Origin of the sequence: Achromobacter sp. LC458 (assembly GCF_001005835.2) — a bacterium.
GTDB lineage: Bacteria > Pseudomonadota > Gammaproteobacteria > Burkholderiales > Burkholderiaceae_B > Achromobacter > Achromobacter spanius_B.
Map to the genome: position 1 here is coordinate 1 of NZ_LBHW02000015.1, position 57,671 is coordinate 57,671.

Below are 57,671 nucleotides of genomic sequence, written 5' to 3' on the forward strand. Positions count from 1 at the left end.
AAATCCGGATAAACAAACGGCTCTTTCAGCGCCTTAAACTTCGCATTACTCACCAGCACGATCAACAACTCGATCGCCAGCACATTAGCCACCGCAAAATACGGCCGTCTAAACAGCATCAGCTCCAGCGCAAACGCCAGCGTCCACACTCCCACATGCACGCCCACCGCCGCCATCGGCCTCCGCCAGGGCGCAACAGGTCTCGGCGTCAGCAACGCCTCCACCGCAAACGACAGCACCAGCCCAATCAAATACGGCGGCAGCAACGGAATCCAGAACGCCTCAATCACCGTAGCCCATCCTCTTCAGAATCCACCCCGACACGGCCGGATGAATCACCGACAGCAGGAAGCACCCCAGATTCAACGGAAACGGAAAACTGATCCTTGCCCGATTCCGCTGCAAGCCACGGCGAATCATCCTGGCTGCCCTATCCGCCTTCCACAAAAACGGCTTCGGACCGGGCATGTCGAAGCACATCTGCGATTCCACATACCCGGGCATGACGACGTTGAACTTGATGCCTTCACCGGCAAGCGCGTCGCGCATGGCTTCGCCGTAGACTTTTACGGCGGCCTTGCTGGCGCTGTAGCTGGGGGTTTCCGGCAAGCCTCTCCAGGCTGCCAATGAGCTGATTAATGCAATCTGTCCGTGCCCCAAGCGACGCATGGCGGGCAGCACGCCGTGGACGGTGGCGAAGACGGCTTTGACGTTTACGTCCAAGAGGCGATGGACGTCTTGCCAGTCTTCGCCCTGCCCGTTCGGCCCGGTGTTGATGTTGACGCCTGCGTTGGCGACCACCAAGGTAGGCATTTCGGTTTCGCAGACGTTGGTCAACCAGGCCATCAGCGCGTCGTGGTCGCGCACGTCAAGCTCGTGCGTGATGACGCGCGCGCCCAGCGCGCCGCAACGGTCGGCCAGTTCTTGCAGACGTGCGGCATTGCGGCCTTGCAGGATCAAGGTTTTGGCGCCGGCACTGGCATATTCCAGCGCAAGCGCGCCGCCGATGCCTCCGGTTGCGCCGGTGATGAGAACGCAGCGCGGAAAACCGGGCTCTTGGCTATCGGTGGTGTGCATGCTTGGGGGGCAGAGTTGGCGCGATGACCAAAGTGGGCGCGCTGAAGTCGTTGGGCACGCGAAGCCCGCGCGGCGAATGCGCGGCTATAGGAGGCAAGGCAAGACGTAGAGCGAATTCAGGCGCTATCTGTGGCACGGTTATATGGACATGGCCGCCTTGCGGCGGCCATTATCGGGGTGTTCACAAAGTTACGGCCATCTGCCCTAAGGCGAAGATGGCCGGCCATTGTAAGCGATCAAACGATTTGCGTTACTGCAGCAAGCTCCGCAGCATCCATGCATTCTTTTCATGCACATCCAAGCGCTGCGTCAGCAGATCAGCCGTGGGCTGGTCGTTAGCCGCATCGGCCTTCTCAAAAGCCGAACGTGCCGTCTTGGCAACCGACTCGTTGCCGCTAACCAAAAGGCGCACCATTTCCAGCGCTTCCGGCACGGTTTCCGGTTCGGCAATCGACGACAGCTTCGAATATTCGCGGTACGTGCCCGGCGCGTAGTGGCCCAGGGCGCGGATGCGTTCAGCGATGCTGTCCAGCGCGGTCCACTCTTCCGTGTACTGCGTCATGAACATCTGGTGCAGCGTGTTGAACATGGGCCCCGTGACGTTCCAGTGGAAGTTGTGCGTCATCAGGTAAAGCGTGTACGAGTCGGCCAGCAGCTTGGACAATTCGCCGGCGACGGCCGCGCGGTCCTTGTCCGAAATGCCGATGTTGATGCGCGGAACGCTCGGGGTCTTCTTGGGGGACTTGGCCATTGCTAGCTCCTATTGGGAAAAGTACGAAAGAAGGATACCACTGCAAAGATGATGAAATGGCGGGCAACCCGCATAAAACAAGGGTTTGCGGGCCGCCGCTTTGACCCTGCGCAAATGTGCCGCAAGGGGCCGCGGACGGCGCTACGGCGGCACGGCGGGCAGCGCACCAGACAAAAGATCAGTCCTGCACCGCCGCCGCCTCGTCAGACAGCATCTTCACGCCCGGCAACTCGCACTCGTACACCGCTTGCGCCAAGGCTTCGATGGCGGCCAGGCGTGGGAAGCTGCGGCGCCACGCCAGGACGACGCGGCGCTCGGGCACGTGGCCGTCGAACGGAAGATAGCGCAGCAGGCTGTTGCTGGGCGGATGCTCGGGGACGGCGGTGATCGGCAACACGGTCACGCCGATGCCTGCGGCCACCATGTGGCGGATCGTCTCCAGCGACGAGCCCTCGAAGGTGCGCTGGATGCCGTCGCTGGCCGCCGAGAACCGCGACAGTTCTGGACAGACCTCCAGCACCTGGTCACGAAAGCAGTGGCCGCTGCCTAGCAGAAGCATGGTCTGCTGCTTCAGGTCTTGCGCATCGATGGATTTTCTTTGCGCCAGTTCGTGGTCATTGGGTACCGCGACGATGAAGGGTTCGTCGTACAACGGCTGCATCACCAAGCCCGCCTCGGGCAGCGGCAGCGCCATGATGGCGCAGTCGATTTCGCCCTGCCGCAGCAGTTCCACCAGACGCACGGTGAAGTTCTCTTGCAGCAGCAATGGCATCTGCGGCGTGCGGCCGATTTGCACGGGGACGAGCTTGGGCAGCAAGTAAGGGCCAATGGTATGGATGACGCCGACACGCAGCGGCCCGGCCAGCGGGTCGTGGCCTTGCCGCGCGATCTCTTTGATGCTGGCGCTTTCTTCCAGCACCTTCTGGGCTTGCGCGACGATGCGTTGGCCGATGGGGGTAACACCGACCTCGGCGCCACCGCGCTCGAACAGCGTCACGCCCAGCTCGTCTTCCAGCTTGCGTATCGCGACCGACAGCGTGGGCTGGCTGACGAAACAGGCTTCGGCCGCCCGCCCGAAATGGCGTTCACGCGCGACGGCAACGATGTACTTGAGTTCGGTGAGAGTCATGGTGGACTGCGCCCCCGGAAGTTACGCGCGGGCCTTGGGGCCGGCGCTTGAATGAGTCAGGTGTAGGACGGGCCGCATCGCATCAGGTCCGCAGGAAGTCTTCGCGGCCGCGCATCCAGCGGGCCAGGTGCGCCTGGACGGCGGCGGGATGTTCGGCGCGCAACCACACCGCGGCATCGCGCGCGTCTTCCGCGATAGAGGCATCAGTTTCCAGGTCGGCGAAGCGCAACAGCGCCATGCCCGATTGGCGCGTGCCCAAGAATTCGCCTGGCCCGCGCTGTTCCAGATCGCGTCGGGCAATCTCGAAGCCATCCGACGTTTCAAACATGGCACGCAGGCGTTCGCGTGCAACCTGGGACAACGGGGTCTGGTACAGCAGCACACAGACTGATTCAGCGGTGCCGCGCCCTACCCGCCCGCGCAGCTGGTGCAACTGCGCCAGCCCGAAACGTTCGGCGTGTTCAATGACCATCAGCGAGGCGTTGGGCACGTCCACACCCACTTCGATGACGGTGGTGGCGACAAGCAGGTCCACTTCGCCTTCGCGAAATGCCTGCATGACGGCGGCCTTTTCCGCTTGCGGCAAGCGGCCGTGAACCAGGCCGATGCGCAAATCGGGAAGGTCGACCCGCATGCCTTCGTAGGTGTCCACCGCCGTTTGCAATTCCAGCGCTTCGCTTTCTTCGACCAGCGGACACACCCAATACACTTGTTGGCCGCCACGAGCCGCCTGGGCGACGTGGGCGATGACTTCTTCGCGCCGCGCGTCCGACACCAGCTTGGTCAACACAGGCGTGCGGCCGGGTGGAAGTTCGTCGATGACGGACACGTCAAGGTCGGCAAAGAACGTCATGGCCAGCGTGCGCGGAATGGGCGTGGCGCTCATGTTCAGCTGATGCGGCACGATGCGGCCGCGCACGGTTTCGCCCTTCTTGGTCAGCGCAAGGCGCTGCCCCACGCCAAAGCGGTGCTGCTCGTCAACAATAGATAGACCCAGTCGATGAAATTCAACGTGGTCTTGAATAATGGCCTGGGTGCCGACGACCAGTTGCACGCTGCCGTCAGCCGCGGCAGCGGCGGCCTCGCGGCGCGCCTTGGCGGTCAAGCTGCCACTAAGCCACGCGACGTTCACGCCCAGCGGCTGCAACCACGACACCAGCTTGTGAAAGTGCTGCTCGGCCAGGATTTCTGTGGGGGCCATCAGCGCCACTTGCGCGCCACCCGCGATGGCCTGCGCGGCAGCGATGGCGGCGACGACGGTTTTGCCGCTACCCACATCGCCTTGCAGCAGACGGTGCATGGGATAGGGCTTGGCCAGGTCGGCCGAGATTTCCTGCACAACGCGTTCTTGTGCGGCGGTCAATTTGAACGGCAAATTCGCATACAGCTTGGCGACCAAGCCACCCGGCTCATTGCGCACGGGCAGCGATTCCGCTTCCTTGATGCGACGGGCGGCGCGCGCGGCGGCCAGCGACAACTGCTGGGCTAGTAATTCATCAAACTTGATGCGGCGCCATGCGGGATGCACGCGGTCCAGCAGCGCCTGTTCCGATTCGCCTTGCGCGGGGGTGTGCAGCGCACGAATGGCGGGCTCGAACGGCGGCAGGTCGTAGCGTTCAAGCGCTTCGGGCGGCAAGGTGTCGGACAGGTCGGCGCGGTCCAGCGCCTGGGCGATGGCGCGGCGCAACGTCAGTTGCGGCAGGCCTTCGGTGGTGGGATACACAGGCGTCAGGGCCGTGGGCAAAGGCGCGTCGGCATTGGTCATGCGCGGGTGCACCATCTGGCGCCCGAACAGGTTGCTGCGCACTTCGCCCCGGGCGCGCAGGCGCTTGCCCACGCTGATCTGCTTTTGCTGGCTGGGGTAGAAGTTCAGCCAGCGCAATTGGATTTCGCCAGTCTCGTCCGCCAGCGTGGCGGTAAGTTGGCGCCGAGGCCGGTACTGGACCTCGGACTTGGTGATCTCGCCTTCGACCTGCCCGGCATAACCGGGCCGTAAGGCGCTGATGGGGACGACGCGGGTTTCGTCTTCGTAGCGCAGTGGCAGATGCAGCACGAAGTCCTCGGGCAGCACCAGACCCAGATTCCGAAGCTTGCGCTCGGTATCCGTCATCGGTTTGCCGGCGCCGTTCTTATCGGCGCCGGGTCGCTTGGAAGCCACGGCCGCGGCCGGCATCAAGAAACGAACCTCGGAATGCTGCGTACGGGGCCGCCTTACAGAACCATGATGGCTTCGACTTCAAACTGCGCGCCCTTGGGCAGGCTGGCCACGCCAATGGTCGAGCGGGCCGGGAACGGCTGCGGAATGATCTCGGCCATGATGGAATTGGCGGCGGTGAATTTGCCCAGGTCGGTCAGGAACAAGGTCAGCTTGACGACGTTGTCCAGCGTGCCGCCGGCTTCGGTGATCACGGCCTGCATGTTGGCGAAGGCTTGGCGCACTTGCGCGTCGAAGTTTTCAGAGACCAGATCGCCCGTGCCCGGCTCCAGGCCGATCTGGCCCGACAAGTAGACAGTCTTGGTGCCGGTAACGGCAACCGCTTGCGAGTAAGGGCCAACGGCGGCGGGCGCTGCGTCGGTATGGATGATTTGCTTGCTCATGGGCGGAATCCTTCGGTTGACGGATAGAAAGCTACAACTATCGAAGTTTATCCAGCAATAGACATTTGCGAAAGTGGCCGGATGACGCAGGCACGGACGAAATCCGGTTTCATGCAGACGGCTGATGGCCGGCCCCGCCAATATCGCCACGATGCGCGATCAGCAAGTCGGCCAGCGCCTGCGCCGCAACCGACAGGCTGCGGCCACGGCGCTGCACCAGGTACAGCGGCCGGGTCAATGCGCGACCCGCCAGGGGCACCACGCGCAAGTCATTGCTGGCAAAGTGAAAAAGCGTCATGGCGGGCACCACGCATACGCCCAGGCCGGCACGCACCAGGCCGGTCACAGTGGCCAGATGCTCGACTTCAAATACTGGCAAGGGCGCGTCGGCACCGAACGCTTCGTCCAGATGTTTGCGCACACTGCTGCCGCGCGCAAGCTGGATGACGGGATATTTTGCGATATCGCGCAGCCGGACGCGGGGCTGGGTCGCCAGCGGGTGGTCGGCCCGGCACACCAGGAAGTAGCGGTCGGCGTGCAGGAATTCGCTGTCCAGGTCGGTCATGTCGGCGCGCCGCGACGCCAGGGCGAAATCCACTTGCCCGCTTTGGACCATGTCCAGGCACGGGTCCAGCAAGGCATCGCGCAGATCCACCACGATACCGGGGTGTGCTTGTCCAAAGCGCGCCAGCAGGCCCGGCAACCAGCCCGCCGCCAGCGACGGCAGCGCGGCCAAGGCAACCCGGCCGCGTCGACGCGCGGCATGGTCCCGCATGTCTTCCATGACCAGGTCCATATCCGCCAGCAGTCGGCGGGCGGAGGCGTCCAGCACCCGCCCTTCGGCGGTCAATTCAACGTGGCGGGTATTGCGGTCGAACAGCCGCAGGCCGGCGCTGTCTTCCAGCTGCCGGATCAGGGCGCTGAACGCCGGCTGCGTCAGGTGGCAGCGCTGGGCTGCGCGCGTGAAATGGCGTTCGTCGGCCAGGGCGACAAACGCGCGTAACTGGCGGGCGGATAGATTCATGGCTTTTCTCTATCAATTGATCCGATCTTTCTATTTTACGGATGATGGGCGCATGCCTATAGTGGCTTGACATCGCAAGGCCCGACTGGACCCCCTATGCCTCAATCTCCCCTGCTTATCGGCTGCGCCTCTGGCTTTTCCGGCGACCGCAGCGACGGCGCCGCCGCCGTGGTGCGCACGCTGGCCGCCCAGGGCGGCGGCACTCTGATCTTCGAAACACTGGCCGAGCGCACGCTGGCGCTGGCGCAACTGGCACGCAACGACGACCCCAACCGAGGCTACGAGCCGCTGCTGGACGACCTGGTGTCGCCCGTGCTGGCCGACTGCCTGCGCCATGGCATCAACATTGTCAGCAACTTTGGCGCGGCCAACCCGGAAGCCGCCGCCCGGCGCATTGCGGCCATTGCGCGCGAACAGGGTCTGCCCACGCCGCGCATCGCCGTCGTCTACGGCGATGCGTTGAACACGCCGGAGCAACGTGCGCTGCTACAAGAGCGGCTGGGCGACGCGCTGACGGGACACGATGTCGTCAGCGCAACCGCCTATCTGGGGGCCACCGAGATCGCGCAAGCGCTGATGGCCGGCGCCCAGATCGTCGTGGCGGGCCGTGTGGCGGACCCTTCGTTGACGCTGGGCCCCGCCCTGGCTCACTTTGGCTGGGACGCGGCGGACTGGCCGCGCCTGGGTCGCGCCACCATGGCCGGCCACATGCTGGAGTGCGGCTTGCAAGTGACGGGCGGCTATTTCTGCGTGCCCGGTTTGAAAGAAGTGCCCGACGTGCACGCGGCGGGCTTTCCGATTGCGCAAATCCATGCCGACGGCGAATTCGTCATCAGCAAGGCGGATGGCACGGGCGGCGCCGTGGACGCGCGCACGGTGAAGGAACAACTGCTGTACGAAGTCCACGACCCGGCGCGCTACCTGACACCCGATGTGGTGGCGGACCTGAGCCAGGCTCGCGTTGTGGAACTGGGCGGCAACCGCGTCGCGGTGCACGGCATTACGGGCCACGCCCGCCCGGACGAGCTCAAGGTCAACGTCTGCTACCGAGGCGGCTGGTTGGCCGAAGCCGAGATTTCCTACGCGGGTGTGCAAGCGGAAGCCCGCGCGCGCCTGGCTGCGGACATCGTGCAAAAGCGGCTTGGGTCCGGCTTTACGCTACGCGCCGACCTGATCGGCGCGATCAGCATCCTGGGCGATGACGCGGGCGAAATGCGGCGCTCCCTGCCCGACTCGCATGCGCGCGACGTGCGCCTGCGCCTGGCTGGCGAACACGCCGACCGCGCCCAAGCCGAACGCATCCTGCGCGAAGTGACCGCGTTGTACACCTGCGGCCCGGCTGGCGGCGGCGGCGTGCGCACCGCGTTGCGTCCGCGTCTGAACATGGTGTCCTGCACCATCGCCCGCGATGCCGTGCACAGCGGCTGGACTTTCCTGGAGGCCATCGCGCCATGAATTCTTCCAACATGCAGGCCGTGCCGCTGTACCGCCTGGCCCATAGCCGTTCGGGCGACAAGGGCGACATCTCGAACCTGAGCCTGATCGCCTGGGACCCGGAGTGCTACGACGTGCTGGTGTCCCAAGTGACTGAAGCGCGCGTGGCCGAGTGGTTTGCGTATCGCCACCCCGCGCGCGTCACGCGCTATCTGCTGCCGACATTGCACGCCATGAATTTCGTACTGGAAGGCGTGCTGGACGGCGGTGTAAACGATGCCCTGAACCTGGACACGCACGGCAAGAGCCTGTCTTTTCGATTGCTGGACCTGACGGTGGAGGTCAGCCCTGAACTGGCACGCCGGCTGCCAGACGTACCCGGTGACCGCCCAGCGGCCGCCTGAATTTTCCACCCCTTATAAAAAAAGCATCACAGGAGACACAACATGCGAATTTCATCGAAGGGCCGCCTGGCCTTGTTGCTGGCCGCCGCCCTGCCCCTGACCGCGCTGGCCCAGTCGTTCCCCACCAAGCCGATCACGTTCATCGTGCCCTTTGCGGCCGGCAGCGCCACCGACCAGATCGGCCGCGCGATTGGCCAGGGTGTCACCGAGCAGACCGGTCAGGCGGTCGTCATTGAAAACAAGCCGGGTGCCAGCGCAATGATCGGCGCCGCGGCGGGCGCGCGCGCCGCGCCGGACGGCTACACCGTACTCATCACCACCAACACCACGCACGCCGCCAACGAACATCTGTACAAATCGCTGACCTACCAGCCGGTCAAGGATTTTGCGCCGATCTCGTTGTTAGGTAAAGGCGGCCAGATCATGGTGGTGAACCCGAATTCCCAGGCCAAGACCGTGGCCGACTTCCTGGCGCAAGCCAAGAAGTCGCCGGGCAAGCTGAGTTTTGGCAGCGGCAGCTCCAGCAGCCGGATCGCAGGCGAACTGTTGCAGCAGATGGCTGGCGTGCAACTGCTGCATGTGCCGTACAAGAGCAACCCGCTGGCGGTCACCGACCTGCTGGGCGGCCAGATCGACATGATGATCACCGACACCGCTACCGGCCTGCCGCAGGTCAAGTCGGGCAAATTGCGCGCGCTGGGCGTGACGGGCACCGCGCGTTCGCCGTTGGCGCCCGACGTACCGACGATTGCGGAAGCCGGTGTGCCGGGTTACGAAATGGGCTATTGGTTCGCGGCCTATGCGCCGGCCGGCACGCCGCCCGATGTCGTCAAGCGTCTGAACGAATTGCTGGTGAAGGCCACCAAGACCAAGCCGGCCCAGCAGTTCTACGCACAGACGGGCACCGACGCCGCCACGTCCACGCCGGACGAGCTGGCTGCCTTCCAGCAAGCGGAATCGAAGAAGTGGGGCGACATCATCAAAAAGGCCGGCATTCAACCGGAATGATCCCCGACGTCTCCGCCTGACGAACATAAAAAAGCCCCATCGCATGCGATGGGGCTTTTTACTGCCGCAATACGGTGACTTATTTGTCCACGAATGCGCGTTCAACTACGTAGTCACCCGGCTGACCCACGCCCGGCGACACGGTGAAGCCGCGCTTATCCAGCATGGCGCTGATGTCGGCCAGCATATGCGGGCTACCGCAGATCATGGCGCGATCGGTTTCCGGATTGATCTGGGGGATGCCGATGTCATCGCACAGTTTGCCGTTTTCCATCAGCTCGGTGATGCGGCCCTGGTTGCGAAACGGCTCGCGCGTGACGGTGGGGTAGTACACCAGCTTTTCGCGCACGACATCGCCGAAGAATTCATTGTTCGGCAGTTCTTTCTCAATGAAGTCGGCGTAGGCCAGTTCGCTGACCCAACGCACGCCATGCACCAGAATGACCTTGTCGAAGCGTTCGTAGATGTCCGGGTCTTTGATGATGCTCATGAATGGCGCCAGGCCGGTGCCCGTGCCGAACAGGAACAGATGCTTGCCGGGCTTGAGGTCGTCGACGACCAGCGTGCCAACCGGCTTGCGGCTGACCAGGATGGTGTCGCCTTCTTTCAGATGCTGCAGCCGCGACGTCAGCGGGCCGTTTTGCACCTTGATGCTGAGAAATTCGAGGTTTTCTTCGTAGTTGGCGCTGGCGATACTGTAGGCACGCAGCAGCGGCTTGCCTTCAACTTCCAGGCCGATCATGACGAAGTGGCCGTTGTGGAACCGCAAGGCCGCGTCACGCGTCGTGGTGAAGGAGAACAGGGTGTCGTTCCAGTGGTGCACGCTAAGTACGCGCTCTGTGTTGAAAGCAGCCATGTCGGAATTCGCTTATTAGGGTTGTCCCTATTCTACAGGTCTTGTTGGGAACTTGTCTCATTATTCCGTAATACGCTTATGACGTATTGATAGGAATCAAGGCTGGAACAGTGCCGCTTACGAAGAGTTGAACGCGTCTTTGCTTCCTGTTATTGTCGCGTTCTCAGTTGATAATCATTTTCGTTAGCAGACTGTTTTAAGCAGCGGAAAGGCTTGCAAGACCCTGCCCTTTCCGTTGCAGCCCTAGCCGGAGTTTCCCGACATGACCAAGCGTCCCCAATTGAATTCGCTGCTGCGCGCCCTGGCGCTGGCCGGCGCCGCCGCCTTCACCGTATCGGCCAACGCCGCGGAAGAAGTCAGCCTGTATACCACCCGGGAACCCAAGCTGATCCAACCGTTGCTGGACGCCTTCACCAAAGAAAGCGGCATCAAGGTCAACACGGTATTCGTCAAGGACGGCCTGCTGGAACGCGTCAAGGCGGAAGGCGCCAAGTCGCCCGCCGACGTGCTGATGACCGTGGACATCGGTAACCTTCTGGACTTGGTTGATGGCGGCGTGACGCAGGCCGTCAAGTCGCAAACGCTGGAGTCGGTGATCCCCGCCAACCTGCGCGGCGCCGACGGCAAGTGGTACGCCCTGTCGCTGCGCGACCGCGTGCTGTACGTGGAAAAGGATTTGAAGTTGGAATCTTTCCGCTACGAAGACCTGGCCGACCCGAAGTGGAAGGGCAAGGTCTGCATCCGTTCGGGCCAGCATCCCTACAACACCGCCATGGTCGCCTCCATGATTGCGCATGACGGCGCCGAGGCCACTGAAAAATGGCTGCGTGGCGTCAAGGCCAACCTGGCCCGCAAGGCTGCCGGCGGCGACCGCGACGTGGCGCGTGACATCCTGGGCGGCATTTGCGATATCGGCCTGGCCAACGCCTACTACGTCGGCCACATGAAGAACGCCGAACCCGGCACCGACGCCCGCAAATGGGGCGACGCCATCAAGGTCATCCGCCCCACGTTCGCCAGCGAAAAAAGCGGTGGCACGCACGTGAACGTCAGCGGCGCCGCCGTGGCCGCGCACGCGCCCAACAAGGCCAACGCCATCAAGCTGCTGGACTTCCTGGTATCCGAACCGGCCCAGGCGCTGTACGCCCAGGCCAATTACGAATACCCGGTGCGCAAGGGCGTGAAGCTGGACCCGGTCATCGCCAGCTTTGGTGAATTGAAGGTGGATCCCCTGCCCCTGACCGAAATCGCCAAGCATCGCAAGCAAGCCAGCGAATTGGTCGACAAGGTCGGCTTCGACAACTGATCCCTGGATGGCTGCCTGACGCCACAAGCGTCCAGTGGCCATCGAACAGTATTGGGCCTGTTCCCTTTTTTGAAGGGAACAGGCCTTGCCATTGATGCCATCAACGTTGAAGCATGCACACTGAATCTTTGCCCCGGCCGATGCGTCTGCGCTGGACCGAACGCGGCGCCGGCTGGCTGGCGGGCGCGGGCCTGATTGCCCTGGCCGTCCTGGCCCCGGTGCTGACGCTGGGCTGGTGGGCGCTGGGCGGGGAACTTTCGCACTGGCAGCATCTGGCCAGCTACGTGCTGCCGCAGGCGCTTGCGAACACGGCCATTCTGCTTGCCGGGGTGGGCGTGGTCGTTACGCTATTGGGGACGGGCGCCGCCTGGCTGGTGACCGCTTACGACTTCCCCACGCGCCGCGTGCTGACCTGGGCGCTGCTGCTGCCGCTGGCGGTGCCCACCTACATCATCGCGTTCGCCTACCTGGATCTGCTGCACCCCATTGGCCCCATCCAGACCGCCATCCGCGCGCTGCTGGGCTATGACAGCCCGCGCCAGTTCCGCTTGCCCGACCTGCGTTCCATCTATGGCGCGATTTTCGTGCTGGGCTTCGTGCTGTACCCCTACGTCTACCTCAGCACCCGCGTGATGTTCATGACGCAGGCGGCCAGCCTGCTGGAAGCCGCGCGCACGCTGGGCGCCGGCCGCATCGCCGTGTTCTGCCGCGTGGCCTTGCCGCTGGCACGGCCCGCCATCGTGGTCGGCGTGAGCCTGGCGCTGCTGGAAACGCTGAACGACATCGGCGCCTCGGAATTCCTGGGCGTGCAGACTTTGACCGTCTCGGTCTACACCACCTGGGTCACGCGTTCCGACCTGGCCGGCGCGGCGCAGATCGCCCTGACCATGCTGGCTATCGTGATCGGCCTGATCCTGCTGGAACGGCACGGCCGCAAACGCCAGCGTTATGCCAACACGCAGCGCATGCGCCCGATGCAGCCGCGCCGCCTGCGTGGCCCGGCCGCCGCCGTCGCCACGCTGCTGGGGTGGATACCCGTGGTGCTGGGCTTTGTGGCGCCCGCGCTTTATCTGGTCGTGGAAACCTATAAGCGCCTGGACCAGGTCGGTGGCGTATCGGACCAGCTCATTAACGGCCTGTCGAACACGCTGATCGTGGCGTTCAGCGCCACCATCGTCACGTTGCTATGCGGCCTGATCGTGGCGTGGGCGGGGCGCACCCTGCGCGAAAGCGCCGGCTTCAACCCCGGCCGCGCCTGCGCCCGCATTGCCAGCCTGGGCTACGCCGTGCCGGGCACCGTGCTGGCCATTGGCCTGCTGACGCCGTTCGTTTGGATCGACACGGCGGTGGCCAAGGTCTTTGGCGGAACGGGCCTGTTCCTGATGGGTTCCATGGCGGCGCTGGTGTGCGCATATGTGATCCGCTTCCTGGCCATTTCGACCGGCGCGCTGGAAGCCGGACTCGCCCGCATTCCGCCTTCGCTGGAACAGGCGTCGCGCCTGTTGGGCGAGACATCCGGCGGCACGCTGCGCCGCGTGCACTTGCCCCTGCTGCGCCCCGCCCTGGCGGCCAGCGCGCTGCTGGTGTTCGTGGACGCCATGAAAGAACTGCCCGCCACCCTGCTGCTGCGCCCCATGAATTTCGACACGCTGGCCACCTGGCTCTACGCCGAAGCCGCGCGCGGCACGTACGAGGAAGGCGCCGTCGCGGCGCTGGCAATCGTGCTGGCCGGCCTTCTGCCCGTCATCCTGCTGGCGCGCACCAATCTGAAAATGGGACATTGATCATCGTGCCCGATCTGCTAGAAATCGAACATCTTTCCCTGGCCTACGACACGCCCAAGGGCCTGAAGCCCGTAGTGCAAGACCTGTCGCTGGGCCTGCCTGTCGGGCATATCGGCTGCCTGCTGGGTGAATCGGGCTGCGGCAAAACGACCGTGCTGCGTGCCATTGCCGGCTTCGAGCCGGTACGCGCGGGCCGCATCCTGCTGGACGGCACCGTCATTTCGTCGGCCACCGAGCAGGTCGCGCCCGAACACCGGCGCGTGGGCATGATGTTCCAGGATTACGCTCTGTTCCCGCATCTGACGGTGGCGCTGAATGTGGCTTTTGGCCTGCGCAAGCTGCCGCGTGCCGAGCGTGCGCGGCGCGTCGAAGAAATGCTGGAACTGGTGGGCCTGGCCCACGCCGCCGCCAGCTATCCGCATGAAATCTCGGGCGGGCAGCAGCAGCGGGTGGCGCTGGCGCGCGCGCTGGCGCCCTCGCCTGACCTGCTGTTGCTGGATGAACCGTTCTCAAACCTGGACGTGGACACGCGCGAGCGCCTGGCGTTTGAAGTGCGCGACATCCTGAAAACGACCGGCCACACGGCCATCCTCGTCACGCACAACCAGGCCGAAGCCTTCGCTATTGCCGACCGCATCGGCGTCATGACCCAGGGCAACATCGCGCAATGGGACACCCCGTACAACCTGCACCATCAGCCCAGCAACGATTTCGTGCGCGACTTCATCCGCCGCGAAGCGTTGGAAGAACAGCGGGAGCAGGCTTTCGCCCGCGGGCGCTGATTTCCATTCTGCATTTCCATCCCGCATTCGGCGCGCAGTCGTGGCGACACGCGTCGGCGCTTAGTCCGCCGACAGCTTCACCTTTTGCGACAGCGCCTTGAACGACTCGTACTGGCTGGCGGTCAGGCGTTGCACTTCTTCCGGCGTCGAGCCATAGGGCATGAAGCCAGCTTGCTCGAGCTTGTCCTTGACTTCGGGCAACGCCAACGCCCACTGGAAAGCTTCGCTTAAGGCGCGCGTGGCTTCGGGCGACATGTTCGCCGGGCCGTACACGGCAAACCAGGGGTCGACCACCGCACCCGAGTATCCCAGTTCGGCCAGCGTCGGCACGTCCGGCAACGCGGGCGCGCGCTTGCTGCCCGTCACCGCCAGCGGGTGCACCTTGCCGGACTTGATGTGCGGCAGGGACGCCGGCAGGTTGTCGAACATCACAGGCAAGTGCCCGCCCAGCAAATCGTTCAGCGCCTGCGCGCTGCCCTTGTACGGAATGTGCTGCATGCCCGCGCCAGTCAGCTGATCGAACATCACGCCGGCCAGATGCATGGACGTGCCCGTGCCCGGCGTGCCGAACGACGTGCCCGGATGCTGCTTGGCGTAGGCGACCAGATCCTTCACGCTGTCGACCTTCAAGGCCGGGCCCGTTTCCAGCACCACGGACGACGCGCCCAACATGCTGACGCCCGTGAAGTCCTTGGTGGGATCGAACGGCATCTTCGGATAGACGAAGGGGTTCAACGCGTTGGTCGAAATGGCGCCGAACCCGATCGTGTAGCCGTCCGGCGCGGCCTTGGCCACCGCGTCCATGCCGATATTGCCGCCCGCGCCGGGGCGGTTTTCAACAATGACGGGTTGCCCCAGTTTTTCGGCGACCTTCTGGCCCGCCGTGCGCGCCACCAAATCGGTGGTGCCGCCGGCCGTGTACGGCACGATGAAGGTGATGGGCTTGGTCGGGTAGCCCGCGGCCACCGCCACGGACGCGCCGTGCACCAGCGCCAGCGCGGCCACGCCGCGCACCAGATTGAACGTATAGCGATGCATGTGTCTCCATCCTGTTGTTGTCAAAGATTGGAGGCGCATCATACTGCCGCGCAGGGCTTGCGCGGCAGGGGCGTCGAGACTATTTGCGACGTCTGTTCGCGATGACTTTCCGCGACGACTACGCGGTCAGGCGCGCGGTTCGGGCAGCGGGATGAATTCCGTCTCGTCGCCAGGCACGACCTGGTCGAAACGGGTGCGTTGCCAATCCTGCTTGGCTTGCTCGATCCGGTCCTTGCTGCTGGACACGAAGTTCCACCAGACATAGCGCGGACCATCCAGCGGCTCGCCGCCAATGACGGCGAAGCGGGCTGCCGTGATGGCGCGTATCTGAACCGGCCGGCCGGGCGCAAAGACCACCAGGCGCCCGCTTTCAAACACCTGCCCGTCGACTTCGACCGTGCCTTGCGCCAGATACGCCGCACGCTCTTCGTACTCCGCCGGCAGCACCGTCGTGGCACCCGCCTGCAACTGCAGGTCGCCATAGAACAGCGGCGACAGCGTCTTGACCGACGACGTCTTGCCAAACAGCGAGCCCGCCACCACTTGCGCACGCACGCCCTCGCCTTCGATCACCGGCTGGGCATCCAGGCCGTAGTGCGTGAAGCCGGGGTCCGTCTCTTCGTACTTGGTGGGCAGGCCCACCCAGATTTGCAGGCCACAGAGGCGTTGCGGCGCCAGGCGCGCTTCGGGCGACGAACGCTCGGAGTGCACGATGCCGCGCCCCGCCGTCATCCAGTTCACTTCGCCCGGAAGAATGGTTTTGGTATTGCCCGCGCCGTCGCGGTGCACCATCGAGCCCTCGTACAGATAGGTGACGGTAGACAGGCCAATATGCGGATGCGGCCGCACATCAATGCCAGACCCCACGTCGAAATCGGCGGGACCCATGTGGTCCAGAAAAACAAACGGACCGACCGTGCGACGCTGCGCCGACGGGATGGCGCGGCGGACGGAAAAACCGCCCAAGTCGGTGGTGCGCGGCACAACGACGGTTTCGATCTGGCTTTCGCCGGCTTCAGACAAGGTGGACATGGTGCAGTACTCCGCATGAATAGGCCAAGGGCCATGTTAAGGCCCAGCGGCCTCGTCAAAACAAATCGCCGGGCGGAATCCATTTCCGCCCGGCGCTCAAGGCTTACGCCAGGTCAAACACCAGCACTTCGGCGTTCTTGCCGCCGGACAGCTCGACACGGGTTTCGTCCGTGATCGCCACGGCGTCGCCGCCGGACAGTTCAACCCCGTTGACCGTCACGCTGCCACGCGCCACGTGCACCCAGGCGCGCCGGCCGGCCGCCAACGTCAGCGTGGCCGATTCGTCGCCATCAAACAGACCGCCGTAAAGGCGCGCGTCTTGATGAATCTTCATCGACCCGTCATCACCATCCGGCGACACCAGGGCTTGCAGGCGGCCACGCTTTTGCGCATCGCTGAACTCGCGCTCTTCGTATTCCGGGGCAATGCCGGTGACGTTGGGCTCGATCCAGATCTGCAGCATGTGCGTTTCGGCATCCGACAGCGGGTTGAACTCGGAGTGCATCACGCCACGCCCGGCGCTCATGCGCTGCACATTGCCCGGCTTGATGGTCGAGCCGCTGCCCATGCTGTCCTTGTGGGCGATGGCGCCATCCAGCACATAGGTAATGATTTCCATGTCGCGATGACCGTGGGTGCCAAAACCGCGAGCGGCGGCGATGCGGTCATCGTTGATCACGCGCAGCGAGCCAAAGCCCATGTGGGCGGGATCGTAATAGTTGGCGAAGGAAAAGGTATGAAAAGAATCCAGCCATCCGTGGTTGGCATGACCCCGTTCGTTAGCGCGGCGAATCGTAAGCATTGTGGACTCCTGTTTCAATAATATGAATGGTTGTAGGGGTGCGGGCCTGGCTTTTTGGTGTTGCCTGTGTGCTGCATCCCTGGCATGAGTGATATTCTGCGCGCGCTGGAACCGCCGTTTGGCGCTATATTTTGACGAGATCATTCAACTTTTTTGAACGCCCCTGGCGATGCCCCTCATGCAGCCCATTACCCCCGAATTGCTCATCCTGGTGGACGCCATTGCCCGTCATGGCAGCTTTGCCAAGGCGGCGCGCGAGTTGGGCAAAGTGCCCTCGGCCGTTACTTATTCCATCCGCAAGCTGGAAGACGGGCTGGATGTGCTGTTGTTCGATCGCTCGGGCCACCGCGCGCTGCTGACGCCGGCCGGCGAAACGCTGCTGAAAGATGGCCGGCACGTGTTGCAGTCGCTGGACGACCTGGCGTGCCGCGTCAAACGCATCGCCACGGGATGGGAGGTGGAATTGCGGATTGCGGTCAGCGCCGTACTGCCCTGGCGGCCGTTGTATGACCTGATCGAGGAATTCCAGACGCTGGAAAGCGCGACGACGCTGCGTTTTTCCAGCGAAGTGCTAAGTGGAAACTGGGACGCCTTGACGTCGGGCCGCGCCGACCTGGTGATAGGCGCCGGCGCCAATGCCGAGCCCACGGGGCCGTATCGGTCGCAAGCCATCGGCACGACGCAGTTTGCGTTCTGCGTGGCCGCGCATCACCCCTTGGCGTCGTTGCCGCAGCCCCTGAGCCGGGGCGACATCACGCAATACTGTGCCGTGGTGGTCGCGGATACGTCACGCAACCTGCCGCCGCAATCGCGCGGCATTCTTGCCGACCAAGCCACGCTGGTGATGCCGTCGATGCAGGCCAAGATCGACGCGCAGGTGCGTGGGCTGGGTTGCGGCTACTTGCCGATGACGATGGCGGCGCCGTACTTGTCGCAAGGCTTGCTGGTGGTGTGTGAAACCGATGAGGGGATGTCGCTAACCGAGCACGTCGCCTACGCCTGGCGCGCGGAAGCGCCGGGTGAAGCGCTGAAGTGGTGGTTGCAGAAGCTGAAGTCGCCGCGATTGTGCGAAAGCCTGCTGGGGCTGGGGTAGCGGGTGAAGCGGTGAAGGGATGAAGGGTGACGGGGTTGATGGGCTGGCGTCCGCGCCACATCACGCCCCGTCACATCACTCGTCCTCAATACCCAGTTCGCGCAGTTTGCGCGTGATGGTGTTGCGGCCAATTCCCAGCCGCGACGCCGCTTCCACGCGGCGGCCACGGCTGGCGTCCAGCGCGCTTTGCAGCAGGATCTTTTCAAATTGGCGGGTCAGCGTTGCCATGACGGCCGGCTCGCCGCGCTCCAAACGATACTGGGCATCACGCAGCAAGGAGTCCTGCCAGTTGCGCGGCGCGCCGTCGTCCACGCCCTGCCCCTGCCCGGCCTGCACCACGGTACCGATACCCGAGATGGGCGCGGCCGGACGCAGCGGCGCCATCGCGGGCTGTTGCTGCTGATGTTCCAGTGCCCGGATTTCCGGCGGAAGATCTTGCCGATCCACCGTCTGCCCGGGCGCCATCACCGTCAGCCAATGGCAAAAGTTTTCCAATTGGCGCACGTTGCCGGGAAAGTCGAACTTGGTCAGCACGGCCAAGGCGTCCGGGGTCAAGCGCTTGACCGGCACGCCCAGCGTACGGGCGCTGGCGGTCAGGAAATGTTGTGCCAGCGCCGGGATGTCTTCGACCCGCTCGCGCAAAGGCGGCAGACGCAGGCGGATCACGTTCAAACGGTGGAACAAGTCTTCGCGGAACAAGCCCTGCTCGACCCGTTGCTCCAGCGGCTGGTGGGTCGCTGCCACGATGCGCACGTCCACGCGCACCGGCTGCGCGCCGCCGACGCGATAGAAGCTGCCTTCGGCCAGCACACGCAGCAATCGCGTCTGCAATTCGATCGGCATATCGCCGATTTCATCCAGGAACAGCGTGCCGCCATGCGCTTCTTCGAAGCGGCCACGACGCAGGTTGTTGGCGCCGGTAAAGGCGCCGCGCTCGTGGCCGAACAGTTCGGCTTCCAGCAGATCACGCGGAATGGCCGCCGCGTTCAGCGCCACGAACGGGCCGCTGGCGCGCACGCCGTGGCCATGCAGCGCACGGGCCACCAGTTCCTTGCCCGTGCCCGATTCGCCGGTGATCAACACCGTGACCTTGGACTGGGCCAGCCGGCCAATGGCGCGGAACACTTCCTGCATTGCCGTCGATGACGACTGCGTCATCATCCAGCGTTCGTTGTTCTGCGCGGACTCGCCCTGCCCTTCGGGCGTTTCGGGCTGCGCGGATTCCTGCATGGCGCGTTGAATCAGCGCCACCGCCTCGTTCACGTCGAACGGCTTGGCCAGGTAGTCGAACGCGCCGCCCTGGAAGGCGGACACGGTACTGTCCAGATCGGCAAACGCGGTCATCACAATGACCGGCAGGCCGGGGTGGCGTTCCTTCAGTTGGCGCAACAGCTCCAGGCCGTTGCCGCCTGGCATGCGGATATCGGAGACCAAGGCGACGGGCGTTTCGCGCGACAGCGCTTCCAGCACATCAGCCGATTGGGAAAAACTACGGGTGGGGACACCAGCGCGGGCCAGGGCCTTTTCGAGGACCCAGCGGATGGCCTGGTCGTCGTCGACGATCCATACGGGTTTCATCAGTGTGCGGGCTCCATCGGTAGGACCAGGCGAAACTCGGTACGCCCGGGTCGGGATTCAAATTCGATGATGCCGCCGTGCTGTTGCACGAAGTCCTGGGCAAGGCTCAAGCCCAGCCCGGTGCCACCGGCCCTGGCCGTGACCAGCGGGTGGAAAATGCGGTCGCGGATGTGGTCCGGCACGCCGGGACCGTTATCGATAATGGACAGCACCAGCGCCAGCCGGTGTTGCCGATGGGCCAGCATGACCTGGCGGGCCACGCGGGTGCGCAGCGTTACCACGCCGGGCTCCGTCTGCGGCCCCTGCGGGCGCGCGACCAACTCTTGTGCGGCATTGCGGGCCACGTTCAGCACCGCCTGCATCAAGCGGGCCGCATCGCCCTTCAAATCAGGCACCGACGCGTCGTAGTCACGCAGGATCGTCACGTCGTTGCGGAATTCAGCCTGGATCAGGGCGCAGACGCGCTCGCAGATCTCGTGGATGTTCACCGGCCGCGCGTTCAGCGGCACACGTTGCGGGCCGCTCAAGCGGTCCACCAGCGCCTGCAAGCGATCGGCTTCGGAAATAATGACTTGGGTGTATTCGGCCAGCGCTGCGCTGGGCAGCTCGGCTTCGAGCAATTGCGCGGCGCCGCGCAAACCGCCCAAGGGGTTCTTCACTTCATGCGCCAGGTTGCGCAGCAGTTCACGATGCGCTTCGATCTCGTCAACCAGGCGATGGTTGCGGTCAGCCAGCACGCGCTGTTCTATCTCGCGCGTCTCGATCAATACCGGCCAGCGTTGACCGGTCAGCCCCACCGTGGTGACGGCGACTTCGACGGATTCGGCGGCGCGGCGCAACGAGGCCAATTGCCTGACGTCGGCGTACCTGCCGGCAGCGGCGCGGTCGATGGAGGACTGGATGTTTTCTGGGGTGTCGAACAGCGTGGCGGCGGAGTGCCCGCAGAGTTGCTTGCGCGAGCGGCCGAACAGATCTTCGGCGGCGGCGTTGGCATACTCAATGTGACCGCGCTCGTTGACCAGGAAAACGGACGTGGCAAGCAGATCGAGAGCTTCTACATTCATTTTTCAACGTACCCGAATGACAGGGGAAAAGCGGAACGCGCCCGCGACGGCGGCGCCGGAACCCGGCGCCCTGCCCGCCAGGCGTAACGCCTGGCGGACAAACCGTCGAGCCGCGACCTGGTGGTGCGCGATGTGTGGGCCCTGGTTTCTGCCGCCATCATCGCGCTCCCCCCCGCCACAGCCTCTAAACGATCAGAGGCTGTAGTACATGTCGAATTCGACCGGGTGCGTGGTCATGCGCAGACGGTTCACATCGCCCATCTTCAGGTCGATGTAGGCGTTGAGCATGTCGTTGCTGAACACGCCACCGCGGGTCAGGAATTCGCGATCGGCGTCCAGGGCTTCCAGCGCTTGTTCCAGCGAGGAGCACACGGTCGGGATCTTTGCGTCTTCTTCCGGCGGCAGGTCGTACAGGTTCTTGTCGGCCGGATCGCCCGGGTGGATCTTGTTCTGGACGCCGTCCAGGCCGGCCATCATCAGCGCCGAGAAAGCCAGGTACGGGTTGGCCAGGGGGTCCGGGAAACGCGCTTCGACGCGGCGGCCCTTCGGGTTGCCGACGTACGGAATGCGGATCGAAGCCGAGCGGTTGCGGGCCGAGTAAGCCAGCTTGACCGGGGCTTCATAGTGCGGAACCAGACGCTTGTACGAGTTCGTGCCCGGGTTGGTGATGGCGTTCAGGGCGCGGGCGTGCTTGATGATGCCGCCGATGTAGTACAGGGCGAATTCCGACAGGCCGGCGTAGCCATTGCCCGCGAACAGGTTCTGGCCATCCTTCCAGATGGATTGGTGCACGTGCATGCCGGAACCGTTGTCGCCAACGATGGGCTTGGGCATGAACGTGGCGGTCTTGCCGTAAGCGTGGGCAACGTTGTGCACGACGTACTTGACGATCTGGGTCCAGTCGGCGCGCTGAACCAGCGTGCTGAACTTGGTGCCGATTTCCAGCTGGCCGGCGCCGGCCACTTCATGGTGGTGCACTTCAACCGGCACGCCCATTTGTTCCATCAACAGGCACATTTCCGAACGCATGTCCTGGAACGAATCAACCGGGGGAACGGGGAAGTAGCCACCCTTGACGGCGGGACGATGGCCGGTGTTGCCGCCCTCGAATTCCAGGCCGGTCGACCACGAGGCTTCTTCGGACTTGATCTTGACGAACGTGCCCGACATGTCGGTGTTCCACGTTACGCCGTCGAACACGAAGAATTCGGGTTCCGGACCAAAGTAGGCGGTGTCGCCCAGGCCGGAGGACTTCAGGTAGGCTTCGGCGCGCTTGGCCAGCGAACGCGGGTCGCGGTCATAGCCCTTCAGGTCCGACGGCTCGACGACGTCGCACGACAGGATCAGGGTCGGCTCTTCGCGGAACGGGTCCAGGTTGCCGGTGGCGCAATCGGGGATGAGCAGCATGTCGGAAGCTTCGATACCCTTCCAACCCGGAATCGACGAACCGTCGAAAGCCTGGCCGCTTTCCAGCTTGTCTTCGTCGATCTGGCTGGTGGGCACGGACACGTGGTGCTCACGGCCAACCGTATCGGTAAAGCGGAAATCCACGAATTTGACTTCGTTATCGGCGATCTGTTTCAGGACGTCTTTCGGGCTTGCCATGTCATCTCCATTAGATAAAAGGGTCGAGGGCTTTGCCGCTCGACTGGCATAAAGAGGGAAGCAATAAGCGTGCCAGGTTTTACCCCAGGGATTCCCAGGGGAAGGCTGCACGGTCACGGAAAAATGCAGCACCGGTATGGTGCAAAGCGTGGGGCATGATTGCCCCGTTTTGGTGCAAAAGCAACTACAGGAACATTTCCTGCAGGTCGTTCAAGAAGCGCCACCCCAAGGGCGTAGCCTTCAAACGCGTCGGGTCCGGGTCCAGCAAGCCCCGTTTCGAGGCTGCCTCCAATTGGTGCGCGATGGCGGCAAGCGACAAACCGGTGCGTTCGTTGAACGTTGTGGTGGGCACGCCCTCTTTCAGGCGCAGTGCATTGAGCATGAATTCAAAGGGCAGCTCGTCCGGCCCAACCTGGCGGCTTTCGGCCAGATGGCTGCCGTCGCGCGCCATGGCCGCCTGCATCCAGGAATCCGGGTTGCGCAACCGCGCCTCGCGCACGATACGGTCATGAAATGACAGCTTGCCGTGCGCGCCAGGGCCGATGCCCAGGTAGTCGCCAAATTCCCAGTAGTTCATGTTGTGGCGGCACCGCGCGCCCGGCCGTGCGTAGGCCGACACTTCGTATCGGGCCAACCCCGCCGCCGCCAATTCGGCTTCAACGGCGTCTTGCATGGCGGCGCTGGTGTCGTCGTCGGGCAATTCAGCGGGCGGAAATTTTGCGAAGACGGTGTTCGGCTCCATCGTCAGGTGGTACAGCGACAGGTGTTCGGTGCCAAACGAAATGGCATGGCGCAGGTCTGCCACACAGGCGTCCAGCGTCTGGCCCGGCAAGGCAAACATCATGTCCAGGTTCACGCGCGAGACCGCGCGCTGGGCCATGTCGATCGCCGCCCGAGCCTGCGCGGCGTCGTGGATGCGGCCCAGCTTCTTTAGCTGCGCGTCGTCAAAGCTCTGGATGCCCAACGAGAAACGGGTGACGCCGCTGGCGGCATAGTCGCGAAACCGGCTGGCTTCGGCCGTGCCGGGGTTGGCTTCCATGGTGATTTCGGCGTCGGGCCACAGGTTCAGACAGGCGCGCAACATCGCCAGCAGTTCGTCCAATCCCGCCGACGACAGCAGGCTGGGCGTGCCGCCTCCGATGAAAACGGACACGACCTGCCGGCCCCAGATGGACGGCAACGCCTGTTCAAGGTCGCTGCGCAGAGCGTCCAGATAGGCGCGTTCCGGGATTTCGCCGGGCGCGGCGTGGGAATTGAAGTCGCAATACGGGCATTTGCGCACGCACCAGGGCACGTGCACATAGAGGGAAAGCGGGGGCAGGCTGGTCAGCGTGGCGCCTGCGGGGACACGGACGCGCGACGGCGACGCGCCCATGTCGTTGCGGATGGGAATAGTGATGGACATGCGGTTTCGCTTAAGCGCCTAGGCGTGGCTAAGCTTGCTCAACAATTCGCGCAGCGCGCGGGCGCGGTGGCTGACGCGGTTCTTTTCCTCGGGGTCCAGCGACGCCGCGGTCAGTGCCATATCGGGCAGATAGAAGTGCGGGTCGTAGCCAAAGCCATTCACCCCTTCCGGCACGTCGATGATTTCGCCATGCCACAACCCTTCTCCGATGATCGGGCAAGGATCGTTTTCCGAACGCACCAAAGCCAGCACGGCCACATACCAGGCGCGGCGGTCGGTCACCCCGGCCAAGTTCTGTACCAGCAGGGCATTGTTCGCTTGGTCTGATTTTTCGCCCCCGTGCATCTTGGCGTAGCGGGCCGAATACACGCCGGGCGCGGCATCCAGCGCGGCGACGCACAGGCCGGAGTCGTCGGCCAACGCCGGCAGCCCGGTCAGGCGGCTGGCGTGCCGCGCTTTGGCCAAGGCGTTTTCAACAAAGGTGACGTGGGGCTCTTCGGCTTCGGGCACGCCCAGGTCGCCTTGGGGCACCAGTTCGATGCCGAGCGGCGCAAACAAGGCGGAAAATTCGCGCAGCTTGCCGGGGTTGTTGGACGCCAGCACGATACGACGCAGGGATTCGGGAATCTTGGGGGAAGTCATAGCGCAAATTGTATAGGGCGCAAGGGGTACGCGGCGGCTGTCGCCACTGCGCCGCGTCGGCAAGCAAAGCAAGGGGAAATCTCGGTTGACAGCTATGTAACAGCGGCTGAATATGGCGCGTCGCCGGTAGCGGCAACAACGCAGACATATTTTGTTGTCAACATGACGAATCTTGTCACTGAACGTATCTGACGCCCCCGGCGATGACTTCCCTACAAGCTATGCCACGGCAGGCCACGGCCCGCGCGCCCCACTCCATCCCGGGCGATGCGCCCGCACCCGTCGGCCTGGCCGGCATCTTGCGTGACCGCCTGCTGCGGCCACGCTATCAACCGGTGGTGGATCTGTCCCACAGCCGCATCTATGGGCATGAAAGCCTGATCCGCGGCCCTGCCGACACCGCCCTGCACTTTCCCGATGCCTTGTTTGCCGAAGCCCGCCGACGCGGACTGCACCCGCAACTGGAACTGGCCAGTTTTCGGGCGGGCGCCCAGGGTTTTCAGGACGCCCCCGGCAAGCTGTTCCTGAACCTGTCGGGGTCGGCGCTGATTCACTTTTGGACGCTGTGGGGCGCCGACATGCCGGAGCGCCTGCTGAAAGATTGCGCCCTGCCCGCCTCCAGCATCATCGTCGAACTCACGGAACAGGACCCGCTGTCAGACCACATGAGCGAACTGGGCAGCGCGTTTGCCTGCCTGCGCGAACACGGCATGCGCATCGCGCTGGACGACTACGGCGTGGGCAATTCCAATTTGCAGCTGTGGTCGGAAATGCAGCCGGACCTGGTCAAGATCGACCGCTACTTCTTCGATGGCATCGGCCACGACGACCGCAAGCAAAGCATGGTGCGCGCCATTCTGAAAGTGGCGCAGCACCTGGGCACCGCGATCGTCGCCGAGGGCATCGAAACCGCCGAGGACCTGGCCATGGTGCGCGAGCTGGATATCCGCTATGCGCAGGGCTGGTTCCTGGGCCGCCCGGAAGAAACGTTGCTGACCGAACTGACGCCGCCGCTGCGCGACTCGTTGCGCGCGCGCAGCTCGGCGCCCCTGTCGCAGCGCGCAGCGGGCGGCACCGCGGCCAGCCTGCGCGTGGAAGCGCCGGCCGCGCTGCTGGACAAGCACACGAACGATGACGTGCACCGGCTGTTCATCGAACACAAGACCATGCACGCCGTGGCGGTGGTGGACGCCGAAAACCGCCCCGTCGGCATCATCAACCGCCGCGATTTTTCCGAACATTATGCGCAGCGCTACACGCGCGAACTGTTCGGCCGCGACCGTTGCTCCACCTTCATGAACGCCGAACCGGTACTGGTGGACCTGAACGTGTCCATCGACCAGCTCAGCCATGTGCTGATATCGGAAGACCAGCGCTACCTGATGGACGGCCTGATCATTACGCGCGACGGCCGCTACGACGGCCTGGCTACCGGCGAGACCCTGGTGCGTTCGGTGACCGAAATGCGAATCGAGGCTGCGCGCTACGCCAACCCGCTGACCTCGCTGCCGGGCAACATCCCCATCAGCCGCCACATCGCCACATTGCTGGAAGACGCCGCGGACTTCACCGTCTGCTATGGCGACCTGAACAACTTCAAGCCGTTCAACGACGTCTACGGCTACTGGCGCGGCGACGACATGATCATGCTGACCGCCGAAGTCATCAAGCAGCATTGCGACCCGCTGCGAGACTTTGTCGGACACGTGGGCGGCGACGATTTCGTGGTGCTGTTTCGCAGCGCCGATTGGGCTGAACGCGTCCAGCGCATCATCGCCGAATTCAACGAACAGGCCACGGCGCTGTACGACGACCAAGGCCGCCAGAACGGCGGCATCGAGGCCGAAGACCGCTACGGCGTGCCGCGCTTCTTCCCGTTCGTGACCTTGGGCGTGGGCGCGTTGACCGTTACGCCATCGCTATGCGAGCGCATCCGCCCGGAAGACATCGCGTCGGCTGCCGCGCACGTCAAGCACAAGGTCAAGCATGGGAACCTGTCGCTGGTGATCGAGCGCTACAGCGGCGGCATCCTGTCCCAGCTGTCCGATTAATTCGCCCACGGACGCCTCGACGGCGGTGGCATTGCGCACCGCCTGTTCGATCTGGAACACGGCCACCGCGCGGCGCAGCCCTTGCGCCTGGCTTTCCAAGGCGGCTGCCGCAGCCGCCGTTTGCTCGACCATGGCGGCGTTTTCTTGCGTGGACCGTTCAATGTCCGCGACCGCGTCGTTCACCGAGGCGATCCCGGCGGCCTGCTCGGCCGTCGCGCTGGAAATCTCGGCGACGATCTGGGTCACGCGATCCACCGACACCACCATGTCACGCATGGTGTCGCCCGCCAGATTCACCTGGCGCACGCCGGCCTGGACACGCAGGGCCGAGTCGTCGATCAAGCCCTTGATTTCCTTGGCGGCCTGCGCGCTGCGTTGCGCCAGTGAACGCACTTCGCCCGCGACCACCGCGAACCCCTTGCCCTGCTCGCCCGCGCGTGCCGCCTCAACCGCCGCGTTCAACGCCAGGATGTTGGTCTGAAAGGCAATGCTGTCGACCACGCCCACGATTTCGCCGATGCGGCGCGCGCTGTCCGCAATGCCTTGCATGCTTTGCACCACTTCATCCACCGCGCGGCCGCCCTGCTTGGCCAGCTGCGTGGCGCTTTGCGCTTGCCGGCTGGCCAGGTCGGCGTTGCCTGCCGTGACCTGCACGGTGTGCGCCAACTGCGTCATATTGGCGGCGGCCTCTTGCAACGAGCCGGCCTGGCGCGCGGTGCGGTCCGACATATCGGCCCCACCCGCCGCGATCTCGCCCGAGCCGGTATGGATCTCTTCGACACCCCGGCGCACGGAGGCCACCGCCGCCGACAGCCCCGTTTGCATGCGGCGCATCGCCGAATACAGCACGCCGATCTCGTTGTCGCCGCGCATGGCAATGGCGCCCGTCAGATCGCCGTCGGCGATGCGGTCAAAATGCGCGCCGGCTTCGTTCAGCGGCCGCAGGATGCCGCGCCGAAACGCCAAGCGGATCAGCACGGCCAGCAGCAACACCACGGCCAATACGGCGGCGGCCACCGCGCTTACCCGCTCCAGCGTGCGGCTGGCATCGGCCACGGCGGCCTGGCCCTGCTCGCGCGCATAGCGCTGGTATCCGTCGGCCTGCTTCACATAGGCCGCGCCGCTGGCGGGCAACACCTTGTCCACCAACCGGTTGACCTCGATCCCGTTCCAGCCCTGGATGGCGCTGAGCATGGGCGCCAGGGTCTGGTCGGCGAACGCGGCGTGGGCGGCCAGCATCTGGTCGAACAGCGCCCCGCCTGCCGCGCTGGTGTCCGGGTTGGCGCGCAGGCGCGCCAGGCTGGCGCCGGCCTCTTTGAGCAGCGCGTCCGCCTGCGCCAGCGATGCGTTGCGCGCGTCTTCCAGCCCACCTTCCATGCTGGTCTTGGCGTCGGTCAACGCCGCGCGTGCCTGGAACAGCCGGCTGGTCAGTTCGGCCAGGTCGCTGGCGCGTTCCACGCTGCCCCGGCCCAAGGCTTCGATATCCGCCCGGTTCTCGCGCAGGACGGCGATGCCGGCGCCGGCCGCTATGGCAAACAGCAGCACGAATAACGCCAGAATGGCCGATACCGCCGTGGTGACCCTGAGATTTTTACGCATATCCATCCATCTATAACCAGGCGCCCTGGGGCGCAGTGCCACGGATTATGGACACGCAGTTTGGCAATTTCTTGACACAACTGCCGGCGCCGCCGCCCGATGGGCGAACGCACGCCCGTCATGAATGCGCTTTTGCGAACAGGAACCCCGTATTAAGCAATTGTGAATTGGCAGCACCGCGCCCATGCGGCACATTCGATGCTGAACCGAACCATCCCTTTGCCTATCACAGCAGCCCTATGCCCCACGCCTCACACGACTATCAGGACATCCGCGAAGCCGTGCGCGACCTTTGCGCGCAATTCCCGTCAGAGTATTTCCGCAAGATCGATGAAGAACGCGGCTACCCCGAAGACTTTGTCCGCGCACTGACCGAGGCCGGCTGGCTGGCCGCGCTGATCCCGCAGGAATACGGCGGTTCGGGCCTGGGGCTGACCGAAGCGTCGGTCATCATGGAAGAAATCAACCGCAGCGGCGGCAACTCCGGCGCCTGCCACGGCCAGATGTACAACATGGGTACCTTGCTGCGGCACGGGTCCGAAGCGCAAAAGCGCGAATACCTGCCGCGCATCGCAGCCGGCGAGCTGCGCCTGCAATCGATGGGCGTTACCGAACCCACCACCGGCACCGACACCACCAAGATCAAGACCACCGCCGTGCGCCGTGGCGACCGCTACGTCATCAACGGCCAGAAAGTCTGGATCTCGCGCGTGCAGCATTCCGACCTGATGATCCTGCTGGCGCGCACCACGCCGCTGGACCAGGTGACCCGAAAGTCCGAAGGCATGTCGATCTTTCTGGTGGACCTGCATCATGCCGTCAAGCATGGCATGACGATCCGGCCGATTCCGAACATGGTCAATCACGAGACCAATGAACTGTTTTTCGACAACCTGGAAATTCCCGTCGAAAACCTGATCGGCGAAGAAGGCAAAGGCTTCAAGTACATCCTGGACGGCCTGAACGCCGAACGCACGCTGATCGCCGCCGAGTGCATCGGCGACGGCTATTGGTTCGTGGACAAGGTCACCGCCTACGCCAAGGAACGCATGGTGTTCGGCCGCCCCATCGGGCAGAACCAGGGCGTGCAGTTTCCCATCGCGCGCGCCCACATCAACGTCGAAGCCGCCAGCCTGATGCGCTATGAAGCCTGCCGCCTGTTCGACGCGCACCAGCCTTGCGGCGCGCAGGCCAACATGGCCAAGCTGCTGGCCGCCGACGCGTCGTGGGAAGCAGCCAACGCCTGCTTGCAATTTCACGGCGGTTTCGGCTTTGCCACCGAGTACGACGTGGAACGCAAATTCCGCGAGACGCGGCTGTATCAGGTGGCGCCCATTTCGACGAACCTGATCCTGTCCTACGTCGCCGAACACATCCTGGGTCTGCCCCGCTCGTTCTGACCCGACGCCACCACCAACTGCCCCGGACCATGACCGCTGCCAACGACACGCCCCACCTTAGCGCCGAGCTTGCCGCCTTTGCGGCCAACCTGCGCTACGAAGACATCCCCGCGCCCGTATTGCGCCGCGCCGAAGACCTGCTGCTGGATTGCCTGGCGTCGATACTTGCCGGCGCCTCCGCGCGCGCGGTGCAAGCCATCGACCGCTACGCCGGCGCCATGGGCCCGGCCGACGGCCCCAGCGAAGTGCTGATCACGCGGCGCCGCACCACGCCCTTGTTCGCCGCCATGGTGAACGCGGCCGCCGCCCACGTGGTGGAGCAGGACGACGTGCACAATGGCTCGGTGTTCCACCCTGCCGCCGTGGTGTTTCCGCCGGCGTTGGCCGTGGCCCAGGCCCTGGGTAGTTCGGGGCGCGACGTGCTGGTGGCCGCCGTGGCCGGCTACGAAGTCGGCATTCGCGTGGGGGAATTTTTAGGACGTTCGCACTACAAGATCTTCCACACGACGGGCACGGCCGGCACCCTGGCCGCCGCCGTCACTACCGGCCGCTTGCTGAAGCTGACGCCTGAACAGATGCTGCATGCGTTGGGTTCGGCGGGCACGCAGGCCGCCGGGCTCTGGGAGTTTCTGCGCGATGCCGCCGACTCCAAGCAACTGCACACCGCCAAGGCGGCGGCGGACGGCATCACTGCCGCCTATCTGGCGCGCGAGGGCTTCACGGGCGCGCGCCACATCCTGGAAGGTCCGCAGGGGATGGCGGCGGGCATGTCATCCGACGCGGACCCGTCCAAGCTGTGCGACCGCCTGGGCGAACGCTGGGCGCTGGCCGAAACCTCATTCAAGTTCCATGCGTCGTGCCGCCATACGCACCCGGCAGCGGATGCGCTGCAACAGGTGCTGCGCGAACACAAGCTGGCTGAGTCCGACGTGGCGCGCGTGGTGGCGCATGTGCATCAAGGCGCCATCGACGTGCTGGGGCCCGTCGTCAACCCGCAGACGGTGCATCAGTCCAAGTTTTCGATGGGAACGGTGCTGGGCTTGATCGCCCGCCAGGGGCGCGCCGGGCTGGCTGAATTTGATGCCGGCCTGGACGACCCGGCCGTGGCGGCGTTCCGGGGCAAGGTCGAGATGGTGCTGGACGAGGAAGTGGACAAGGCTTATCCGCAACGCTGGATCGGCAAGGTCACCGTCACCACGCAAGATGGCCGCACGCTGCAAGGCCGCGTCGACGAGCCGAAGGGCGACCCGGGCAACACCTTGAGCCGCGCGGAAATCGAGGACAAGACGCTAAGCCTGGGCCGCTACGCCGACGCCGCAACGGAAGCCGAACTGCGCACGCTGATCGCGTCGATCTGGGGCCTGGAGAAAATTGACAAGCTTGGCGCGTTGCTGCCCGGCTGAGACGGGCGGGAACCGGTACCGGTATGCCCGCCTACTTATGGGATCCGCGCAGGCTTTGCCCGGATCCCTTTTCACGACTGCTGCTTACACCAACGCCGCGCGCTGGGCGCGGACCAGGCTGGCAATGCCGTTTTCGGCCAGCACCAGCATGGTGTCCAATTCGGCGCGGGTGAACGTGGCGCCTTCGCCGGTGCCCTGCACTTCAACGAAGGCCCCGCTGCCCGTCATGATGACGTTGACGTCGGCATCGCACGCGGAATCTTCCTGGTAGTCCAGGTCCAGCACTGAACGCCCTTGCACCAAGCCCACCGACACGGCGGCAACCGCATCGCGGATCGGGTTGACGGCCAGGTCGCCACGCTTCATCAGCAAGGCGACGGCATCGGCCGCCGCCACCCACGCGCCGGTAATGCTGGCGCAGCGCGTGCCGCCGTCGGCTTGCAACACGTCGCAATCCAGATGCAGCGTGCGTTCGCCCAGTGCGCGCATGTCGAAGACGGCGCGCAGGCTGCGGCCGATCAGGCGTTGGATTTCCTGTGTGCGGCCACTTTGCTTGCCACGGGCCGCCTCGCGGTCGCCACGCGTATGGGTGGCGCGCGGCAGCATGCCGTATTCCGCCGTGACCCAGCCTTCGCCCTTGCCCTTCAGGAACGGCGGTACTTTTTCCAGCACGCTGGCGGTGCACAGCACGTGGGTGTCGCCGGCCTTGACCAGCACCGAGCCTTCGGCATAGCGCGTAAAGCCGCGTTCCAGGCTGAACGGCCGCAGTTCGTCTACAGCGCGGCCGGACGGACGGGCGATGGTGGGCGTAGTGGTCACAGGCAAACTCCAGTCTAGATATTGGTTCGCGGCATTGTACGGGCAGGCGCCGCAGGAAATTCCCGCTTGGAGTATCCTGCCGCGATATATCCGGTTGAAAACACAGACCCGCCCCCCTTTACCGGGGCGCTGCGGGCCCCGGCGCAACCGGCTCTTACCCAAGCTTTACCAGGACACGACCATGATTCGCAGCATGACCGCATTCGGCAACGCCCGAGCAGACCTAGAACAAGGCACGCTTGCCATTGAACTGCGCAGCGTCAACAGCCGCTTCCTTGATTTGTATTTCCGCTTGCCCGACGAGTTGCGGCACGTTGAAACGCCGCTGCGCGAACTGCTGACCGCCAACCTAGCGCGCGGCAAGGTCGAGATCCGGGTGTCATTCACGCGCAACGCCAGCACCGACCTGTCCAAGCTGGACCCCACTTGGCTGGAAAGCCTGGCCGAGCAGTTGCAGGCCGCCCGCCGCATCGTTCCCGACATCGCGCCCCCCCGGCTGGTGGAATTGTTCAACTGGCCCGGCCAGCGCGGCAACGACGCGCTGGACCCGCAGGTGTGGGGCGCGGCCTGCCTGCAAGCGGCGCAGCAAGCGCTGACCCAATTGCAGGAGGGCCGCGCGCGCGAAGGCGAACGCCTGGCGGGCATGATGCGCGAATGCGCCGACGGCGTCGCCCGCGTGGTCGACATAGTGCAGGCGCATCTGCCGCAACTGCTGTCGGACCACCGCGACAAGCTGGCCGCCAAGCTTCGCGAAAGTGTGGAATCGGCCTTCCCTGGCGGCTTCACGCACATCTCGGGCACCGAGCTGTCCGAACGCCTGTCGCAAGAAGCCAACCTGTTTGCGCTGCGTATCGACGTTGCGGAAGAACTGTCGCGGCTGCGTTCCCACTTGGAAGAATTGCGTCACCTGCTGACCGACGGCGGCGGCAAGTCCGCATCGGGTAAGAAAAACGCCGGCAGCGCGGGCAAGCGCCTGGATTTTCTGTTCCAGGAAATGAACCGCGAAGCCAATACGCTGGGTTCCAAGGCAGGCAGCATGGAGGTCACCCGCGCCGCCATGGACCTGAAACTGCTGATCGAGCAGATGCGCGAACAGGCGCAGAACATCGAATAAGCCATGGCGGTTTGATGCGATTCGAGGGGCCGCGCAAGCGGCCTCTTTGCATTCCAGACTTTTCCTATAGGGTCGGCCGCAAGGGCGTGTTGTCATGGGGGGTTTACGTCAAGGCTGTATTCCAAGGCTGTATCCATTAGGAAGCCCCATGTTCCGCAAGACCTTTCTGCCGCCCGTCGCCAACCTGCTGGCCTTCGAAGCAGTCGCCCGGCGCAACAGCGTGTCGCGCGCGGCGGACGAACTTCACCTGACCCAAAGCGCCGTATCGCGCCAGATCCACCAGCTTGAAACCCAGCTGGGCGTGACGATGTTCCACCGCGTGCGCCAGCGCGTGGTCTTAAGCGATGCCGGCCGCGCCTACGCGTCCGAGGTGCGCATCCTGTTGCACCAGCTGTCAGAAGCCACCCGCCGCACCATGGCCTGCACGCGCCGCGACCAGCTCAATCTGGCGGTGCTGCCCACGCTGGGCACCCGCTGGCTGATTCCGCGCCTGGGGGATTTCATGGCCCGCAAGCCCGAAGTCACCATCAACTTCACGTCGCGCACCCTGCCCTTTGAGTTCTCGCAAGAGCCGTTTGACGCGGCCATCCATTTCGGCGCGCCTTACTGGGCCGGCGCCGTGTGCGAGTACCTGATGCACGAAGAGGTCATCGCCGTCAGCAGCCCGCGCTATCAACGCTTGCACGGTATCCGGCACATCGCGGACCTGTCCAACGTCGTGCTGCTGCACCAGACGTCCCGCCCCGCACAATGGGCCTCGTGGTTTGATCAACACGGCGCCAGCGCGGCGCGCGCCATGCAGGGCCCTCAGTTCGAGCAGGCCTCCATGCTGGCGCAAGCGGCCGCCTCCAGCCTGGGCGCGGCCTTGTTGCCGCGCTTTCTGGTGGAACGCGAACTGGACACCGGCGAACTCATCCAGCTGTTTCCCCAAGCGCTCAGCAGCGCCGACGCCTACTACTTCGTCTATCCCCATACCCAGGCCGAATCGCCGCTGGTGCGCGAATTTGGCGCCTGGATGCTGGAGCAGTGCCGCGTGGCGCCGTAAGCGCCGCCCCACCCGGTGGGCAGGTTGGCGCCACACGCGCAGGGGCTTGCGCCGCTGCACAGAAGCCGTCAAGCTGCCGCTAAGCCGAACTGGCCCTGGATACAAAACGGGACTACAAGCCTTGCAACGCGTCGTCATCATTGGCGGAGGTGCCGTTGGCAGCTCTATCGCCTACTTTCTAAGCCAAACTCCGGACGCTTTTGACGTCACGGTGCTGGAACGTGACCCGACGTACGCCCAGGCTTCGTCCGCGCTATCGGCCAGTTCCATTCGTCAGCAGTTCTCGACGCCCGTCAATATCGGCATGTCGCAAATGGGCATTGCGTTCCTGCGCGACCTGGCCGCTACCTTGTATGTGGACGATCCGGCGCCCGATATCGGCTTGACCGAGCCCGGCTATCTGTACCTGGCCAGCGCCGCCGGCTGCGCCACGCTGCGTAGCAACTACGACACGCAGCGCTCGCAAGGCGTCGACGTCGCCTTGCTCGAGCCGGTTCAATTGCAAGCGCGATTCCCGTGGCTCAATACTGCCGACTTGGCGCTGGGCGCGCTGGGCTTGTCCGGCGAAGGCTGGTTCGATGGCTACGGGTTGATGCAGGCGCTACGCAAGAAGGCGATCGCGCAAGGCGCAACGTACCGGCGCGCGCAAGCGGTGGGCTTGCTGCGCGACGGCGCACGCGTGAACGGGGTTTGGACAAGCGACGGCGCCGCCCTGCCCTGCGATGTGGCCGTCAACGCGGCAGGCCCGTGGGCGGCACGCGTGGCCCAATGGGCTGGCATAGCGTTGCCCGTGCGCGCCCGCCGGCGTACCGTGTTCAGCTTCAGCTGCCCGCAGGCGCTGCCGCACTGCCCCTTGCTGATCGACCCGTCGGGCATCTGGTTTCGTCCGGACGGCGACAAATTTCTGTGCGGTTATTCGCCTGACGCGGCGGACGACGCCGACGACTTGCCGCTTGACGCCCAGCTCGATGCGTTCGACAACCACGTCTGGCCAGCGCTTGCGGCCCGGGTGCCCGCGTTCGAGGCCGTGCGCGTGCGCAGCGCCTGGGCCGGTTATTACGAAATGAACGTGTTCGACCACAACGCCATCATCGGCGCCCATCCCGATTGCCCCAACCTGTATTTCGCCAACGGCTTTTCGGGCCATGGGCTTCAGCAGGCGCCCGCTACCGGACGAGGCATCGCAGAGCTGCTACGGTACGGCGCCTACCGCAGCCTGGACTTGTCTCCCTTGTCGTTCCAGCGCGTTCTGGACAACCGCCCCCTGCTTGAAAAGAACATCATCTAAGGGCGGTTGTCCTGGGGCAAGGAGCGACTAGCGCGCCTCGCCTGCCGCCGGTTCGCCTCGCAAGGCGGAATCCAGATATTCGCTGCGAGCCCGCGCATCCGGGAAACGCATGTCGCGGTAGCTGATGAAACGCGAGCCGCGCGTGACCCGATACCCCAGCCAGATCAACAGGAACAGCGGGATGCCGATATACGTGGCCACCACGCCGCCCCAATCAATACGGTCCTGCAGGAACGCCTGGTAGTTCTGGCCCAGCGTGATGATCAGGCACAGTACAAAGGCAAAAATCGGACCGAAGGGAAAGAACGGCGACACGTACGGCAGGTCAGCCAGGCTGTGACCTTGTTTGACGTAGCCACGCCGGAACCGGTAATGACTGATGGCGATGCCCAGCCAGGCGATGAAACCCGTCATGCCCGAGGTGTTCAGCAGCCAGATGTAGACCGCGTTCGGGCTGAAGATAAACGTGAAGAAGCACAAGGCGGCCACGACGGTGGTCGCCAGCAGCGCCCACAGCGGGACGCCGTTGCGCGAAATGCGACCGAAAATGCGCGGTGCCTTGCCTTCGCGGGCCAAGCTGTACAGCATGCGCGTAGCGGCGTACATGCCCGAATTGCCCGCGGACAGCACCGAAGTGAGCACCACGGCGTTCATGACGGAGGCCGCGCCCAGCAAGCCGGCGCGTTCGAAGATCAGCGCGAACGGACTGACGCTGATGTCTTCGACATCGTTACGCAGCAGGTGCGGGTCGGTGTACGGGATCAGCAGGCCGATCACCAGGATGGCCATGACGTAGAACAGCAGGATGCGCCAGAAAACCTGGCGCACGGCGCGCGGCAGGTTGCGCGCGGGGTCCTTGGATTCGCCCGCGGCAATGCCGATCAATTCGGTGCCCTGGAACGAAAAGCCCACCACCATCGCCACGCCGATCAGTGCGGCAAAGCCGCCCGCGAAGGGCGCGTCGCCCACCGTCCAATTCGCCAGCCCTCCCGTTTCGCCGCCACGGATGATGCCCAGCAGCATCATCACGCCCATCGCGACAAAACCCAGCACCGCCACGACCTTGATCAGCGCGAACCAGAATTCCGCTTCGCCGAAACCGCGCGCCGACATCGCGTTCAGGCCGAAGGTGATGGCCAAAAACAAGGCGCTCCAGTAGAAGCCGGGCACGTCGGGAAACCAGTAGGCCATGACCAGCTGCGCCGCCACCAGGTCCACGGCCACTGTCACTGCCCAGTTGTACCAATAGTTCCAGCCCAGCGCGAAGCCGAAACCGTCTTCGACGTAGCGCGCGCCATAGGTGGAGAACGAGCCCGACACGGGCATGGCGGCGGCCAGTTCGCCCAGGCTGGTCATCAGAAAATAGACCATGACGCCGATCAGCACATAGCCCAGCAGCGCACCGCCGGGGCCGGCGCGCGCAATGGTGGCGCCGGACGCCACGAACAGGCCGGTGCCGATGGACCCGCCCACCGCAATCATTGTCAGATGGCGCGCGGACAAGGTGCGCCGCAGTTCCGAAGGCGGGTTCGCCTTCGCTGCGCGCGTGCCGCCAGAGCGGCGATCATCGTGTTCCGATGGAGCCAAAATGCATTCCTTCACGTCTTGAAAGCGTCCGCGCGGACATCTCGCGAAAGCCTGGGATTACCGAGCAACGCGCGAGAATAGCGCAAACGGGCTCGCCTCGAAAAATGGCGGCCGTTTGGGGACGGATCGCGCCTACTGGAAGGCCGTTTCCATGAAGGTGCGCAGCTTGCGGGAATGCAGGCGTTCCGGCGGCATGTCCCGCAGGCGCTCCAGGGCGCGGATGCCAATTTCAAGATGCTGGTTGACCTGCCGGCGATAGAACACGCTGGCCATTCCGGGCAGTTTCAGTTCGCCATGCAGGGGCTTGTCTGACACGCACAGTAACGTGCCATACGGCACCCGGAAGCGGAAACCGTTGGCGGCAATGGTGGCCGATTCCATGTCCAGCGCAATCGCCCGCGACTGCGCAAAACGTTCCACCAGTTCAACGTGGTCGCGCAGTTCCCAGTTGCGATTGTCGATGGTGGCCACGGTGCCCGTGCGCATGATGCGCTTCAAGTCCCAGCCCGACAGCCCCGCCACTTCCTGCACCGCCTGTTCCAGCGCCACCTGCACTTCGGCCAGCGCGGGCACCGGCACCCAGGTGGGCAGATCGGCATCCAGCACATGGTCTTCGCGGACATAGCCGTGCGCCAGCACGTAGTCGCCTAAACGCTGGGAATCCCGCAGGCCGGCGCAATGGCCCAGCATCAGCCAGGCATGCGGACGCAGCACGGCAATGTGGTCGGTGATGGTCTTGGCGTTGGACGGGCCCACGCCGATATTGACCAGCGTGATGCCGGAATGGTCGCCGCGCACCAGGTGATAGGCGGGCATTTGCGGCAGGCGCACGCCCTGGCCTTCGTCGCCCGGGCCGTTTTCGCCGCGCCGGGTAATACGGTTGCCGGGCTCTACCAGCATCTCGTAGTCTTCGTTGCCACTGGCCATCAGCGCACGGGCGCGGGCGCAGAATTCGTCGACGTAGAACTGGTAATTGGTGAACAGCACAAAGTTCTGAAAATGCGCCGGCGCGGTTGACGTGTAGTGCTGCAAACGGTGCAAAGAGTAGTCAACGCGCTGGGCCGTGAACGGAGCAAGCGGCTTGGGCTCGCCGTCCTTGCCGCGCCAGGAACCGTTGACGATGGCGTCGTCGGTAACGGCCAAGTCGGGCACGTCAAACAGGTCGCGTAGCGGACGCTTTAAGGCTTCAAGGTGCTCGCCCTCGACATACGCGCCTTCCGGGAAGGCGAAATGCAGCGGGATGGGCGAATCGGACTCGCCGACTTCGACCGCGACGCGATGGTTTTGCAGCAGCTGGCCGACCTGCTCGATCAGGTAGTCGCGAAACAGTTCGGGCTGGGTAATGGTGGTTTGGTAGATGCCGGGTTCGGCCACGTGGCCGTAGGACAAGCGAGTGTCGATGGGGTCGTAGGTTTCCACCACGATACGGATGGCCGGGTAGTAGGCCCGCGCACGCTCGGGCGCGCTGCCGTTGCCTTCCTTCGCGCCCTCGTTGGCGCCTTCCTTTGCGCCTTCCTTTGCGTGCTCTTTCGCCCCTTCTTTCAGCACCTCGCGAAATGCCGCCCGCAGGAATGCCGTGTTGCGCGCGTAGATCTCGGCCAGCCGGGCGACGGCGGCGCGGGCGTCCTGAAAGGGTTCAAAGGGCAAGGCATCGGGCCGGTTCATGGAAGACACGGGGTGTACTGCATTCATCATTGAGCTCTGCTCCGCTTCTTATCTGTCTTATCGGTTTGCTCGGCGCCCGGGGTCTGTCAGGCCCGCCAGCGCCGATGCGGTCGATTATGCCCGAGGCGTTCGCGCATGAAGCGTCATATTTGCCACTGCCCCGTTCGGGCGGGCCGGTCACCGCGTCCAGCCGAAATTGCTGCGACCGTTACATCGGTTCCCGGGCGGAAAGTAACGACAACGCACCGATAATGCTGCATTGCACTACAAATGTAATGAAACTTTATTCCATTATAATTCAACGGCTTCCGTGGCTTGCGTGGCCCGGGACGCCCCCTTTCCGCCGGCTTGCCCCCGTTAGGCAAAGCCATGCCGCCTACTCCGATTTTTGAAGTGACGTAATGACTCCGCCCACGCGAAAAGTCCGATTTGCCAGTTTCCGCATTCCCGTTTTCCTGTCAGCCCCCCTCTTTGCACTGACCCTTTCGTGGCTGCCCAACGCCGCCCAGGCGTCACTGCCCACCGAACAAGCCCGCCCGACGCTTAGCGGCCTGCGCCTGGCGCAAGAGCCCACCGTTCCCACCCTGAGTGAACGCGTCGTGCAGGCCGGCCTGGACGCCATTGGCACCCCGTACAGCTGGGGTGGCGATGACGCCGAAGGTTTTGATTGCAGCGGCCTGGTGCTGTACGTATTCCGCGAAATCGCCGGTCTTGAACTGCCCCGCACGGCGCGTGCCCAGCGCAGCGAGGGCAAATCCGTGCCCAACAAAAAAGAACTGCGTCCTGGCGACCTGGTATTTTTTGCCACGCGCGGTCGCGGCGTCACCTCGCACGTCGGCATCTATATTGGCCAGAACAAATTCGTTCATGCTCCCCGCCGTGGCACGAAAGTGCGCGTTGACGAGATGAAGAACCCGTACTGGACGAAGCGCTACGTTGGCGCCCGCCGTTATCTGGACACCACGCAGGGCCAGATGCTGGCCCAGGCGTCGCGATAAATCTCGCCAAACCGCGGACGAAAAAAAGGCGCCTGCCGGGCGCCTGACGACCAGGGGTAAGCAAGCAGCCCGTCGGGAATTTCCCGACAGGCTGTTCCGCATTCAGCCCCGGCCCACGAAGGGCATGTTGGTGGCCATGATGGTCATGAACTGCACATTCGCGTCCAGCGGCAGGCGCGCCATGGCGGCAACGGCCTGCGCCACGTGCGCGACGTCCATGCGCGGTTCGACCTTGGTGCTGCCGTCGGCCTGCAAGATGCCGTTGGCCATGCGCTCGGTCATGTCGGTGGCCGCATTGCCGATGTCGATCTGCCCGCAGGCGATGCCATACGGCCGGCAATCCAGCGAAATCGATTTGGTCAGGCCGGTCACGGCGTGCTTGGTTGCCGTGTAGGCAATCGAGAACGGACGCGGCGCATGCGCCGAAATCGACCCGTTGTTAATAATGCGACCGCCCTGCGGCGTTTGCCCCTTCATCACGCGGATAGCCGCTTGCGCGCACAGGAACATGCCGGTCAGATTGGTGTCGACGACTTCGCGCCAAACCGACACGGGCAGTTCTTCGATGGGCATGGCGGGCGCGCCGCGGCCGGCATTGTTAAACAACACATCCAGCCGGCCATATTCACGCTGCGTCGTGTCGAAAAGATCACGCACCGCATGCTCGTCCGAGACGTCGGTCGGCACCACCAGCGCTCGCACGCCGTCTTCGCCCGCAGCCGTGCGGGTAGCTTCCAGCGGGTCGCGGCGGCGTCCCGCCAGCACGACGCGATAGCCCTGCGCCAGGAATTCCAGCGCCACGGCGCGGCCAATTCCCGTCCCTGCACCGGTTACCAGGGCCACGCGTGGTGGTTCGATCTCGTTTGCGTGCATCGGATTCTCCTTGTTATCAATCGGCGAGATGCTACCGCAATCATTAGCGCGATGCTGCAAGCAAAGTTTCCAAATCAGACACAGTTCTGGCTCGGTTCCTGCGAGAGGAAGCGAGCGGAACACGCGCGCGAAATCAGACAAATGCGCAGATCTGTCACAAGTCTTTATATAATCTGCGGCAATTAGCTTATTACCCATAGTCAATAACAATATCGGAGCAGGCAACCATGACCCCACGGTCTTTACCCGCCGCGTTGCTCTTGAGTCTGGCGGGCGTTGCTGCCGCACAGGCGCAGGGCGCGGCTGGTCCCGACGGCAAGCAGATTAGTATGCAAGGCGCGAACGGCGCGCCTGCCTGTGTGACCTGTCACGGCGCACGCGGTGAAGGCAACCCCGCTGCGGGGTTCCCGCAGTTGGCGGGCATCGGCGCCAAGTATCTGACCGAACAACTGCAAGCCATGGCTAACGGGTCGCGAGTAAGCCCGGTCATGGCGGCAACCGCCAAGGCGCTGAACGCCGAGCAGCAGGCGGCGGTGGCGCGCTATTACGCGTCATTGCCCTCGCCTTTGAACATCGACCGTTTGGCGGCCACGGCGATGAATCCCGTCACGCCGGCCGACACGGGAGCCTGGTTGGCGACGCGTGGGGCGTGGGACAAAAACGTCCCGGCCTGTAATCAGTGCCACGGCCCCGGCGGCATCGGCGTGGGCGAGAATTTCCCTGGTCTGGCCGGCCAACCGGCCGCGTACATCGCGGGTCAATTGCGGGCCTGGCGCCAAGGTCAACGCCCGCCCGGACCGCTTGCCTTGATGCCGGCGGTGGCAACACGGCTGACCGATGCCGAAATCGATGCCGTTTCGGCCTACTACGCCGGCCTGCCCAAGGCCGCTGATTTACTGGCCGCGCAAGAACCGGCCGCGCCGGGAGCCCGCCCATGACGCCTGTATCCACCCGGACTGCCACGTCCGACAACGTGCGCGAACCCGCCATCAACGCCGAGTCGGCCATCACGTCCGGCGCCATCACGTCGGGCGCAATTCGCCGCGCCGTGCTTGCGGGCGCCGCCGCGCTGGGGCTGCTTGCCGCCGCGAATGCGCCGGCCGCCGAACCGCGCCCGGCCTTCACACCGCCCTCGGCATCGTCGCTGCCCGACACCGAATTCGGCAAGATCGTGCGCCAAGGCGAGCAGATTTTCCTGCACACCCCGCAAATGGCAGGCAAATTCGTGGGCAACGACCTGACCTGCGCCAGCTGCCATCTGGATGCCGGCCGCCGCCCGGACTCGGCGCCGATGTGGGCCGCGTACGTGCTGTATCCGGCCTATCGAGCCAAGAACGAACACGTCAACACGCTTGCGGAACGCCTGCAGGGTTGCTTTCGTTTCAGCATGAACGGCAAGGCCCCGGCGGCGGACGATTCGACGCTGGTCGCGTTGCAAAGCTACATGTTCTGGCTGGCCAGCAAAGCGCCCACGGGCGTCGTCCTGCAAGGCCAGGGATATCGCAAACTGCCCGCGCCGGCGCAGAAGGCCGACTACGTGCGCGGCAGCGAGGTCTATGGGCAGTACTGTGCGGTTTGCCATGGCGCAGAAGGCCAGGGCCAAAAGAACGGCAAGCACTGGGTCTTCCCGGCGTTGTGGGGCGCCGATTCGTTTAACTGGGGCGCGGGCATGCACCAGATCGGCAACGCGGCCGGCTTCATCAAGGCCAACATGCCGCTGGGGCAAGCCGGCATGCTGAGCGACCAAGAAGCCTGGGACGTGGCCTACTTCATGAATGCGCACGAACGGCCGCAAGACCCGCGTTACAAGGATTCGGTTGCGGCAACCCGGGCCAAATACCATGACTCCGACGACTCGCTTTACGGCATTGAAGTCAACGGGCACCTGTTGGGTAGCGATTCCCCGGCACCGGGCGGCAAGTTGATCCAAGCGGCGGCCAAACCGGCCGGCTAGCCTGGTCCAGGCGCTACCGCAACGGCGATCAGGCGGCGTGACAGCGGGTTTTCCCCTGCCCCGCCGTCTGATTTGCTAGACTTCAGGTCTTAGCATCACACGCCGGTCTTTATTCATGTACGCCAATCCCGGAAACGTCTTCATGGTCGTCGCTCCCAGCGGCGCGGGCAAATCCAGCCTGGTGAAGGCCTTGCTAGCGCAAGACCCTTCCATCGAACTTTCCATCTCGTGCACCACGCGCGCGCCTCGCCCCGGCGAAGAAGACGGCCGCGAATATCGCTTTGTCTCGACGGACGATTTCAAAGAGATGCGCGACGGGCAAAACCTGCTGGAATGGGCCGAAGTACATGGTAATTTTTACGGTACGCCGCGCGACCGTATCGACACCGCAACGCGCGAAGGCCGCGATGTGCTGCTGGAAATCGATTGGCAAGGCGCGCGTCAGGTAAAGCAGCGTTTTCCGGGCGCAATCGGCATTTTCGTGCTGCCGCCGTCGATCGAAGAATTGGAAAGCCGCTTGAAGGCGCGGGGCCAGGATGCGCCGCAAGTGATCGCGCGGCGGCTCATGGCGGCGGGCGGCGAAATCGCCCACGCGCCTGAATGCGAATATGTTATTATTAATCAAGAATTTAGCGTAGCCTTGTCGGAGCTGATACAAATCGTCAGTGCCGCAAGGCTGCGCTTTTCGTCTCAGGCCGCCCGGCACGCTCAGTTGTTCTCGCAACTTGGCATCCCTGCCGAGCATTGAGCCGACTGCATTCTCCCTATCATCCATCAGCACCAGGTGTCCTAATGGCTCGCATCACTGTCGAAGACTGTCTGAATCAAATCCCCAATCGTTTCAAGCTCACGCTGGCCGCGACGTATCGCGCCCGCGAGTTGGCGCAAGGCCATGCCCCGCGCCTGGACAGCAAAGACAAGCCCACGGTCACTGCACTGCGCGAAATCGCGGGCGGCCTAACCGGCGTGGAAATGCTGCGTAAAGTTCCCACCTGATAGTCTCGGGGGGCGGCAAGTATGGCTTTTCCCGGGCTGAAGTACGCTTCATCTGGTCTGCTTGCCGCGCTACGTGCCGGCTCCCGTCTTGGGCGCCGCACGGGTAAGAAAGGCAAAAACCCCGCTACGCCACCGTCCGTCGCCGCGCAAGAAGCGGCGGACGCGACCGCCTCGCCGGTCGCTTCGCTGGCACCGCTGACCGAAATCATCGGCAGCTATCTCGATCCCAAAGATGTAGAGCGCGTGCGCGAAGCCTATCGCTTCGCGGACCAGGCACACCTGGGCCAGTTCCGCGCCAGCGGTTCGCCCTACATCTCGCATCCCATCGCCGTCACGGAAATCTGCGCAGGCTGGAAGCTCGACGTCAACGCGTTGTCGGCCGCCCTGCTGCATGACGTGATGGAAGATCAGGGCATCGCCAAGCACGAGCTTGCCGAAAAATTCGGCCCTGAAGTTGCCGAGCTCGTCGATGGGCTGTCCAAGTTGGACCGCCTGGACTTCGCCACCAAGGCCGAGCAGCAGGCCGAGAGCTTTCGCAAGATGCTGCTGGCGATGGCGCGCGATGTGCGCGTCATCCTCATCAAGCTGGCCGACCGCCTGCACAACATGCGCACGCTGGACGCGGTCAACCCCGAAAAGCGCCGGCGCATCGCACGCGAAACGCTGGATATTTACGCGCCCATTGCGCATCGCCTGGGCCTGAACCTGCTGTTCCGCGAATTGCAGGACCTGTGTTTCGCGGCGATGTACCCGAACCGCTATCAGGTGCTGTACAAGGCCGTGCTGGCCGCGCGCGGCAACCGGCGCGAAGTCATCACCAAAATTGCCGATTCGGTGCGGGCGTCGCTGCCCGCCGCCGGCATCGAAGCCGAAGTCACCGGCCGCGAGAAAACGCTTTATGGCATCTACCGCAAAATGGTGGACCAGAAAAAATCGTTTTCCGACGTGCTGGATATCTATGGCTTTCGCGTCATCGTGCACACGCTGCCCGAGTGCTATCTGGCACTAGGCACACTGCATCAGCTGTATCGCCCGGTGCCCGGCAAGTTCAAGGACTACATCGCCATCCCGAAGGTGAACGGCTATCAGTCGCTGCACACCACGCTGGTTGGCCCGTACGGCACGCCGGTGGAATTCCAGTTCCGCACGCGCGACATGCATCATGTGGCCGAAGAAGGCGTGGCGTCGCACTGGCTGTACAAGGGCGCCGACCTGACGCTGAACGACCTGCAAAAGCGCACGCACCAATGGCTGCAATCGCTGCTGGACATTCAAAGCCAGACGGGCGATTCCGGCGAATTCCTTGAGCACGTCAAGGTCGACCTGTTCCCGGACGCGGTCTATGTGTTCACGCCGCGCGGCAAGATCATTTCGCTGCCCCGTGGCGCAACGCCGGTGGACTTTGCCTACGCCATCCACACGGACATCGGCAACCAGGCCGTGGCGGCCAAGGTCAACGGCGAATTCGTGCCGCTGCGCACTGAACTGAACAGCGGCGACACGGTGGAAATCGTGACGTCGCCGGCCTCGCGCCCCAACGCGCAGTGGCTCAATTACGTGCGCACCGGCCGCGCCCGTTCCGAAATCCGCCATTACCTGCGTACCGTCAAGTACGAGGAATCCGTGGCGTTCGGCGAACGGCTGCTAAGCCAGGCGCTGCAAGAACTGCACATGCCGATGCCGGCAACCGACGACCCGGCCTGGCAAAAACTGGCGCGCAGCACGGGCGCAAGCTCGCGCGAAGAGATCCTGGCCGATATCGGGCTGGGCAAGCGACTGGCCGCCGTGGTGGCCCGCCGCTTCGCCCCTGAACATCAATTGGTTGCCACCACGGCGGCGGCAGTTGACGAACTGACCTCGGCGCGCAGCGCGCCCATCCTGATCCAGGGCAACGAAGGCCAGGCGGTGCAGTTGGCGCCTTGCTGCGGCCCGCTGCCCGGCGATCCCATCGTGGCCGGCATGCGCATGGGTCACGGGCTGGTGGTGCATACCGCCGACTGCCCGGTCGCCATGCGCCAGCGCCTGCGCGAACCCGAACGCTGGATCAATGTGGCCTGGGACGCGCACACGGCCAAGCACCTGGCCACCCGCCTGGACATCATCACCCGCAACGAACGCGGCGTGCTTGGCCGGCTGGCGGCGGAAGTCACCGCCGCCGACGCCAACATCATGCACGTAACCATGCACGATGACGCGGTGTCCACGGTGTCTCTGCACCTGACTATCCAGGTCGACAGCCGCAAGCATCTGGCGCAGGTTATCCGCGCCATCCGGCATGTGCCGCAAGTGCAGAAGATCGTCCGGGTAAAGGGTTGAAGCCGGACCCACACCGCACGACATAAAAAAACCGGCAGATGCCGGTTTTTTTATGTGCGCTGAATGCTGAATGCTGAATGGCTCTCGCGTAGCAACTCGGGCATTCGAACTTTCAGGCGGCGCCTGGGCAGCCATTCGCCATGCTCAATTCGCAATTCCCGCGCCGTCCCACCGCGACCGCCATCAGGCCACGTGTTGCAGAAAGTCCTTCAAGCGTTGGCTGGGCGGATTGCTGAGCAATTCGGCCGGCGGGCCGTCGTGCGCGATTTTGCCGGCGTCGATGAAGATCAAACGGCTGCCCACCTTGCGCGCAAATTCCATCTCGTGCGTGACGACCACCATCGTCATGCCCTCTTCCGCCAGGTCGCGCATCACTTTCAGCACTTCGTGGCGCAGTTCCGGGTCCAACGCCGAGGTGGGTTCGTCGAACAGCATCAGCTTGGGTTTGATGGCCAATGCGCGCGCGATGGCCACGCGTTGCTGCTGCCCACCGGATAGCTCGGACGGAAAGTGGTTCATGCGTTCGGCCAAGCCCACCTTGTCCAGCAAGCCTATCGCCAGCTCGCGCGCTTCGTCGCGACTTTGGCCACGCGTGTGCACGGGGCCGAACATCACGTTTTGCAGCGCGGTCATTTGCGGGAAAAGGTTGAACTGCTGGAACACCATGCCCGCTTCACGGCGAATTTCGCGCACCTGCGCGGCGTCGCCCTTGACGCTCAGACCATCGACCAGAAGATCGCCATCGTTGATGGTTTCCAGTACGTTGATGCACCGCAGGAAGGTGGACTTGCCCGAACCCGACGGCCCCACCACCACCACGACCTCGCCCGCATCGATGTTCAGCGAGATGCCGTTCAGCACCATCGATTCGCCGAAGTTCTTGGTGACGTTATGAAATTCAACCATGCTCATAATATGCGCATCCTTCTTTCCACCATATGCAGCGTCAGCGCCATCAGGCCGGTCAGGATCAGGTAGACGATCGCCACGGCGGACCAGATTTCGACGGCGCGGAAGTTGCTGGCCATGATTTCCTGGCCCTGGCGCGTCAGTTCAGCCACGCCGATCACGATGAACAGCGAGGAATCCTTCAAGCTGATGATGCACTGGTTGCCCAGCGGCGGGATCATGCGGCGAAACGCCACCGGTCCGATGATGTGGAACAAGATCTTGTGAAACGGCAGGCCCATTGCCTGCCCGGCTTCCTTCAGCCCCTTGTGCACCGACAACAGCGCGCCGCGCACGATTTCAGAAATATAGGCGCCCGAGTTGATGATCAATGTGACGATGGCCGCCCATTCCGCATCCACCCGGATATCGGCAAGCAACGGCAAGGCAAAGTAGATGAACATCACCTGCACGACAATCGGCGTGCCGCGAATGACCGCCACATAAACCTGCGCGATGACCGACAGGACAATATTGCCGTAGGCCCGCGTCACGCCCGACAGCGCGCCCAGCAGAAAACCACCAAACAAACCCCAGAACGTGATCTTGATGGTCATCAGCGTACCCTCAAGCAGATTGGGTAACGCGCCCTCGATTACAGTCCAGTCAAACTCCACGATCTTCCCCCCAAGGCACCGACGGGCGCCGCATCATGGCGGCGCCGCGCGCGGGCAATTCCCACGGGCGGCGCCAAAAACACCTATCTGCTTACGGCTTCTTGCCGAACCACTTTTCGTAGATGGCGTCGTACTGGCCGTTGGCCTTCAGTGCGGCCAGCGCCTTGTTCACCTGCGGCACCAGTTCGCTGCCCTTGGGGAAGGCGATACCGTAGAAGTCGCCGCTCTTGACCGAGCCCACGACCTTCACGCGGCCCTTGCCGGCCGAGTTGGCGTAGTACTGCACGTTGGGGGTGTCGTGCACGGCGGCATCGACCCGGCCGGTGGCCAGTTCAAGGTAGGCGTTGTCGATGTTGGGGAACAGCTTCAACTTGGCGTCCGGCACCTGCGCTTTCAGGAAGTCGACGGTGGCGGTGCCGGTCTTGACGGCGACGGTCTTGCCGGCCAGGGACTTGGCGTCCTTGATGTCGGTGTTCTTTTCGCTGACCAGAATGGCCAGGCCGCTTTCATAGTAGGGGTCGGAGAAGTCGATGACTTTCTTGCGGTCGTCGCGGATCGTGATGCCCGCCAGCGCAGCGTCGATATTCTTGGTTTGCAGGCCCGGGATGATGCCGTTGAAGTCCATCGGCTGAAGCTTGTACTTCAGCTTGAGTTCCTTGGCGATCGCGGCCCACAGGTCTACGTCAAAGCCTACGTAGGTATTGCCCTGCTTGAACTCGAACGGCACGAAAGCGGTATCGGTGGCCACCACCAATTCCTTGCCTTGGGCTTGCGCGCCGGAGGCAGCGCCGAACATGGCCACGGACAGGCCGACCAAGGCGGCGGCGACTTTACGTTTGATCATGAAACTCTCCTCTTGGGGACCGTCGGCACCCCGGGGTTGTTGTAGGGGCATGATTCCTGGGCGGCGCCGGGGTCTCCGGCGCGGCTTATCGGCGATCTTAACGCATCCGTCCCCACCCGGCAGAGCTTAGAAAAATTACAATCCGCATGACACCCCGGAGAATCCCCATGCCCTACAAATATGTACGCATTGCCGGAAACCGGCGTCAGGTCGGCCTGGCGCTGGGCAAGTTGGGCCGCCCGCTGATGTCGGTTTACCTGGCGCAAAGCAGCACCTGGGAAGCGCTGCGGCGCTGGCGCGATCATCGATACGTGGAAGAATTGGCCCAGCATGCGCGGACGGCGCTGCCGGCAATATGGGAAGAACTGGAAGGCATGGCGGAAGGGCTGCGCATGCCGGTCCAGGACGTGCTGCTCTGGAACTGCCGTGGCGATCTCTTGCACAGCACGAACGACGGTTGCACGACCGTCGCGTTAAAAGGCGCGGACGGCGCCCGGTGGATCGGCCACAACGAAGACGGCGACCCCTATCTGTATGGACGTTGCCATCTGGTCGACGTGGCGCTGGACGACGCGCCCGGCTACGTCAGCTTCTATTACCCGGGGTCGTTGCCCGGCCACACCTTCGGCGCCAACCGCGCGGGGCTCGTCCAGACCATCAACAACCTGCGCACCCGCCAACGCCATCCCGGCGTACCGCGCATGTTCCTGGCGCGCGCGGTGCTGGACTGCGCCACATTGGACGAGGCCCTTGCGCTGCTGCGCGACCTGCCCCATTCCGGCGGCTTTCACCACACGCTGGGCAGCGCAACCGACCCGCGACTGATCAGCGCCGAAGTGACCCCGGGCGCGGTGTCGGTGCTGGACATCGGCACGCGCTACGGCCATGCCAACCATATGATTCACGCCAAGACCCGGGCGCAACCCCAGGTGGTGACCGAGTCATCGCGCGACCGGCAGAACAGAATCGAAGGCATCGTGGACGGCTGGTCGCCGCAGACCGGCAGCTCGGACCTGTTGGCCGCGCTGCACGATACGCTGGGCGCCCTGCCCATCCTGCGCACGGACGCCGCGGATCCGGACGGCGAAAACACACTGGCCACCGCCGTGTTCGAAATCCGCGACGATGACGTGACGCTGCGCGTCTATGACCGCCGCACGATGGCGGACATTGCGTTGGATGTGATGTCAGAGCCGGAATGACCCGGCTCTGTAGTCAGCGCCATCACACCCACCGCCATCACACCGCGCCGTAGCCTCCGCCCCCGGGGGTTTCGACAACGAAGATGTCGCCCGGATGCAGCTGGGCGCTGTCTTGCGGGCCAAGCTCTTGAATCGTGCCGTCCACCCGTTCGATCAAGTTACGGCCCATCGCGCCCGGTTGCCCGCCCGCCAGACCAAACGGCGCGTAGCGGCGGTTGTTGGACAGGATGGCCGCCGTCATGTCTTCCAGGAAACGGATCCGGCGCACGCCGCCCTCGCCGCCCGGATAGCGCCCCGCACCGCCCGAACCCGTGCGGATTTCGTAAGACTCAAGCCGCACCGGGAACCGGAATTCCAGCACTTCGGGGTCCGTCAGGCGCGAATTGGTCATGTGCGCCTGGACCACCGACGTGCCGGCGAAGCCTTCGTCGTGCGGGCCCGCCGCGTCGATGCGAACCGGCCCCGCACCCGTACCGCCCGAGATGGTCTCGTAATACTGATGACGCGCGTTGCCGAAGGTGAAGTTGTTCATCGTGCCCTGGCTGGCCGCCAGCACGCCCAACGCACCGTACAGCGCGTTCACGATGCACATCGATGTTTCCACGTTGCCCGCCACCACCGAGGCCGGCGGGTTCGGACGCAGCATCGAGCCTTCCGGCAAGATGATCGACAGCGGCGCCAGGCAGCCGTCGTTCAGCGGGATGTCGTCGTTGACCATCGTGCGGAACACATACAGCACCGCCGCCACGGCAATCGCGCCGGGTGCGTTGAAGTTATTGTCCAGCTGCGGCGACGTGCCGGTGAAATCGACCACCGCGCTGCGTGCCTGCGTGTCCACCTTGACGGCCACGCGGATCACCGCGCCGTTGTCCAGCGGGTATTCGTAGCTGCCGTCTTTCAGCACCGAAATCACCCGGCGCACCGCTTCTTCGGCGTTGTCCTGCACGTGGCCCATGTAGGCGCGCACAACGTCCAGCCCAAAGTGGTCGCACATGCGCAGCAGCTCTTGCACGCCCTTTTCATTCGCGGCGATCTGCGCGTGCATGTCGGCGATGTTCTGATCCGGATTGCGCGCGGGCCAACGGCCCGAGCCCAGGATGTCGCGCGCGGCCTGATCACGGAATTCGCCGTTCTTGACCAACTGGAAATTGGTGAACAGCACGCCCTCGTCTTCCACCGTCTTGGAGTCCGGCGGCATGGAGCCCGGCGTGGTGCCGCCGATATCCGCGTGGTGACCACGCGAACCGACGTAGAACAGGATCTCGCGGCCGGCGTGATCGAACACCGGCGTGATGACCGTCACGTCGGGCAAGTGCGTGCCGCCGTGGTAAGGATCGTTCACCACATAGGCATCGCCCGGCATCATGCGCCCGGCGTTGGCGTTCATCACCGTGCGCACCGACTCGCCCATCGACCCCAGGTGCACCGGCATGTGCGGCGCGTTGGCGATCAGGCGGGCCTGCGAATCGAAAATGGCGCAGGAAAAGTCCAGCCGCTCCTTGATGTTCACCGAGTACGCCGTGTTCTGCAGGCGGTAGCCCATCTGCTCGGCAATCGACATGAACAGGTTGTTGAACACCTCCAGCATGACCGGATCCGCCTGTGTGCCGATGCTGCGACGATCCGCGCGCGCTTCGATGCGGCGGATCACGAAATGGTCTTGCGACGTCAATTCCGCTTGCCAGCCCGGTTCCACCACCGTGGTCTGGTTGGGCTCGGAGATGATGGCGGGGCCCGTCACCACGTCACCGCCCGCCATGTCTTCGCGCACGTACAGCGGCGTGTCGCGCCACTCGCCCGCGCTGTACATGCTGACGACTCGGCGGGCCGCCAAGGCGCCGTCGCGGGTACGCGGCACGGCCGCTTCGCTGACTCGTTCGCCGCCGCCCGTGGCTTCCACCGAAATGGTCTCCACGACCAGTTCGCGGTTGGGCATCAAGAAGGAATAGCGCTGGCGATAGGCGGCCTCGAAGTCGCTGCGTGCCTGCTCCAGCGTGGAAAACGCCACTTCCAGCGCGGTGTCGGTGCCGCGATATTTCAGATGCAGACGGCGTTGCACGGAGATATCGCCGTCGGGCACATGCTGGCGGCGCAGTTCGCCCACGGCTTGTCCGGCCAGCACATCCAGTTCGTCCTGAAGCTCGCCCATCAGGCCGGCGTCCAGCACCTTTTCAACGGTCTTTTGGCGCATGTCGGTCTGGTCGGCCAAGCCCATGCCGTAGGCAGACAACACGCCGCCCAGCGGATGCGCAAACACCGTCGTCATGCCCAAGGCGTCGGCCACCAGGCAGGCGTGCTGGCCGCCCGCGCCGCCAAACACCGTCAAGGCGTACTCCGTGACGTCGTGGCCGCGCTGCACCGAAATGCGCTTGATGGCTTCCGCCATGTTGCCCACGGCAATTTCCAGGAAGCCTTCCGCCAATTGCTCCGGCGTCATCTCGCGGCCAGTGGCCGTGCGCACTTCGTCGGCCATCGCGGTGAAGCGCTCGACCACCGCGTCGCGGTCCAGCGCTTCATTCGCATCGGGGCCGAACACATTGGGAAAGAAGTCGGGCTGGATCTTGCCCAACAGCACGTTGCAGTCCGTCACCGCCAGGGGGCCGCCACGGCGATAGCAGGCGGGGCCGGGGTTGGCGCCCGCCGAATCCGGGCCGACGCGCAGGCGCGCGCCGTCGAAATGCAGGATAGACCCGCCGCCTGCCGCCACCGTGTGGATGCTCATCATGGGCGCGCGCATGCGCACGCCGGCGACCTGGGTTTCGAATTCGCGTTCGAATTCGCCCGCGTAGTGCGACACGTCGGTCGACGTGCCACCCATGTCAAAGCCGATGACCTTGGGAAACCCCGCGATCTCGCTGGTGCGCACCATGCCGACGATGCCACCGGCCGGGCCGGACAAAATGGCGTCCTTGCCGCGGAAACGGTGCGCGTCCGTCAGGCCACCGCTCGATTGCATGAACATCAGGCGGATGCCGGGCAGTTCGCCCGCCACCTGATCCACATAGCGCTTCAAGATGGGCGACAGATACGCGTCGACCACCGTTGTGTCGCCGCGCGACACGAACTTGATCAGCGGGCTGACCTCGTGCGAGGCCGACACCTGGGTGAAGCCCACTTCGCGCGCGATGCGCGCCGCGCGCTGCTCGTGGTCCGTGGCGTGCCAGGCGTGCATGAACACGATGGCCACGGCGCGAATGCCGCTGTCGTAGGCGGCTTGCATGCCGGCCCGCAAGCCGGCTTCGTCCAGATCGCGAATGACTTCGCCGTCCGCGGCCACGCGCTCGTCGGCTTCCACGACGGATTCGTAAAGCATTTCGGGCAGCACGACGTTGCGGTCGAACAGCCGGGGCCGGTTCTGATACGCAATGCGCAGCGCATCGCGGAACCCGCGCGTGGTCACCAGCAACGTGCGTTCGCCCTTGCGTTCCAGCAAGGCGTTGGTGGCCACCGTCGTGCCCATCTTCACGCATTCAACCTGGTCCACGGGCACCGGCTGTCCGGGCGCCACGCCCAGCAGCTTGCGGATGCCGGCCACGGCCGCGTCGCGATACTGCTCGGGGTTTTCCGACAGCATCTTTGCCGTGGTGGTGGTGCCATCGGGGCGGCGCGCCACGATATCGGTGAAGGTGCCCCCACGATCGATCCAGAATTGCCACTTCTTCATGCGTAATCCTTGAAAACAAACGGCCACGGCGGGTGCCGCCGCGGTCGGGTTGCGGTGTGCCGGGCCAGGCCCGATCAGGTTCAGAGTGAGGTTGCCGCCCTTGCGGCCTGGTCGTACAGGCCGGACAGCGAGCGCAAGGCGTGGGCCAATTGGCGGCTGAAATCCAGCCCGCCCCCGCCCGGCCCATCCAGGCCGGACGTCAGGCATTGTTCGCGGATGTCGCCGTAGCGCTTGAGGATGTCCGCGCCGTCGGGCGTAACGCTGTAGAAAACTTCCTTGCTGTTGCGCTCGCCCTTGACCACGCCCAGCCGCTCCAGCTTTTTCAACGCGTAGCTGACGATGTGCGTGTCTTCGACATTGAGCGTGAAGCAGATGTCCGCCAGCTTCTTGGCGCGCTGGCGATGGTAGACGTGGTGAAACACCATGACGTCGGTGGGCGTCAGGTCCGGCAGGCCGGCGGCTGCCATGCAGCGCACCGTCCAGCGGTCAAAGGCGTGGCTGGCGATCATCAGGCCGAATTCGACCTCGGACAAATCGGGCGCGCTGCCGCCAGCCAAGTGGGCTGACGACGCGATCAACGTGGGGCTCATGGAACGCTCAAGCCAAGTTTATATGGATGAAATACTAATAATTTATGTGTATTTCATCCATAAAAAATATGACCTGGACGGCCAAAAACGGCCGTAAACGGCCATTTCAAGGGAAATCCCCTAGCGGTTCGAACGTTCCAGCGGGGGGAACGTGGGCACTGGGCCGCCGTTATGACGCCGCTATGACACCGTTATGGCGCCGTCCAGCCCTGCGGCAGATTGGCCCGGATCAGCCAGCCGGCAATCGAAATGCGCGGCGCGATGTCCGGCATGGGGTCGCCGGGGCCGAACCAGCGCGCATCGGCAATCTCGTCTTCCTGCACGCGGATGTCACCCGACACGTAGTCGGCCGTAAACGCCACCATCAGCGAATGCGGAAAGGGCCAGGGCTGGCTGCCGAAGTACTGCAGGTTGCCGACCTTCAGGCCGACTTCCTCGAAGACTTCGCGGTGCACGGTCTCTTCGATGCTCTCGCCGGGTTCGACAAAACCGGCCAGCGCCGTATAGCGCGAGGTCGCGGTCGTGGTGTGCCGCGCCAGCAGGATGCTGTCGCCTTTACGGATCAGCACCATCATGGCGGGCGAAATGCGCGGGTACGCGGAAAAGCCGCAGGCGGGGCAGCGCAGGCAGAACTCGTGCGGCACGCGCTCGGCGGGCGTGCCGCAGGCGCCGCAGAACCGGTGCGTGCGAGCCCATTCGGCGATTTGATACGCCCGGCCGGCCAGGGCCATGCGTTCATCGTCCAGCACGCCGAACAGCGAACGCAGCTTCTTGAACGCGTAACCCTCGGGCGCTTCAAGCGTGGGATCCACGTGCGCCGTGCGATACGGCGAATCGGGTACGGACCAGATGGCTTGCAAGGCCGGCGACGCCAGACCGATGCGTTCGCACAACGCCAAATCCGGCAACACGCTGGACGCTTCTTCGACCAGCAATTCATCACGGCGGAAAACGAAATTCACTAGAGCCTCTGCAGCACGCTTCGATCCCGCAATCTTAGAAGAAAAATCGGTGCGTAAAGGTGTCGCGGACGGTGCGCGCGCAAAGTTTTAGCCTTCAACGATGTGTCGCGTCCGGGCCTAGGATTAACCCGTAAAACCCCATTTTTTGTGCGCGTTGTTGCCGCGCAGCACCATAGAATGGCACGGCTTTTAGGCCGCGCGTCATCCGCGCAGCAGTCTCTTTCAAGAATGCCTATCGGGCAAAACCCGTCTTCACCATTCGCACAGAAGGACCTTCCATGTACAAGAAAATCTCATTGCTGGCCGGCAGCATCGTCCTGGCGTTCAGCGCGGGCGCACAGGCCCAAACCAAATGGGACCTGCCCAGCGCCTACCCCGCCAGCAACTTCCACGTTGAAAACTTGACCACGTTCATCAAGGACGTGGACACGCTGTCGCAAGGCAAGCTGAAGATCCAGCTGCACAACAACGCTTCGCTGTACAAGGCGCCGGAAATCAAGCGCGCGGTGCAAGGCAACCAAGCACAGATCGGCGAAATCCTGCTGACCAACTTCGCCAACGAAGACCCGATCTACGAACTGGACGGCCTGCCCTTCCTGGCCACCGGCTACGAAGCCTCGTTCAAGCTGTACCAGGCGCAAAAACCCTTCCTGGAAAAGAAGCTGGCCTCGCAAGGCATGACGCTGCTGTACGCCGTGGCGTGGCCGCCCCAAGGCATCTTCGCCAACAAGGACATCAAGCAGATCAACGACATGAAGGGCCTGAAGTGGCGCGCCTACAGCCCCGTCACCGCCAAGATTGCCGAACTGGTCGGCGCGCAGCCGGTCACGGTGCAGCAGGCGGAACTGGCTCAGGCGCTGGCTACCGGCGTGATCGATTCGTACATGTCGTCGGCCTCGACCGGCTACGACACCAAGACGTACGAGTACATCAAGAAGTTCTACGACACGCAGGCCTGGCTGCCCAAGAACGCCATCATCGTCAACAAGAAGGCGTTTGACGCGCTGGACCCGGCTACGCAAGACGCCTTGAAGAAGGCCGCCGCGCAAGCCGAGGAACGCGGCTGGAAGCTGTCGCAGGAAAAGAACAAGTGGTATCAGGAAGAGCTGGCCAAGAACGGCATGGAAACCATCAAGCCGACCGTGGAACTGAAGGAAGGCCTGTCGGTGATCGGCAAGCGCATGCTGGATGATTGGCTGAAGAAGGCAGGCGCCGACGGCCAGGCCATGATCGACGCCTACAAGAAGCAGTGATCTTTTTATGCGCCGCTTTCTAGATGGTCTTTACGGCGCGGCCGGCCTGTTGGCCGGCTTGTGCACGATCGGCGTTCTGGTCTCGGTGCTGGCGGCGATCATCGCCCGCCAGCTCAGCCTGAACATTCCTGGCACCGATGCGTACGCAGGCTACTTCATGGCCGCGGCGGGTTTCCTGGCGTTATCCAGCACGTTCAAGCACGGCGAACACATCCGGGTCACGCTGTTGCTCAATTCGTTGGCACCGGCGGGCAGCCGCCGCCTGGACATTTTTGCGCTGGCCGTGGGCTCGCTGCTGGCCTCGGCCTTTGCCTTTTTCAGCATCAAGCTGACGTACGACTCCTGGCTGTACAACGACATCTCCACGTCCAACGACGCCACGCCGCTCTGGATTCCGCAGATCAGCATGGCGGTGGGCACGGTGTTGTTCCTGGTCGCCCTTGTCGACGAATTGATCCGTCGTTCACGCGGCGTGGCCGCCGCTACTTCGCAGCAAACCCATGAATGAACTTCTTGTCATCACCCTATTGGTCGTTTCGATCTTCGCGCTGTTGGGTTGCGGGGTCTGGGTCGGCCTGACGCTGGCAGGCACGGCGTGGATCGGCATGGAGATTTTCTCCAGCCGTCCGGCCGGCGACGCCATGGCCGTCACCATCTGGGGCGCTTCGTCCAGCTGGACGCTGACCGCCCTGCCCTTGTTCCTGTGGATGGGCGAAATCCTGTTTCGCACGCGCTTGTCCGAAGACCTGTTCAAGGGTCTGGCGCCGTGGCTGAACCGTTTGCCGGGTCGGCTGCTGCACACCAATGTGATCGGTTGCGCGATTTTCGCGGCGGTGTCGGGCTCCAGCGCGGCGACCTGCGCGACGGTCGGCAAAATGACCATTCCCGAACTGACGCGCCGTGGCTACCCCGAAGACAAGATCCTGGGCACGCTGTCGGGCGCCGGCACGCTGGGCCTGTTGATTCCGCCTTCGATCATCATGATCGTGTACGGCGTGGCGGCCGACGTGTCGATCGCCAAGCTGTTCATCGCGGGCATCTTCCCCGGCATCGTGCTTGCGCTGTTGTTCATGGGCTATATCGGCTGGTGGGCCATCCGCAACCCCGGGCAGGTGCCGGCGGCGGACCCCGGCATGTCGTTCATGCAGAAGCTGTCGCAATCGCGCCACCTGATTCCGGTCATGGTGCTGATCGGCGCGGTGCTCGGCTCCATCTACAGCGGCATCGCCACCGCCACGGAGGCGGCGGCGGTGGGCGTGGTGGGCGCACTGCTGTTGTCGGCGCTGCAAGGCTCGCTGAACCGCTCGACGTTCATGCAATCGCTGCTGGGCGCCACCCGGCTGTATTGCATGATCGCGCTGATCCTGGCCGGCGCACAGTTCCTGACGCTGGCAATGGGCTATATCGGCCTGCCGCGCGCGTTGGCGGAATGGATCGGCGGACTGGGCTTGTCGCAGTTCGGCCTGATCATGGCGCTGATGGTCTTCTTTGTGGTGCTGGGCTGCTTCCTGGACGGCATTTCCATCGTGGTGCTGACCATGGGCGTGCTGTTGCCGACGGTGCAAGCTGCCGGCATCGACCTGATCTGGTTCGGCATCTTCATCGTTTTCGTGGTGGAAATGGCACAAATCACGCCGCCGGTGGGCTTCAACCTGTTCGTGCTGTCCGGCATGAGCGGGCGTGAATTGCCTTACATCGCGCGGGCGTCATTGCCCATGTTCTTCCTGATGATTGTGGCGGTGCTGCTGCTGTATTTCATTCCGGGCATTGCCACATGGCTGCCCTTGCACATGACGCTGTAACGCTATGACGCTGTAATGCCGTGATGTCGCCGCCTGGACACCCGGGCACGACCTTCAAGAACCCCGGTCCTGGACTGGGGTTTTTTTTGGAACAATCGCGCCATTGTCCCGGCGCCCGACTATTTTTTTGATCTGTAAACCAGGGAAAACGCCAAAAACAATTTGGCCCTGCACATCCCGTAACTTTTTTAGAATCCCCAGGCGCTGCCCCCTTGCACCAGTTTGGCGCAATGCCGTGGCAGCCAACCTTTTGGGCCAATGCTCCGGAC

The 57,671-nt window shown here is 64.0% G+C and carries 48 protein-coding genes and 2 pseudogenes; 23 read left to right on the plus strand and 27 right to left on the minus strand.

The genetic code is table 11. From position 1 onward, the window contains the following. The 7 genes and pseudogenes from YH64_RS14350 to YH64_RS14380 all read right to left on the minus strand — a co-directional run. Positions 1–290, minus strand: a pseudogene (locus YH64_RS14350) (sulfatase); the annotation flags it as partial. Beyond that, entirely contained in the window at positions 283–1,077 is a 795-nt protein-coding gene (locus tag YH64_RS14355) for an SDR family oxidoreductase (RefSeq protein ID WP_046804919.1), read from the minus strand. The pseudogene YH64_RS14350 and the gene YH64_RS14355, both read right to left, overlap by 8 nt. Positions 1,078–1,327: 250 nt before the next feature. Then, on the minus strand, positions 1,328–1,828 hold the full coding sequence (locus YH64_RS14360; RefSeq protein WP_046804920.1) for a Dps family protein: 501 nt from the start codon (positions 1,826–1,828) through the stop codon (positions 1,328–1,330). A gap of 178 nt (positions 1,829–2,006) precedes the next feature. Further along, entirely contained in the window at positions 2,007–2,957 is a 951-nt protein-coding gene (locus YH64_RS14365; RefSeq protein WP_046804921.1) for a LysR substrate-binding domain-containing protein, read from the minus strand. Between the two features lie 82 nt (positions 2,958–3,039). Next, positions 3,040–5,130, minus strand: coding sequence for an ATP-dependent DNA helicase RecG (recG, locus tag YH64_RS14370; RefSeq protein ID WP_046804922.1), 2,091 nt, complete (start codon positions 5,128–5,130; stop codon positions 3,040–3,042). A gap of 38 nt (positions 5,131–5,168) precedes the next feature. After that, positions 5,169–5,555 (minus strand): Rid family detoxifying hydrolase, encoded by a 387-nt coding sequence (locus YH64_RS14375; protein ID WP_046804923.1) that lies wholly within the window; start codon positions 5,553–5,555, stop codon positions 5,169–5,171. A 109-nt stretch (positions 5,556–5,664) separates the two neighbouring features. Beyond that, positions 5,665–6,579 carry a LysR family transcriptional regulator gene (locus tag YH64_RS14380; protein WP_046804924.1) on the minus strand — a complete coding sequence of 305 codons (915 nt, stop codon included), beginning with the start codon at positions 6,577–6,579 and terminating at the stop codon, positions 5,665–5,667. A 96-nt stretch (positions 6,580–6,675) separates the two neighbouring features. Between YH64_RS14380 and YH64_RS14385 the strand changes: the two genes are divergently transcribed. The 3 genes from YH64_RS14385 to YH64_RS14395 are packed head-to-tail and all read left to right on the plus strand — an operon-like array spanning position 6,676 to position 9,425. Continuing rightward, positions 6,676–8,034 carry an acyclic terpene utilization AtuA family protein gene (locus YH64_RS14385; protein WP_046804925.1) on the plus strand — a complete coding sequence of 453 codons (1,359 nt, stop codon included), beginning with the start codon at positions 6,676–6,678 and terminating at the stop codon, positions 8,032–8,034. Continuing rightward, positions 8,031–8,417, plus strand: a complete 387-nt coding sequence (locus YH64_RS14390; protein WP_046804926.1) for a hypothetical protein — start codon at positions 8,031–8,033, stop codon at positions 8,415–8,417. The genes YH64_RS14385 and YH64_RS14390 overlap by 4 nt, the downstream gene beginning before the upstream one ends. Positions 8,418–8,459: 42 nt before the next feature. Further along, positions 8,460–9,425, plus strand: coding sequence for a tripartite tricarboxylate transporter substrate binding protein (locus YH64_RS14395; RefSeq protein ID WP_046804927.1), 966 nt, complete (start codon positions 8,460–8,462; stop codon positions 9,423–9,425). Between the two features lie 79 nt (positions 9,426–9,504). Here the strand turns inward: YH64_RS14395 and YH64_RS14400 are convergent, their stop codons facing one another. Then, positions 9,505–10,281 carry a ferredoxin--NADP reductase gene (locus tag YH64_RS14400; protein WP_006219651.1) on the minus strand — a complete coding sequence of 259 codons (777 nt, stop codon included), beginning with the start codon at positions 10,279–10,281 and terminating at the stop codon, positions 9,505–9,507. A 262-nt stretch (positions 10,282–10,543) separates the two neighbouring features. On the opposite strand from YH64_RS14400, the gene YH64_RS14405 reads away from it, so the two are divergent. From YH64_RS14405 to YH64_RS14415, 3 genes are all read left to right on the plus strand, one after another. Continuing rightward, positions 10,544–11,587 (plus strand): Fe(3+) ABC transporter substrate-binding protein, encoded by a 1,044-nt coding sequence (locus YH64_RS14405; RefSeq protein WP_046804928.1) that lies wholly within the window; start codon positions 10,544–10,546, stop codon positions 11,585–11,587. A gap of 113 nt (positions 11,588–11,700) precedes the next feature. Then, positions 11,701–13,371 carry an iron ABC transporter permease gene (locus YH64_RS14410; protein WP_046804929.1) on the plus strand — a complete coding sequence of 557 codons (1,671 nt, stop codon included), beginning with the start codon at positions 11,701–11,703 and terminating at the stop codon, positions 13,369–13,371. Between the two features lie 5 nt (positions 13,372–13,376). Then, positions 13,377–14,153, plus strand: coding sequence for an ABC transporter ATP-binding protein (locus tag YH64_RS14415; protein ID WP_143215392.1), 777 nt, complete (start codon positions 13,377–13,379; stop codon positions 14,151–14,153). A 60-nt stretch (positions 14,154–14,213) separates the two neighbouring features. Here YH64_RS14415 and YH64_RS14420 read toward each other — a convergent pair whose 3' ends face one another. The 3 genes from YH64_RS14420 to YH64_RS14430 all read right to left on the minus strand — a co-directional run bounded on the left by YH64_RS14420 (position 14,214) and on the right by YH64_RS14430 (position 17,025). Next, on the minus strand, positions 14,214–15,191 hold the full coding sequence (locus YH64_RS14420) for a tripartite tricarboxylate transporter substrate binding protein (RefSeq protein WP_046804931.1): 978 nt from the start codon (positions 15,189–15,191) through the stop codon (positions 14,214–14,216). 126 nt (positions 15,192–15,317) lie between these two features. Continuing rightward, positions 15,318–16,223, minus strand: coding sequence for a pirin family protein (locus YH64_RS14425; RefSeq protein ID WP_046804932.1), 906 nt, complete (start codon positions 16,221–16,223; stop codon positions 15,318–15,320). A 103-nt stretch (positions 16,224–16,326) separates the two neighbouring features. After that, the gene (locus tag YH64_RS14430) at positions 16,327–17,025 is read right to left on the minus strand and encodes a pirin family protein (RefSeq protein WP_046804933.1); all 699 of its coding nucleotides are present in this window, start codon (positions 17,023–17,025) and stop codon (positions 16,327–16,329) included. Between the two features lie 178 nt (positions 17,026–17,203). On the opposite strand from YH64_RS14430, the gene YH64_RS14435 reads away from it, so the two are divergent. Then, positions 17,204–18,118, plus strand: coding sequence for a LysR family transcriptional regulator (locus YH64_RS14435; protein WP_046804934.1), 915 nt, complete (start codon positions 17,204–17,206; stop codon positions 18,116–18,118). Positions 18,119–18,193: 75 nt separating this feature from the next. On the opposite strand, the gene ntrC is transcribed toward YH64_RS14435, so the two are convergent. From ntrC to rdgB, 5 genes are all read right to left on the minus strand, one after another. Further along, positions 18,194–19,696, minus strand: a complete 1,503-nt coding sequence (ntrC, locus tag YH64_RS14440; protein ID WP_046804935.1) for a nitrogen regulation protein NR(I) — start codon at positions 19,694–19,696, stop codon at positions 18,194–18,196. Continuing rightward, positions 19,696–20,760, minus strand: coding sequence for a nitrogen regulation protein NR(II) (gene glnL, locus YH64_RS14445; RefSeq protein ID WP_046804936.1), 1,065 nt, complete (start codon positions 20,758–20,760; stop codon positions 19,696–19,698). The genes ntrC and glnL overlap by 1 nt, the downstream gene beginning before the upstream one ends. A gap of 192 nt (positions 20,761–20,952) precedes the next feature. Further along, positions 20,953–22,365 carry a type I glutamate--ammonia ligase gene (glnA, locus tag YH64_RS14450; RefSeq protein WP_006219661.1) on the minus strand — a complete coding sequence of 471 codons (1,413 nt, stop codon included), beginning with the start codon at positions 22,363–22,365 and terminating at the stop codon, positions 20,953–20,955. A 184-nt stretch (positions 22,366–22,549) separates the two neighbouring features. Beyond that, positions 22,550–23,770, minus strand: coding sequence for a radical SAM family heme chaperone HemW (gene hemW / locus YH64_RS14455; RefSeq protein WP_046804937.1), 1,221 nt, complete (start codon positions 23,768–23,770; stop codon positions 22,550–22,552). An 18-nt stretch (positions 23,771–23,788) separates the two neighbouring features. Then, positions 23,789–24,412: an RdgB/HAM1 family non-canonical purine NTP pyrophosphatase gene (gene rdgB / locus YH64_RS14460; RefSeq protein WP_046804938.1), complete on the minus strand. Its 624-nt coding sequence runs from the start codon at positions 24,410–24,412 to the stop codon at positions 23,789–23,791. Between the two features lie 203 nt (positions 24,413–24,615). Between rdgB and YH64_RS14465 the strand changes: the two genes are divergently transcribed. Next, positions 24,616–26,463, plus strand: coding sequence for an EAL domain-containing protein (locus tag YH64_RS14465; protein ID WP_255444458.1), 1,848 nt, complete (start codon positions 24,616–24,618; stop codon positions 26,461–26,463). Positions 26,464–26,628: 165 nt separating this feature from the next. Here the strand turns inward: YH64_RS14465 and YH64_RS14470 are convergent. Beyond that, positions 26,629–28,068, minus strand: a pseudogene (locus YH64_RS14470) (methyl-accepting chemotaxis protein); the annotation flags it as partial. Between the two features lie 233 nt (positions 28,069–28,301). Between YH64_RS14470 and YH64_RS14475 the strand changes: the two are divergent. Both YH64_RS14475 and YH64_RS14480 read left to right on the plus strand, forming a co-directional pair. Next, complete coding sequence (locus YH64_RS14475) at positions 28,302–29,462, plus strand: acyl-CoA dehydrogenase family protein (RefSeq protein WP_104143913.1); 1,161 nt, start codon at positions 28,302–28,304, stop codon at positions 29,460–29,462. Between the two features lie 29 nt (positions 29,463–29,491). Next, positions 29,492–30,865, plus strand: coding sequence for an MmgE/PrpD family protein (locus tag YH64_RS14480; protein ID WP_046804941.1), 1,374 nt, complete (start codon positions 29,492–29,494; stop codon positions 30,863–30,865). An 84-nt stretch (positions 30,866–30,949) separates the two neighbouring features. Here the strand turns inward: YH64_RS14480 and rph are convergent, their stop codons facing one another. Further along, positions 30,950–31,684 (minus strand): ribonuclease PH, encoded by a 735-nt coding sequence (gene rph, locus YH64_RS14485; protein WP_046804942.1) that lies wholly within the window; start codon positions 31,682–31,684, stop codon positions 30,950–30,952. Between the two features lie 181 nt (positions 31,685–31,865). Between rph and YH64_RS14490 the strand changes: the two genes are divergently transcribed. From YH64_RS14490 to YH64_RS14500, 3 genes are all read left to right on the plus strand, one after another. Beyond that, positions 31,866–32,798: a YicC/YloC family endoribonuclease gene (locus YH64_RS14490; protein WP_046804943.1), complete on the plus strand. Its 933-nt coding sequence runs from the start codon at positions 31,866–31,868 to the stop codon at positions 32,796–32,798. Positions 32,799–32,946: 148 nt separating this feature from the next. Continuing rightward, on the plus strand, positions 32,947–33,843 hold the full coding sequence (locus YH64_RS14495) for a LysR family transcriptional regulator (RefSeq protein ID WP_046804944.1): 897 nt from the start codon (positions 32,947–32,949) through the stop codon (positions 33,841–33,843). 121 nt (positions 33,844–33,964) lie between these two features. Next, positions 33,965–35,131, plus strand: a complete 1,167-nt coding sequence (locus YH64_RS14500; RefSeq protein ID WP_046804945.1) for an FAD-binding oxidoreductase — start codon at positions 33,965–33,967, stop codon at positions 35,129–35,131. Between the two features lie 27 nt (positions 35,132–35,158). Here the strand turns inward: YH64_RS14500 and YH64_RS14505 are convergent, their stop codons facing one another. Continuing rightward, positions 35,159–36,718, minus strand: a complete 1,560-nt coding sequence (locus YH64_RS14505; RefSeq protein ID WP_046804946.1) for an amino acid permease — start codon at positions 36,716–36,718, stop codon at positions 35,159–35,161. A 132-nt stretch (positions 36,719–36,850) separates the two neighbouring features. Beyond that, complete coding sequence (locus YH64_RS14510) at positions 36,851–38,413, minus strand: AMP nucleosidase (protein ID WP_370512749.1); 1,563 nt, start codon at positions 38,411–38,413, stop codon at positions 36,851–36,853. A 371-nt stretch (positions 38,414–38,784) separates the two neighbouring features. Between YH64_RS14510 and YH64_RS14515 the strand changes: the two genes are divergently transcribed. After that, positions 38,785–39,381: a C40 family peptidase gene (locus tag YH64_RS14515; protein ID WP_046804947.1), complete on the plus strand. Its 597-nt coding sequence runs from the start codon at positions 38,785–38,787 to the stop codon at positions 39,379–39,381. Between the two features lie 102 nt (positions 39,382–39,483). Here the strand turns inward: YH64_RS14515 and YH64_RS14520 are convergent, their stop codons facing one another. After that, complete coding sequence (locus YH64_RS14520) at positions 39,484–40,254, minus strand: SDR family oxidoreductase (protein ID WP_046804948.1); 771 nt, start codon at positions 40,252–40,254, stop codon at positions 39,484–39,486. Positions 40,255–40,481: 227 nt separating this feature from the next. Here YH64_RS14520 and YH64_RS14525 point away from each other — a divergent pair, with 227 nt between their 5' ends. From YH64_RS14525 to YH64_RS14545, 5 genes are all read left to right on the plus strand, one after another. After that, a complete protein-coding gene (locus tag YH64_RS14525) occupies positions 40,482–41,192 on the plus strand; it encodes a c-type cytochrome (RefSeq protein WP_046804949.1) in 711 nt (236 codons plus the stop codon). After that, positions 41,189–42,208 (plus strand): c-type cytochrome, encoded by a 1,020-nt coding sequence (locus tag YH64_RS14530; RefSeq protein ID WP_370512750.1) that lies wholly within the window; start codon positions 41,189–41,191, stop codon positions 42,206–42,208. Before YH64_RS14525 ends, YH64_RS14530 begins: the two co-directional genes overlap by 4 nt. A gap of 115 nt (positions 42,209–42,323) precedes the next feature. Further along, positions 42,324–42,956 (plus strand): guanylate kinase, encoded by a 633-nt coding sequence (gene gmk, locus YH64_RS14535; protein WP_082134487.1) that lies wholly within the window; start codon positions 42,324–42,326, stop codon positions 42,954–42,956. 44 nt (positions 42,957–43,000) lie between these two features. Further along, positions 43,001–43,204: a DNA-directed RNA polymerase subunit omega gene (gene rpoZ, locus YH64_RS14540; RefSeq protein WP_006219679.1), complete on the plus strand. Its 204-nt coding sequence runs from the start codon at positions 43,001–43,003 to the stop codon at positions 43,202–43,204. A 21-nt stretch (positions 43,205–43,225) separates the two neighbouring features. Beyond that, positions 43,226–45,520, plus strand: a complete 2,295-nt coding sequence (locus YH64_RS14545; protein ID WP_046804951.1) for a bifunctional (p)ppGpp synthetase/guanosine-3',5'-bis(diphosphate) 3'-pyrophosphohydrolase — start codon at positions 43,226–43,228, stop codon at positions 45,518–45,520. A 183-nt stretch (positions 45,521–45,703) separates the two neighbouring features. Here the strand turns inward: YH64_RS14545 and glnQ are convergent, their stop codons facing one another. The 3 genes from glnQ to glnH form a co-directional block, all read right to left on the minus strand. Next, a complete protein-coding gene (glnQ, locus tag YH64_RS14550) occupies positions 45,704–46,432 on the minus strand; it encodes a glutamine ABC transporter ATP-binding protein GlnQ (RefSeq protein ID WP_046804952.1) in 729 nt (242 codons plus the stop codon). Continuing rightward, positions 46,429–47,085 (minus strand): glutamine ABC transporter permease GlnP, encoded by a 657-nt coding sequence (gene glnP, locus YH64_RS14555; RefSeq protein WP_046804953.1) that lies wholly within the window; start codon positions 47,083–47,085, stop codon positions 46,429–46,431. Before glnP ends, glnQ begins: the two co-directional genes overlap by 4 nt. A 91-nt stretch (positions 47,086–47,176) precedes the next feature. Then, positions 47,177–47,929 (minus strand): glutamine ABC transporter substrate-binding protein GlnH, encoded by a 753-nt coding sequence (gene glnH, locus YH64_RS14560; RefSeq protein WP_046804954.1) that lies wholly within the window; start codon positions 47,927–47,929, stop codon positions 47,177–47,179. A gap of 167 nt (positions 47,930–48,096) precedes the next feature. Here glnH and YH64_RS14565 point away from each other — a divergent pair, with 167 nt between their 5' ends. Beyond that, positions 48,097–49,131 carry a C45 family peptidase gene (locus YH64_RS14565; protein ID WP_046804955.1) on the plus strand — a complete coding sequence of 345 codons (1,035 nt, stop codon included), beginning with the start codon at positions 48,097–48,099 and terminating at the stop codon, positions 49,129–49,131. Between the two features lie 37 nt (positions 49,132–49,168). Here YH64_RS14565 and YH64_RS14570 read toward each other — a convergent pair whose 3' ends face one another. The 3 genes from YH64_RS14570 to nudC all read right to left on the minus strand — a co-directional run bounded on the left by YH64_RS14570 (position 49,169) and on the right by nudC (position 54,347). After that, a complete protein-coding gene (locus YH64_RS14570; protein WP_046804956.1) occupies positions 49,169–52,795 on the minus strand; it encodes a hydantoinase B/oxoprolinase family protein in 3,627 nt (1,208 codons plus the stop codon). Between the two features lie 80 nt (positions 52,796–52,875). Continuing rightward, positions 52,876–53,385: a winged helix DNA-binding protein gene (locus YH64_RS14575; RefSeq protein ID WP_046804957.1), complete on the minus strand. Its 510-nt coding sequence runs from the start codon at positions 53,383–53,385 to the stop codon at positions 52,876–52,878. A 191-nt stretch (positions 53,386–53,576) separates the two neighbouring features. Then, on the minus strand, positions 53,577–54,347 hold the full coding sequence (gene nudC, locus YH64_RS14580) for an NAD(+) diphosphatase (protein ID WP_046804958.1): 771 nt from the start codon (positions 54,345–54,347) through the stop codon (positions 53,577–53,579). A gap of 278 nt (positions 54,348–54,625) precedes the next feature. On the opposite strand from nudC, the gene YH64_RS14585 reads away from it, so the two are divergent. From YH64_RS14585 to YH64_RS14595, 3 genes are read left to right on the plus strand one after another with little or no spacing between them, the layout of a single operon-like run. Further along, the gene (locus YH64_RS14585) at positions 54,626–55,600 is read left to right on the plus strand and encodes a TRAP transporter substrate-binding protein (protein WP_046804959.1); all 975 of its coding nucleotides are present in this window, start codon (positions 54,626–54,628) and stop codon (positions 55,598–55,600) included. Positions 55,601–55,607: 7 nt separating this feature from the next. Beyond that, positions 55,608–56,108 carry a TRAP transporter small permease gene (locus YH64_RS14590; protein ID WP_046804960.1) on the plus strand — a complete coding sequence of 167 codons (501 nt, stop codon included), beginning with the start codon at positions 55,608–55,610 and terminating at the stop codon, positions 56,106–56,108. Then, positions 56,101–57,402: a TRAP transporter large permease gene (locus tag YH64_RS14595; protein WP_046804961.1), complete on the plus strand. Its 1,302-nt coding sequence runs from the start codon at positions 56,101–56,103 to the stop codon at positions 57,400–57,402. The genes YH64_RS14590 and YH64_RS14595 overlap by 8 nt, the downstream gene beginning before the upstream one ends. Positions 57,403–57,671 lie beyond the last annotated feature (269 nt).

Excerpts from the sequence above, each read along its gene's own strand:
- YH64_RS14355 (WP_046804919.1), bottom strand. The coding sequence starts at position 1,077 with ATGCACACCACCGATAGCCAAGAGCCCGGTTTTCCGCGCTGCGTTCTC.
- YH64_RS14360 (WP_046804920.1), bottom strand. The coding sequence starts at position 1,828 with ATGGCCAAGTCCCCCAAGAAGACCCCGAGCGTTCCGCGCATCAACATC.
- YH64_RS14365 (WP_046804921.1), bottom strand. The coding sequence starts at position 2,957 with ATGACTCTCACCGAACTCAAGTACATCGTTGCCGTCGCGCGTGAACGC.
- recG (WP_046804922.1), bottom strand. The coding sequence starts at position 5,130 with ATGCCGGCCGCGGCCGTGGCTTCCAAGCGACCCGGCGCCGATAAGAAC.
- YH64_RS14375 (WP_046804923.1), bottom strand. The coding sequence starts at position 5,555 with ATGAGCAAGCAAATCATCCATACCGACGCAGCGCCCGCCGCCGTTGGC.
- YH64_RS14380 (WP_046804924.1), bottom strand. The coding sequence starts at position 6,579 with ATGAATCTATCCGCCCGCCAGTTACGCGCGTTTGTCGCCCTGGCCGAC.
- YH64_RS14385 (WP_046804925.1), top strand. The coding sequence starts at position 6,676 with ATGCCTCAATCTCCCCTGCTTATCGGCTGCGCCTCTGGCTTTTCCGGC.
- YH64_RS14390 (WP_046804926.1), top strand. The coding sequence starts at position 8,031 with ATGAATTCTTCCAACATGCAGGCCGTGCCGCTGTACCGCCTGGCCCAT.
- YH64_RS14395 (WP_046804927.1), top strand. The coding sequence starts at position 8,460 with ATGCGAATTTCATCGAAGGGCCGCCTGGCCTTGTTGCTGGCCGCCGCC.
- YH64_RS14400 (WP_006219651.1), bottom strand. The coding sequence starts at position 10,281 with ATGGCTGCTTTCAACACAGAGCGCGTACTTAGCGTGCACCACTGGAAC.
- YH64_RS14405 (WP_046804928.1), top strand. The coding sequence starts at position 10,544 with ATGACCAAGCGTCCCCAATTGAATTCGCTGCTGCGCGCCCTGGCGCTG.
- YH64_RS14410 (WP_046804929.1), top strand. The coding sequence starts at position 11,701 with ATGCACACTGAATCTTTGCCCCGGCCGATGCGTCTGCGCTGGACCGAA.
- YH64_RS14420 (WP_046804931.1), bottom strand. The coding sequence starts at position 15,191 with ATGCATCGCTATACGTTCAATCTGGTGCGCGGCGTGGCCGCGCTGGCG.
- YH64_RS14425 (WP_046804932.1), bottom strand. The coding sequence starts at position 16,223 with ATGTCCACCTTGTCTGAAGCCGGCGAAAGCCAGATCGAAACCGTCGTT.
- YH64_RS14430 (WP_046804933.1), bottom strand. The coding sequence starts at position 17,025 with ATGCTTACGATTCGCCGCGCTAACGAACGGGGTCATGCCAACCACGGA.
- YH64_RS14435 (WP_046804934.1), top strand. The coding sequence starts at position 17,204 with ATGCAGCCCATTACCCCCGAATTGCTCATCCTGGTGGACGCCATTGCC.
- ntrC (WP_046804935.1), bottom strand. The coding sequence starts at position 19,696 with ATGAAACCCGTATGGATCGTCGACGACGACCAGGCCATCCGCTGGGTC.
- glnL (WP_046804936.1), bottom strand. The coding sequence starts at position 20,760 with ATGAATGTAGAAGCTCTCGATCTGCTTGCCACGTCCGTTTTCCTGGTC.
- glnA (WP_006219661.1), bottom strand. The coding sequence starts at position 22,365 with ATGGCAAGCCCGAAAGACGTCCTGAAACAGATCGCCGATAACGAAGTC.
- hemW (WP_046804937.1), bottom strand. The coding sequence starts at position 23,770 with ATGTCCATCACTATTCCCATCCGCAACGACATGGGCGCGTCGCCGTCG.
- rdgB (WP_046804938.1), bottom strand. The coding sequence starts at position 24,412 with ATGACTTCCCCCAAGATTCCCGAATCCCTGCGTCGTATCGTGCTGGCG.
- YH64_RS14465 (WP_255444458.1), top strand. The coding sequence starts at position 24,616 with ATGACTTCCCTACAAGCTATGCCACGGCAGGCCACGGCCCGCGCGCCC.
- YH64_RS14475 (WP_104143913.1), top strand. The coding sequence starts at position 28,302 with ATGCCCCACGCCTCACACGACTATCAGGACATCCGCGAAGCCGTGCGC.
- YH64_RS14480 (WP_046804941.1), top strand. The coding sequence starts at position 29,492 with ATGACCGCTGCCAACGACACGCCCCACCTTAGCGCCGAGCTTGCCGCC.
- YH64_RS14490 (WP_046804943.1), top strand. The coding sequence starts at position 31,866 with ATGATTCGCAGCATGACCGCATTCGGCAACGCCCGAGCAGACCTAGAA.
- YH64_RS14495 (WP_046804944.1), top strand. The coding sequence starts at position 32,947 with ATGTTCCGCAAGACCTTTCTGCCGCCCGTCGCCAACCTGCTGGCCTTC.
- YH64_RS14510 (WP_370512749.1), bottom strand. The coding sequence starts at position 38,413 with ATGATGAATGCAGTACACCCCGTGTCTTCCATGAACCGGCCCGATGCC.
- YH64_RS14515 (WP_046804947.1), top strand. The coding sequence starts at position 38,785 with ATGACTCCGCCCACGCGAAAAGTCCGATTTGCCAGTTTCCGCATTCCC.
- YH64_RS14520 (WP_046804948.1), bottom strand. The coding sequence starts at position 40,254 with ATGCACGCAAACGAGATCGAACCACCACGCGTGGCCCTGGTAACCGGT.
- YH64_RS14525 (WP_046804949.1), top strand. The coding sequence starts at position 40,482 with ATGACCCCACGGTCTTTACCCGCCGCGTTGCTCTTGAGTCTGGCGGGC.
- YH64_RS14530 (WP_370512750.1), top strand. The coding sequence starts at position 41,189 with ATGACGCCTGTATCCACCCGGACTGCCACGTCCGACAACGTGCGCGAA.
- gmk (WP_082134487.1), top strand. The coding sequence starts at position 42,324 with ATGTACGCCAATCCCGGAAACGTCTTCATGGTCGTCGCTCCCAGCGGC.
- rpoZ (WP_006219679.1), top strand. The coding sequence starts at position 43,001 with ATGGCTCGCATCACTGTCGAAGACTGTCTGAATCAAATCCCCAATCGT.
- YH64_RS14545 (WP_046804951.1), top strand. The coding sequence starts at position 43,226 with ATGGCTTTTCCCGGGCTGAAGTACGCTTCATCTGGTCTGCTTGCCGCG.
- glnQ (WP_046804952.1), bottom strand. The coding sequence starts at position 46,432 with ATGAGCATGGTTGAATTTCATAACGTCACCAAGAACTTCGGCGAATCG.
- glnH (WP_046804954.1), bottom strand. The coding sequence starts at position 47,929 with ATGATCAAACGTAAAGTCGCCGCCGCCTTGGTCGGCCTGTCCGTGGCC.
- YH64_RS14565 (WP_046804955.1), top strand. The coding sequence starts at position 48,097 with ATGCCCTACAAATATGTACGCATTGCCGGAAACCGGCGTCAGGTCGGC.
- YH64_RS14570 (WP_046804956.1), bottom strand. The coding sequence starts at position 52,795 with ATGAAGAAGTGGCAATTCTGGATCGATCGTGGGGGCACCTTCACCGAT.
- YH64_RS14575 (WP_046804957.1), bottom strand. The coding sequence starts at position 53,385 with ATGAGCCCCACGTTGATCGCGTCGTCAGCCCACTTGGCTGGCGGCAGC.
- YH64_RS14585 (WP_046804959.1), top strand. The coding sequence starts at position 54,626 with ATGTACAAGAAAATCTCATTGCTGGCCGGCAGCATCGTCCTGGCGTTC.
- YH64_RS14590 (WP_046804960.1), top strand. The coding sequence starts at position 55,608 with ATGCGCCGCTTTCTAGATGGTCTTTACGGCGCGGCCGGCCTGTTGGCC.
- YH64_RS14595 (WP_046804961.1), top strand. The coding sequence starts at position 56,101 with ATGAATGAACTTCTTGTCATCACCCTATTGGTCGTTTCGATCTTCGCG.